Genomic DNA, 56,519 nt, shown 5'->3' on the forward strand with positions numbered 1-56,519 from the left:
AAAGCTGAACGATGCGCCTGACTGCTGGATCGCCCGCACGCCTCGGCGCAAGCTGGGACGGACGCGGCACCAATTTCGCGCTGTTCTCCGCCAACGCGCAGAAGGTCGAGCTGTGCCTGTTCGACATGCAGGGCCGCCGCGAACTCGAGCGCGTCGAGCTGCCGGAGCGCACCGAGGATGTCTGGCACGGCTATCTCAACGACGTCTCGCCCGGCCAGCTCTACGGCTACCGCGTGCATGGCCCCTACGAGCCCGAACAGGGCCACCGCTTCAACGCCAACAAGCTGCTGCTCGACCCCTATGCCAAGCGGCTTTCCGGGCGGTTGGTCTGGAGTGACGCGCATTTCGCCTATCGCACCGGAAGTCCGCGCGAGGATCTGTCGTTCGACCGGCGCGACAACGCGCGCGGCATGCCCAAGGCCGTCGTCGTCGACGAGACTTTCAACTGGGGCCGCCGCGAGATCCGGCCCAACATTCCCTGGGAAGACACCATCATCTACGAGGCTCACGTCAAGGGACTGACACAGAAGCGCGACGACGTGCCGCCGAATTTGCGCGGCACCTATGGCGGCCTGTCCTCGCCCGCGATGATCGAGCACCTGAGGAAGCTCGGCGTCACCACGGTGGAGCTTCTGCCGGTGCACAGCTTTGTCGATGACCGCATCTTGGTCGAGAAGAAGCTCGCCAATTACTGGGGCTACAACACTTTGTCCTTCTTCGCGCCCGAGCAGCGCTACGCCCAGGACAACGCCCTCGATTCCTTCCGCACCACGGTCGCACGCCTGCACGATGCCGGCATCGAGGTGATGCTCGACGTCGTCTACAACCACACCGCCGAGGGCAATCACCTCGGCCCGACGCTGTGCTACCGCGGCATCGACAACGCCTCCTATTACTGGCTGAACCGCGAGAACCCGCGCTATTACGACGACTTCACCGGCTGCGGCTCGTCGGTGAACCTCACCCACCCGCGCGTGCTGCAGATGGTGATGGATTCCCTGCGCTACTGGGTCGAGGTCTGCCATGTCGACGGCTTCCGTTTCGACCTCGCCACCACGCTGGCGCGCGGGCCGAACGGGTATGATCGCGGCAGCTCGTTCCTGACCGCGATCCGCCAGGACCCTGTGCTGGCGAGCGTCAAGCTCGTCGCCGAACCCTGGGACCTCGGGCTCGGCGGCTACCAGGTCGGCGCATTTCCCTCGCAATGGTCGGAATGGAATGACCGTTACCGCAGCGCCATGCGCCGCTACTGGAGCGGCGAAGGCAGCCTGATCGGCGACATCTCCAGCCGCATGACGGCGTCCTCCGACCTGTTCAACCACGATGGACGGCGGCCGCGCGCCAGCGTCAACCACATCACCGTGCATGACGGTTTCACTCTCGCCGATCTCTTCAGCTACAACGAGAAGCACAACGAGGCCAATGGCGAGGACAATCGCGACGGCTCCAACGACAACCACAGCAACAATTGCGGTGTCGAGGGCCCGACCGACGATCCCCAAATCGTCAGCTTGCGCCGGCAGCTTCGCAAGAACGTGCTGGCCTGCCTCATGCTGGCGCAGGGCATCCCGCTGATCCTCGCCGGTGACGAGGTCGGGAATTCGCAATCGGGCAACAACAACGCCTATTGCCAGGACAACGAGGTTGGCTGGGTCGGCTGGGACAATCTCGGCAAGGACGGCGACGACATGGTCGATTTCGTCGCCGAGCTCGCCGATATCCGCCGCCGGTTCTCGCAGCTTCGCAGCCATCGCTGGCTCGACGGCCGCCCCAAGGACGGCATCTCCTATGGCGCGCTGTGGCTGACGCCGGCGGGCGACGAAATGACGGAAAGCGACTGGAAATTCCCGGAAGGGCGGTTCCTCTCCTATGTGATGGGGCCGATGGAACCGGGCAGCGCTGCGATCTTTATCGTACTCAACGCAGCCCCCGAAGAGATCGCATTCAAATTGCCAAAATTGACCGAATACAAGAGCTGGCAGCAAATCCTGAACACGACCGACGCCAAGCTGAACACGGTCGACTTCCTGCCCGGAAGCGACAGCAAGGCGCCGCCGCGCTCCGTGCTCGCTTTCGCGGGGGCGCTATGAGGCCATCCTTCGGGGCGAGGCCGACGAAGGACGGCGTGTCGTTTAGGCTGTGGGCGCCTGCCGCGCGCCGTGTCGATCTCCTGCTCGACCGACGACACGCCATGCAGCGCCGGCAGGATGGCTGGTATGTCGCCGACATTGCCAATCTGCCGGTCGGCAGCAACTACAAATTCAGGATCGACGACGAGATCGACGTGCCCGATCCGGCGTCTGCATTCCAACCCGACGACGTGTTCGGCCCGAGCGAGGTGATCGATCATGACGCCTTCGCCTGGCGCGCATCCGATTGGCGCGGCCGTCCCTGGGAAGAGACGGTGCTGATCGAGACGCATGTCGGCACCTTCACTGCGGAAGGCACCTATCGCGCCATGATCGACAAGCTCGATCATCTCGTCGCGACCGGCATCACCGCGGTCGAGTTGATGCCGCTGGCTGACTTCGCCGGTCGCCGCGGCTGGGGTTATGATGGCGTGCTGTGGTACGCGCCCGACAGCGCCTATGGTCGTCCCGAGGATTTGAAGACGCTGATCGACGAAGCCCATCTGCGCGGGCTGATGGTGTTCCTCGACGTCGTCTACAATCATTTCGGCCCCGAGGGAAATTACCTTGGCCGCTACGCGCAGGCCTTCTTCACCGACGCGCACACGCCATGGGGCAGTGCGATCGATTATCGCGTGCCGCAGGTTCGCGCTTTTGCTGTCGAGAACGCGCTGTCGTGGCTCAGCGACTATCGCTTCGACGGCCTGAGGCTTGATGCCGCCAATCACATCATGGCGATCCCCGGCGAGCAATCGATGCTGCAAGATCTTAGCGTCGCCGCCGGCGAGCTTGCCAAGGCGACGGGGCGGCATATCCATCTCGTGCTGGAGAACGGCGACAACCGCGCGAGCATGCTCGACGCCGCGCAGGAGCCTCCGAACGGCAAATATCGCGGACAGTGGAACGACGACTACCATCACGTCTGGCACGTGATGCTGACTGGCGAGCTCGCCGGCTATTACGCGGACTATCAAACGCCGCGGCTCGATCTCGCACGCGCGCTCGCCTCCGGCTTTGTCTATCAGGGCGAGATCTCGGAATTCTGGGGCAAGAAGCCGCGCGGCGAGAAAAGCGATGAGCTGCCGCCGGCAACCTTCGTCAACTTCCTGCAAAACCACGACCAGATCGGCAACCGGCCGCTCGGTGACCGGCTCGAAAGCCTGGCATCGCCCAAGCAGATCGAAGCCGCGCTTGCGGTGACCCTGCTGGCGCCGATGATACCGATGCTATTTCAGGGCGAGGAATGGGGCTCGACCGCGCCCTTCCCGTTCTTCTGCGACTTCCAGGGCGGACTGGCTGATGCCGTCCGCAAGGGGCGCAGGCACGAATACGCCTGGGCCTATGAGACGTACGGCGAGGAGGTGCCCGACCCGCTCGATCCGGCAACGCTGCAATCGGCCGTGCTCGACTGGACCGGCCACACGCCGGAGCAGGATGCACGTCTCGCGCTGGTGCGCGAGCTGCTCGCACTCCGCCACAAAGAGATCGCGCCACGACTGAAAGGCGCGCGGTTCGGCGATGGCGCCGTGGCCGATAACGGCCTGCTCACCGCACATTGGCACATGGGAGATGGCACGACGCTGCGCCTCGTGGCCAATCTCTCCGACAAGGACGTCGCGGATTCCGACAGCGGTGTGGGGACCCTGATCTGGGGCGGCACGACCGGCGACCGGCTTGCGCCCTGGTCGGTGGTCTGGCGCCTCGGAGCTTGACATGCCTTCAGCCATTCCTCTCGCAACCTACCGGCTTCAGCTCACCGCGGAGTTCGACTTCGACAACGCCGCCGCGGTGGTGCCGTATCTGAAGGCGCTGGGGATCACGCATCTCTACACCTCGCCGGTGATGAAGGCCCGGAAGGGCTCGACCCACGGCTATGACACCGTCGATCACAGCCAGTTCAATCCGGAGCTCGGCGGCGAGGCCGGATTCGCGCGGCTGAGCGAGGCGCTGACGCGACACGACCTCGGCCTCATCATCGATTTCGTACCGAACCACGTCGGCGTCCACTTTGCCGACAATCCCTGGTGGCTGGACGTGCTCGAATGGGGCCAGGCCTCGCCGCACGCCGTCTCCTTCGATATCGACTGGGATCAACTGGCTTTCCGCGCCCGTGGCGGCGTGCTGCTGCCCATCCTCGGCGCGTCCTATGGCGAAGCGCTCGAGAGCGGCGACATCGAGCTGCGCTACGATGCCAACGAAGGTAGTTTTTCCGCCTGGTATTTCGAGCATCGATTGCCGATCGCGCCGGAGCGCTATGGCGAGATGCTGCGGATGATCGTGAAGGAAGCCGACGCGGCCGAGACCGAGGCCGGCAAGCGCCTGCTGTCGCTCGCGGCCCGCTACACGGGACTGCGCCGTCCAAACCGCAAGGAAGCGCCCGGCTTCAAGGCGGAGCTTAGGGAGATCGCAGGCAGTGCCGATATCATCGCGCGCGGCCTCGGCGCCTATCGCGCCGCCAAGGACCGTCCCGCGCAGACGCTGGCGCTGCATCACTTGCTGGAGCGCCAGCACTACAAGCTCGGCCACTGGCGGCTTGCCTCCAGCGACATCAACTATCGCCGCTTCTTCGACGTCAACGGGCTCGCCGGCATGCGCGTCGAGGATCCCGGCACGTTCGCCGCCACGCACCGGTTGGTGAAGCAACTCATTGCCGACGGCAAACTGCAAGGCATCCGGCTCGATCATATCGACGGCCTGCGCGATCCCGCGCAATATTGCCAGCGGCTGCGCCGTGTGGTGCGCGACGCGCAGGGCACCACAAAGCCGTTCTATACGGTGATCGAGAAAATCCTCTGCGAGCACGAGCGCCTGCCGCATTTCGCCGGTGTCCAGGGCACCACCGGCTATGAGTGGATGAATGCCATCACTCACGTTCTGGTCGATGCCAAGGGGCTGGAGGCTCTGGACGAGACCTGGCGGCAGATCAGCAACCGGTCGCCACGGCTCGCGCCTTACGTCAAGGACGCCAAACGGCGCGTGCTGGAGACGTTGCTGACCAGCGAATTCACGGTTCTGACGCGCCTGCTTGCGCGCATCGCCAACGGGCACTATTCGACCCGCGACTTTTCAGCCGACAGCCTGCGGCAGGCGCTCGAACTCTACGTGCTGCATTTCCCGGTGTACCGGACCTACCTGACGACAAGCGCGCCAACGGCGAACGATCGCAAGCTGATCGACGACACCATCGATGCCGCTCGCCGGGAATGGTTCGCCGCGGACGAAGGCATTTTCGACTTCCTGCGCGATGCGCTCACCATGGATTTGCTCAAGCCTGGCCGTCCCCCGCACAGCGCCCCGCGCGTGCGTCGGTTTGCGCTGAAGGTGCAGCAATTCACCGGGCCGATGATGGCGAAGTCGCTGGAGGACACCGCTTTCTATCAATTCCACCGGCTGCTCGCCCTGAACGAAGTCGGTGGCGATCCCGCGAGCAAGGGACTCACCATTCCCGCTTTCCACGAGATCATGCAGACCCGCGCCAGGGAATGGCCGCAAGGGATGACGGCGACCGCCACGCACGACACCAAACGTGGCGAGGACGCCCGCGCGCGGATCGCGGCCTTAAGTGAAATTCCCGGCGAATGGACCAGCGCCGTGGCGCGCTGGAAAGTCCTGAACGCGCCGCACCTCGCGCTCGACGGCAATCTGCGCGCTCCGTCGGCAACGTTCGAATACATGCTCTACCAGACGCTGCTCGGCGCCTGGTCCCTCCCGGCGCCGGCCGATGCCGGTTTCGTCGAGCGTATCCAGGCCTACGCGCTCAAGGCCGCGCGCGAGGGCAAGGAGGAGACTAGCTGGCTCAACCCGCACGAGGCTTATGAGAACGGCGTCAAGAGCTTTATCGCGAAGATCCTCGATCCCGCGCTCTCAGGCGAACTCCTGGAGGCGCTGCAAACCCTGGCACGCCGCGTCGCGCTGCTCGGGGCGCTGAACGCGCTGAGCCAGCTCACGCTCAAGGCGACACTGCCGGGCGTCCCCGACTTCTACCAGGGCACCGAATTCTGGGATCTGTCGCTGGTCGATCCCGACAACCGGCGCCCGGTGGATTTTTCCGCGCGACACGCGGCGCTGGGCACGCTGGACAATCCGGATTGGAATGATCTGATCAAGAGCTGGCCGGACGGCCAGCTCAAGCTGGCCTGGACGCGGCACCTGCTCAAGCTGCGCAATGAGCTGCCCGACGTTTTCGCGCGAGGCGACTACCAGCCGCTTCAGGTGCGGGGCGCACATGCCGACCATGTCGTGGCCTTTGCCCGCCGCCACGGCCGCACTGCTGCGATCGTCGTTGTCGGGCGCCACTTCGCTCCTTTCACGCAAGCGGGACGCGAATGGCCGGCGTTCGATGGGGTCGACGCCACCATCGACGTCACGGGCTATAGCGTGCCGGGTTTTGCAGGCAACGATCTGCCGCTCGCGCAGGCGCTTCGCGGCTTTCCAGCTTCGGTCATCCCGGCGCGCCCCGCGGATGCGGCGAAGCCGGTGCGACAGCGCACCCGCGCTTGAACGCTAGCTTTTCGCGTCTTTGCCCAACAGCAACTGGCCGCGCTTGCGGATCGTGGCCTGAGCCATCTCCGCAAAGCGCTGCAGCAGCCAAGGCAGCACCACCTGTACCTTGACATGGTCGTCGCCGACGTCGACCTGCCCCGTTGCTATCTGCCCGAGCGCGCGGATGCGGAAGTTCATGCTGTCGCCGTTCCAGCGCTCCTCCTCGACCTGCACCACCGGAATGCTGGCGGCAGCGCGGCCGAGCCCGGTCTTGAGACGGCGCACCGCCTCCTCGCGGCCGAGACGGTGGGGAATGGAGACGACAAGCGGTGCTGACATGGCTCTGCCCGGTTAGTGATTGAACCTCACATAATCATGCCCCCCAGTGCCACAAAGGTTCCATGCAAGTGGAGCGTGCAACCGGTGTTTCATATGGGGAACTTTAAAACCTGCGGCAAGTTGCCCTCGCACAACGGGACAGGTTGCAACGACCCTTCCAACGAAGGGCTGGAGGAGATTTCGCATGTCTATCGGTACGATCATTCTGATCATTTTGGTCATCGCGCTGCTCGGCGGCTTCAGCGGCATCGGCGGCGGCCCGTTCTACGGCACCGGCTATTACGGCGGCGGCGGTCTCGGGCTCGTCATCGTGATCCTGCTGATCCTGCTGCTGCTGGGACGGATCTAGCCGGGTTCGGTAGGGTGGGTTAGCCGCAAGGCGTAACCCACCTCTTTCTTTCCGCGTCGACAAAAGTGGTGGGTTACGCTTCGCTAACCCACCCTACTTCTTTTTATCCGCCAGCTTCTTGATCGCTGCCTTGATCGACACGGCTGCATCGTCATAACCATCCCACGCCTTCGACCGCGACAGCAGGCCGGGCACGCTACGCAGCGTGTAGCGCTTCGGATCGAGATCGGTCTTCACCTGCGCCCAGGTGAGCGGCATCGACACAGTGGCACCGGCGCGCGCACGCGGCGACAGCGGGGCCACCGCCGTCGACATGCGATCGTTGCGCAAATAGTCCAGGAAGATCTTTCCCATTCGCAGCTTCTTCGACATGTTGAGCAGATAGCGCTCGGGATTGTCGTCCGCCATCCACTGGCAGACACCTTGCGCGAAGGCCTTGGCTTCTTTCCAGCTCACCTGGTCGCGCGCGCCATGTCGCAGCGGTACCACGACGTGCAGGCCCTTGCCGCCGGTGGTCTTGCAGAAGCTCTCCATGCCGATGTCGGTCAGCCGCTGCCGCATCTCCTTGGCGGCCTCGACGACGTCGGCGAAGACGACGTCGGGCGCGGGATCGAGATCGAACACCAGCCGGCCCGGAGTATCGTAGGCGTAAGGCGCGCAATTCCAGGGATGCAACTCGACGCCGCCGATCTGCGCCACGGCCGCGAGCCCCTCGATGCGATCGATCTGCAAATAAGGCTTGCGGTCGCCGGAGACCCGCGCGAGCTCCAGGAGGTTCGACGTGCCCTGCATGGCGTGGCGCTGGAAGAAGCATTCGCCCTTGATGCCGTCAGGGGCGCGGATCAGCGAACATGGCCGGCCCTTCAGGTGCACGATCATCCACTCGCCGACGGCTTCGAGATAGCGCGCGAGATCCAGCTTGGTGACGGGATCGCCATTGCCGTCGTCCGGCCAGAGCTCCTTGTCCGGCTTGGAGATGACGACACCCATCACTTCGGCACTGCCACCTTGCGCCGTTCGTGCGCCGGTCTTCGCTTGCGCGCGCGGCTTGGCACGCCGCTTGGTCGAGGGCTCGGCAAGCTCGGTATCGACCGGTGTCTCGGCCTCGACCTCCTCCGCCGGCTTGTCCTGCCGCAGACCCTTGAAGGCGGCCTGGCGGATGTTGCCGTCGGCAGTGAAGCCGGCGAACTCGATCTCCGCCACAAGCTCCGGCTTCAGCCAGTGCACCTCGCGCGCTTTTTTCGGTGCGTTCTTGCCGCCAAAGGGGCTTTGCTTGGCCTCCATAGCCTTCAAGGACGGCATGATGCGCTTGACCTTGTCGGCGCCGAAGCCGGTTCCGACCATCCCGACGAAGGCGAGATGATCGCCGCGGTGCACGCCGGCCATCAGCGAACGGAATTTACCATTGGTGGTCTTGTAGCCGCCGATCACGACCTCATGGCCGGCACGGCATTTGGCCTTGGTCCAGCTTTCTGTCCGCCCCGAACGATAAGGTGCGTCCAGCTTCTTCGACACCACGCCCTCGAGCTCGAGCTTACAGGCCGATTGCAGCACGGCGTCGCCGCCGCTTTCGAAATGCTCGACATAGCGAATCTGGCTCGATTTTTTCTTGCGTGCCTCCAGGAGCTCCTTGAGGCGGTCCTTGCGCTCCCCGAGCGGCAGCCGCCGCAAATCGAGGCGTTCGACGAACAGGAGGTCGAAAGCGAAGAAGATGAGCTCGTCGGTCTTGCCGTCCGAGAGCGCGGCCTGAAGCGACGAAAAGTTCGGTGCCCCATTGTGGTCGAGCGCGACGATCTCGCCGTCGATCATCAAATCCGGCAACGCGCCCGCTTCCTTCGCGATGCTTGCGAATTTTTCGGTCCAGTCGAGGCCTTTGCGCGTCTTCAACGTCGCCTTGCCGCCCTCGACCCGCAGCTGCACGCGGTAGCCGTCGAACTTGATCTCGTGGCACCAGCCATCGCCACCCGGCGGGCGCTCGACCGAGGTGCAGAGCTGCGGCGCGACGAAATCCGGCATCTCCGCCTTCTTCGCGGTCGTCGCGGTTGTGGCTTTCTTCTTTGCCGTCTTGCCGGTCTTCAACGCCGCGCGGGGTGCCGGCTTGACCGTGCGCTCTTTCGCCTCGTCCGCCCGGTTGGACTGCCAGACCGCGTCGGCCTTGGCCTTGGTGCCCTTCGCCAGCATGAACGGTTTTGGCGCCCGGCCTTTGCCTCCGGCGATCTGCTCCATCGCACGGCCGGAGGCGACCGACTTGTCCTCCTCGAGAATGTCGTTGTCTGCGCCCTCGCGGACATGTTCGTCGCGATGCTTGATCAAGAGCCAATTGGTCCGCTTGCCGCCGGTGCGGTCGTTGCGCATGCGCACCAGGACCCAGCTACCGTGCAGCTTCTCGCCATGCAGGGTGAATTTCAAATCGCCCTTCTTGAAACCGCGTTCGGGATCTTCGGATTCCCAGGTGCCGCGGTCCCACAGCATGACCGTGCCGCCGCCGTATTGGCCCTCCGGAATCGTACCCTCGAAGTCGCCATAGTCGAGCGGGTGGTCCTCGACCTCGACGGCCAGCCGCTTGTCGTGCGGATCGAGCGAGGGCCCTTTCGTCACCGCCCAGGACTTGAAGACGCCGTCGAACTCGAGCCGCAGATCGTAGTGCAGCCGCGAGGCGTCATGTTTCTGGATCACGAAGCGCCGCTGCTTCGATTGCGCCACCGCGGTCTTTCCCGACGGCTCCGGCGTCTTCTCGAAATCACGTTTCTGTCGATACTTGGAGAGCTTTTGCAGCACGACTGGTCCCGGATTCTCTTTCGGCGTGGAAGCCTATCACGGCCCGCACCCCACCCGGAACCAAAACCCCGCGGGACGGTTGGGGTTCCAAACTAACTCGAAGACGCTGGAGAACGGAATGGCACCGCGCGCCTATTGGAAGGGAACGTTGAAGCTCTCGCTGGTCAGTTGCCCCGTTGTGCTTTATCCGGCGACCACCGCGGCCGAGAAGACGCGGTTTCACATGATCAACCGCGAGACCGGCAACCGATTGAAGCAGCAGATGATCGACGCCGAGACCGGCGACGTCGTCGAAAGCGACCAGAAGGGACGCGGCTACGAGCTGCGCAAGGGTAAATACGTCGAGATCGAGCCGGAGGAGCTCGAAGCGGTCCAGATCGAGAGCAACCACACCATCGACATCGAGAGTTTTGTGCCGAGCGACGAGATCGACCAGCGCTATCTCAACCATCCCTACTACATCGCGCCCGACGGCAAGGCCGCAGTCGATGCCTTTGCCGTGATCCGCGACGCCATGAAGGACCAGGATCGCGTCGCGCTCGCCAAGATCGTGCTCACCAATCGCGAGCACATCATCGCGATCGAGCCGCTCGGCAAAGGTCTGCTCGGCACCACGCTGCGCTTCCCCTACGAACTGCGCGACGAAGACCAGTTCTTCGACGATATCAAGAGCCCGAAGATCACCAAGGACATGGTCGAGCTCGCGGGCCACATCCTCCAGACCAAGGCTTCCCATTTCGATCCCAGCAAGTTCAAGGACGACTACGAGAACGCGCTGAAGGCCCTGGTGAAGCGCAAGGCCAGCGGCAAGACGATCGAACTGCCGGAGCCCGAGGAGAAGCCGAGCAATGTCGTCAGCCTGATGGATGCGCTGAAGCAGAGCCTGAAGGGCCGCGGCGGGAAGAAGACCGCGGCCAAGTCCCATGCGCGCCGGGCGTCGGGGCGAACGCGCGCCGCGAAGAAGACGCATCGATCGACGGCGCGGCAGAGGAAGGCGAGCTGACCTGCTCCGTCATTGCGAGCGCAGCGAAGCAATCCAGTATCTTTCCGCGGAGGGATTCTGGATTGCTTCGCTGCGCTCGCAATGACGATGTTGATGCAGGCTTGCGCCGCCATTTCGGTCGTCATGCCCGGGCTTGTCCCGGGCATCCACGTTCTCGATGCCGCGTCAGGACGTGGATGGCTGGGACAAGCCCGGCCATGACGGATCGTCGCACGTGGGCAGCCTAATCCCCCGCCCTCAGCCGATACCCAATCCCCGTCTCCGTCAGCACAAATTGCGGCCGTTCCGGATCGGCTTCGATCTTCTGCCGGAGTTGGCGGACATAGACGCGCAGATATTGCGCATCCGTCAGTTCATCCCAGAGCTCCCTCAGCAGGAAGCGGTGGGTAAGCACCTTGCCGGCGTGCTGCACCAGCACACGCAGGAGGTCATATTCCTTCGGCGACAGTTTGACGTCGCGCTCGCCGACCTTGACGATCCGGCGCACCAGATCGACCGAGAGACCGCCGGCACGAAACACCGGGCGCTCGCCCTGGATCTGAAGCTGGTGCCTCAGCGCGGCGCGCAGGCGCGCCAGCAGTTCGTCCATGCCGAACGGCTTTGTCAGGTAATCGTCGGCACCGAGATCGAGCGCCTGCACCTTGCCGCCCTCGTCGCCACGGCTCGACAACACCACGATCGGCACAGCTTCATTGCGGGCGCGGATGGTACGCAACAAGTCGTGGCCCTGGATGTCGGGCAGGCCGAGATCGAGGATGATCAGCGCCGGATCCTCGCTGAGCTTCTCCAGCGCGGTCTTGCCGCTCGACGCCTCCAGGATCTCATAGCCCTGCGTCGAGAGCCCCATCCGCAGCAATTTGCGGATCGGCGGCTCGTCGTCGATGACCAGCACTTTGATCGGGGCAGCGCTCATGCGGCGGTATCCAATGCGCGGGTCCGGGCCGGAATGGGCAGACGGATGGTCAGAACCGCACCGCTCCGGTCGCCGCGATTCGCGGCCGAGATCGTGCCATGCATCGCCTCGACGAAGCCGCGGGAAATGGCGAGCCCGAGCCCGGTGCCGGGCCGGACATGGTCACCCTTCTGCACGCGATAAAACTTGTCGAACACGCTCTCGAGCTCCTCGGACGGAATGCCGTCGCCCTCGTCGGCAATCTGGAGCACCACATGATCGCTGTCGCGCCGGCTGCGAATAGAGACGGTCGCGTGGGGCGGCGAATATTTGGCGGCGTTGTCGAGCAGGTTGAACAGCACCTGCTCGAACAGCACCGCATCGAGCTGGAGCATAGGAAGGTCTGCGGCCAACTCCAACTCCACCTTGTGAGCGGCGAGGATCTTGGCTGCACGCCGGAGCGCGCTGCCGACGATCTCTCCGAGATCGTGCAACGCAGCGTTGGGCACGATGGCGCCGGATTCGAGCTTGGTCATGTCGAGCAGATTGGCGATGAAGCGGTTGAGCCGTTCGGATTCGTCGATCACGGTCGCGAGCAGGTCGCGCTTCTCAGTGTCGGAGAGCGCGCTGGCGAGATCGCGCATGGTCGAGGCCGCACCCAGCACGGATGCGAGCGGCGTCTTCAGGTCGTGTGAAATCGAGGTGAGCAATGCGGAACGCAGCCGCTCGGATTCGACGGAGCGCTTGACGCGATCGACGTCCTCGACCAGCAGCACGCGCTCGATCGCCAGCGCGCCCTGGTCGACCAGCGCGTCGAGCAGCCGGCGCTGGTCCGGCGTCAGCAAGGGACCGGTGCGATCGTCGTCAATGCCGATCACGCCGATCGGTCCGCGCCCGGTGCGCATCGGCAGGAACAGCCGCTTTGCGCCCGGCAGCGTGTCCGACCCGCGGCCTGCAGGCCGATCGTTGCTCCAGGCCCAGTTGGCAGCGGCAAGGTCGGCCTGATCGAGATCGTCCTCGGGCGGATAGCCCGACTTCACCGTGAGCAGGCCTTCGTCCGGCAACAGCAGCACCACGCGGACTTTCAGCATCAGCGCGATCTGGTAGGCGGTCGCCCACAGCACGTCGTCGAGCGTGCCGGTGCCGGCGAGCTTGCGGCTGAAAGCATAGAGCTGCTCGGTGGTCCGGATGCGGCCGATCGCAGCATCGGCCTGGGTGCGGACCCGCCCCGCAACATTCGACACCACGAACGCAATCAGCATGAAGAAAAAGAATGCCGCGACGTTGGTCGGATCGGTGATGGTGAAGGTATAGACCGGCGGCAGAAAGAAGAAATTGTAGGCGAGCGACGCTGCGACACTCGCAAGCAACGACGGCCACAATCCGTAGCGCACGGCAACCGTCACCACGGCGGTCAGAAACATCAGGTCGACGTTCTCAATGCCGAAATAGGGCTTGATGGCCACGGCGGCAGCGAGGCCAAGCGCGGTGATCCCGAGTGCCTTCAGGTAGGGTCGCGCATCGAACGGGTCCGATCGCGTTGCGGTCTGCACCGCCGTCTTCGGCGCCGGCTCGCTCGTGAGTTCGTCGCCAGGAATGACATGTACGCTGATATTCCCGGCGCGGCGCACCAGATCGTGCACGACGGAGCCGCGCGTCATCTCGAACCAGAGCGAGCGCGTCGACTTGCCGATCACGATCTGGGTGACGTTGTTGCCTTGCGCGAAGTTGACGACGTCGTCGGCGATGCGGCGGCCGACGCCCGGAATCGTCAGCGCCTCGCCGCCGAGCGATTCTGCGAGCCGCAGCGTATCGGCCAGCCGGTCGCGCTCCTCATCGGACATTTGCAGGGAGCGCCGCGTCTCGATCGACACCGCAATGAACGGCGCGTGCAGCCGGTCGGCCAGCCGCTTGGTGTAGCGAACGAGGCTGGCCGCGCGCGGATCTTCGCTGATGCAGACGAGGATGCGCTCGCCCGCGGCCCAAGGACCGGCGATCGCGTTCGCCTGCATGTGAGTGAGCAGCTGCTCGTCGACCCGTTCGGCCGTGCGCCGCAGCGCGAGTTCGCGCAGCGCGGTCAGGTTGCCGGGCGAGAAATAATGCTCCAGCGCCCGCTCGGCCTGCCTGGGGACATAGACCTTGCCCTCTTTCAGCCGCTGGATCAGGTCGTCAGGCGTGAGGTCGATCAGCTCGATGGCGTCTGCGCGGTCGAACACCGAATCCGGCACGGTCTCGCGTACCCGCACATGGGTGATCTGGGCGACGACGTCGTTCAGGCTCTCGATGTGCTGGATATTGACGGCGGTGTAGACGTCGATGCCGTGGGACAGCAGTTCTTCGACATCGAGATAACGCTTTGGATGGCGGCTGCCGGCGGCATTGGTGTGAGCGAGTTCGTCGACCAGCGCGATTTTCGGCCGGCGCGCGATCACGGCGTCGAGATCCAGTTCCTCGACAATCTGGCCGCGGTAATCGAGCTTCTTGCGCGGGATCACTTCCAGCCCGCGCACCAGCGCCTCGGTCTCGGCCCGGCCATGGGTCTCGACGAAGCCGACCACGACGTCGATGCCGGCCTTGCGCTTGGCGTGGGCGCTTTGCAGCATCTCGTAGGTCTTGCCGACGCCGGGAGCGGCGCCGACGAAGATCTTCAGCTTGCCGCTCACGCCTTCCTCCCGGCGCGCAGCTTCCAGCAGCGCCTCGGGCGAAGGACGTTGTTCGGGATCGCGGCGCTCTCGGACCATCAAGTCAATATAACATCCGCGCGGGCCTAGCCTAGACTACTTCGTGGCACGATCGAGCGCGAGATTCAGAGCCAGCACGTTGACGCGGGGCTCGCCGATCAGGCCGAGCAGACGGCCTTGGATGTTGGAAGCCACCATTTGCCTGACCTGATCCTCCGGCACGTTTCGCGCCTTTGCTACCCGCAGCACCTGGAATTGCGCCGCTTCCGGCGAGATATCCGGATCGAGGCCACTGGCTGAGGTCGTCACGAGGTCGACCGGCACGGCGGCATTCGGATTCTCGCCCTTGAGCTTGTCCACATCATCCTTCAGCCGGTCGGCCAGCGCCTTGCTGGTCGGGCCGAGATTGGAGCCGCCCGAATTGGCGGCGTTGTAGGGCGCCAGCACGGTCTTGGTCGAATCGCTCGGATCAGGGGCTACCGTCGCCGAGAGGCGGCCGTGGAAATATTTGTCGTCCTTGAACTCCTGCCCGATCAGGGCGGAGCCGATCACCTTGCCGTCCTTCTCGATCAGGCTGCCCTGCGCCTGCACCGGGAAGATTGCGCCGGCAATAGCGGTCATCGCGAGCGGATAGGCCAAGCCAGTGATGGCGGTGAGCACCAGCAGCAGGACAATGGCGGGGCGGATTTCTCTGAGCATGTTAGGTCTCCAGTTATTTCGCCATCTCGAGCGGAGCATCCCTGCCGTCGTTCCGGGGCGATGCGAAGCATCGAACCCGGAACCTCGAGATTTCGGGTTCGCCTCTCCGAGGCGCCCCGGAATGACAGAGAGATTCGCTCCTCGCAATGACGTTAAGCCAGGTGCAAGGCAACGACGACGAGATCGATCGCCTTGATACCGATGAAGGGAATGACGATGCCGCCGAGGCCGTAGATCAGCAGATTGCGCCGGAGCAGTGCGCCCGCGCCGACCGCACGATAGACGACGCCCTTCAGCGCCAGCGGGATCAGGGCGATAATGATCAGCGCGTTGAAGATGATCGCCGACAGGATGGCGCTCTGCGGGCTCGACAGGTTCATGACGTTGAGCACGTTGAGCTGGGGGTAGAACGCCAGGAACATCGCCGGGATGATCGCGAAATACTTCGCGACGTCGTTGGCGATCGAGAACGTGGTCAGCGCGCCGCGCGTCATCAGCAGCTGCTTGCCGATCTCGACCACCTCGATCAGCTTGGTCGGATTGGAGTCGAGGTCGACCATGTTGCCGGCCTCGCGAGCCGCCTGCGTGCCCGTGTTCATGGCGACACCGACGTCCGCCTGCGCGAGCGCCGGCGCGTCGTTGGTGCCGTCGCCGCACATCGCCACCAGCTTGCCCTTGGCCTGCTCGTCGCGGATCAGCTTGAGCTTGTCCTCGGGGGTCGCTTGCGCCAGGAAGTCGTCGACGCCGGCTTCCGCTGCGATCGCGGCGGCCGTCATCGGATTGTCACCGGTAATCATGACGGTGCGGATACCCATGCGTCGCAGCTCGGCAAAGCGCTCGCGGATGCCGCCCTTGACGATGTCCTTGAGCTGGATGACGCCGAGCAGCTTGCCGTCCCTGGCGACCGCCAGCGGCGTACCGCCGGCCTTCGATATGTCGTCGGCGATGGTCTGGATCTCGCGGCCGATGTCCGAGAACCCGGCGGGCTGGATGGAACGAGCCGTGTTGCCTGAGGCGACCGCCAGCGGTGCACCGCCACCGACATAGTTGAGGATCGCATCGACCGCGCCCTTGCGCACCGACGAGCCGCCGGCAGCGACACCGCTCATGCGAGTCTGCGCCGTGAATGGGATGAAGGTGGCTCCCAACTCGGCCATGTCGCGGCCGCGGATGCCGTATTTCTCCTTGGCCAGCACCACGATCGAGCGGCCCTCCGGGGTCTCGTCGGCGAGCGAGGCGAGCTGGGCCGCGTCCGCGAGCTCCTGCTCGGTGACGCCGCGCACCGGGCGGAAGGAGGTCGCCTGGCGGTTGCCGAGTGTAATCGTTCCGGTCTTGTCGAGCAGCAGCGTGTCGACGTCTCCGGCGGCCTCGACGGCACGGCCGGACATCGCCAGCACGTTGAAGCGGACCAGGCGGTCCATGCCGGCGATGCCGATCGCCGACAGCAGCGCGCCGATCGTGGTCGGGATCAGCGTGACGAACAGCGCGACCAGCACGACCACCGAGATCGAGCCGCCGGCATAGGCCGCGTAGCTCGGGATGGTGACGGTGGCGAACACGAAGATGATGGTGAGGCCGGCCAGCAGGATGTTGAGTGCGATCTCGTTCGGGGTCTTCGCCCGCTCGGCGCCCTCGACCAGCTTGATCATGCGGTCGATGAAGGTCGAGCCCTGTGCTGCGGTGATCCGCACGCGGATCCAGTCGGACAGCACCTGGGTGCCGCCGGTCACTGCCGAACGGTCACCGCCGGATTCGCGGATCACGGGTGCGGACTCGCCGGTGATGGCGGCCTCGTTGACGGACGCGACGCCCTCGATCACCTCGCCATCGGAGGGAATGGTATCGCCGGCCTCGACCAGCACAACGTCCCCCACCTTGAGGCTGGTGCCCGGCACGAGATTGAAGGCCTGGCCGGCGCCGGCCAGCAGCTTGGCCTGGCTCTCGGTGCGGGTCTTGCGCAGCGATTCCGCCTGCGCCTTGCCGCGGCCTTCGGCCACGGCCTCGGCAAGATTGGCAAACAGCACCGTGAACCAGAGCCAGACGATGATCTGGAAGGTAAAGCCGAGATTCGCGCCGCCCGTGACGAGATCGCGCAGGAAGATCACAGTGGTGAGCGCGGCCACGATCTCGACCACAAACATCACGGGGTTCTTGATCATCAAGCGCGGATCGAGCTTGGTGAAGGACGCGCGGATCGCAGGCACGACGATCTTGGGATCGAGCATCGCCGAGACGGACGCGCGTTTTTGCAGTTTCATGGTATCCATGGAGGTCACTCCAAAACAATCAGAAGGCTGTCGATCAGAACACTTGCTGTTCAGAAGATTTGCTGTTCAGAACACTTGTTGTTCAGAAGATTTGGCCGGCGTTCATCGCGAGATGCTCGACGATGGGACCGAGAGCGAGGGCAGGGAAGAAGGTCAGGCCGCCGATGATCAGGATCACGCCGACGACGAGGCCAACGAACAGCCCGCCGGTGGTCGGGAGGGTACCCGCGGACGGCGGGATGGATTTCTTGGCGGCCAGCGAGCCCGCAATCGCCATCGCCGGGATGATCATGAAGAAGCGGCCGACGAACATCGCGCTTGCCAGCGTGAGGTTGTAGAAGAAGGTGTTGCCGGTGAGGCCTGCGAAGGCCGAGCCGTTGTTGCCGGTCGCCGAGGTGAAGGCATAGAGCACCTCGGTAAAGCCATGCGGGCCGGCATTCGCCATCGAGGCGACCGCCGCCGGATAGACCACGCCGACCGCGGTCCAGCCGAGGATCATCAGCGGCAGCACCAGGATGGCCAGCATTGCCATCTTGACCTCGCGCGCCTCGATCTTCTTGCCGACATATTCCGGCGTGCGACCGACCATCAGGCCCGCCACGAAGATCGCGAGGATGACGAACAGCAGCATGCCGTACATGCCGGCGCCGACGCCGCCGACGACGATCTCGCCGAGCTCGATGTTGATCAGCGGAATCATGCCGCCGAGTGCGGTGAAGCTGTCATGCATGGCGTTGACAGCGCCGCAGGAGGCGGCCGTCGTGATCACGGCGAACAGGGAGGACGCCACGATGCCGAAGCGAACCTCCTTGCCTTCCATGTTGCCGCCGGTCAGGCCGAGCGCGTGCATGGTCGAAGTACCGTTGGCCTCCGCCCAATAGGTGATGGCGACCCCAGCGAGGAACAGCACGCCCATCACGGACAGGATTGCCCAGCCCTGGCGCTGGTTGCCGACCATACGACCGAACACGTTTGTGAGCGCGGCGCCAAGCGTGAAGATCGACAGCATCTGAATGAAGTTGGACAGCGCGGTCGGGTTCTCGAACGGGTGCGCCGCGTTGGCATTGAAGAAGCCGCCGCCATTGGTGCCAAGCATCTTGATCGCGACCTGCGAGGCGACCGGCCCGACCGCAATGGTCTGCTTGGCGCCTTCGAGCGTGGTGGCCTCGACATAGTCACCAAGCGTCTGTGGCATGCCCTGCCAGACCAGGAATAGCGTGTAGACGATACAGATCGGCAGCAGTACGTAGAGCGTACAGCGCGTGACGTCGACCCAGAAATTTCCGATCGTGCGCATTGAGGCGCGCGAGAAGCCGCGGATCAGCGCCACCGCGAGGGCGATGCCGGTCGCCGCCGACAGGAAGTTCTGGTGCGTCAGGCCAAGCATCTGCACGAGATAGGAGATCGTGCTCTCGCCGCCGTAGTTCTGCCAATTGGTGTTGGTGATAAAGGAGATCGCGGTGTTGAAGGACAAATCCGCGGCGACCGCCGACTGCCCGGCCGGATTGAACGGCAGTACATCCTGCAGCCGCATCACGCCATAGATGATGAGGAAGCCGCCGACGTGGAACAAAAGCATGGCGACCGTATAGGTCAGCCAATGCTGCTCGCGCTTCTCGTCGACGCCGGAGAACCAGTAGATGCCGGCCTCGATCGGACGCAGCACCGGCGACAGGAAGGTCCGCTCGCCGTTGAACACGCGCGTCATGTACCAGCCGAGCGGTTTTGTCAGCGCAACGATAATGACGCAGAAAAGAATGATCTGGAGCCAACCGATCACAGTCATGGAATTAACCCTTCAGGCTTCGTAAGCACGATCAGAACCGCTCGGGCCGCAGCAGCGCGTAAGTGAGGTAGAACAGGAGACCGAGCGAGACGGCACCGGCGAGCGAATAATCGAAGATCATGGTCCGCTCCCTCAAAGCCGTTCGCAGGCGTAGGTGTAACCGATCGCGAGCGCGAAGAAGCCGAAGCCCAGCGCCAGCATCAGAATGTCCATCATGGAGATACTCCTCGTTGCGCCCTTGATTTCGGTGCAACCGTTTTCTTGGGAGACCCGGTCGGCGCGTGAAAGGAAATGCCGGTGCATTTCCACGGGGCCTACCGGGACTTTTGACCGGGCTGAAGTGCCACCGCGGGGATAGGTTTTCGAGACGAGGGCCGTGGCGAAGTTATAGGAATCTCATAAAGGCCGGCGGCGGTCCGATGCCCACACTTATGAAATCGCTATATCTCCCGCCCCGTCCCCATCTCGTTTTCAAATGCCGTTTTGGCCATCTTGGAGAGGCCGGCCGACTGACCGACGCCAATCCAGGAGGCCTGACATGACCGCCGCCCGCCGACACCACGAACCGCCGTCACTCAGCGACCGCTTGCGCAGCACGCAGGCGATGACGCGGCCCTTGATGCTCGACATCATCGCGCACGCCTGCCGTCGCTTCCCTTCGCTTGGACAAAGCGAACGCACCGCACGCATCATGCGCCTGGTCGATGTCGAGGCCTGGGCCGATGCCGCGCTGGCACTGATGGAGCTGGAGCTGCCACTCTGGCAGGTCCGCCGCATCGCCTATGACGAGGGCGAATGGCACTGTGCTCTCTCGCGCGAGCGCGAATTGCCGGACTGGCTCGACGCCGCGGTCGAAGCCCACCACGCCGATCTCGCGCTCGCGCTGCTGTCGGCCTTCGTCGAGGTCGAGGCATCGATCCTGGCCGTCTCGCGTCCGAGCGCTCCCACTGTTCGTTCCGCGCCTGACCCGCTCTATGAGCCGGTCGGCTGCGAGAATTTCGGCTAGTGGGGCGCGGTCCTGACGCTCGTCATCACACTCGTGGCGCGCGGGCTCGGAGCATAAGCCCTCACGCCATCGACCGCGAATTGACTATGGCTGCCTAGGAGGCGAGCAACCGGCTCCGCAGCGCGTCACGATGCCCGGTTGAGGGTGCGTATCCCCTCGGAGAGGGCGTGGCCAAAAACACCCGGCCGATCTGGCGAAATTTCGCGGAACCGTGTAGATCGGGTTCATGAGCACCAGCAACGTCAACGTCGTCGCCCATCCCCTGGTCCAGCACAAGCTCTCCCTGATGCGGGAGAAGGACCGCTCGACCAAGAGCTTTCGCGAGATCCTGAACGAGATCGGGATGCTGCTCGGCTACGAGGTGACGCGCGACCTGCCGCTGGAGCTGGTCGAGATCGAGACGCCGATTGCGCCGATGCGGGCGCCCAAGATCGCCGGCAAGAAGCTCACGCTGGCGCCGATCCTGCGCGCCGGCGTCGGCTTCCTCGACGGCATGCTGGCGCTGATGCCCTCGGCGCGCATCGCCCATATCGGACTCTACCGCGATCCCCAGACGTTGCAGGCCGTGGAATATTACTTCAAGGCGCCGCAGGACCTGTCGGACCGCACCGTGATCCTGATGGACCCGATGCTGGCGACCGGCAACTCGGCCTGCGCCGGCGCCTCGCTGCTGAAGGCGCGCGGCGCCCGCGACATCCGCTTCGTCTGCCTTCTGGCCGCGCCTGAAGGCGTCGCGCAGTTCCAGAGCGAACATCCCGACGTGCCGGTCTGGACCGCCGCGATCGATGAGCGGCTGAACGACCACGGCTACATCGTGCCGGGGCTGGGCGACGCCGGCGACCGGATGTTCGGCACCAAGTAGACAGGTTCGCGCGGTCGGGTTAGTCCGGTTGCCATGAGCGCCAATGAATTTTCGCTGCAATCGCTGATCAGGACCGAAGCCGCCGATCCGGCCTTTGTGTTCGACGGCACGCCGGTCTCGCGCGCGGAATTCTCGGAAAAGATCGAGCAGGCCGCCGCCTGGCTTGCCGCGCGCGGTATCGGCAAGGGCGACGTCGTCGCGGTCTGGCTGGTCAACCGGATCGAATGGATCGCGCTGCTGTTCGCCGCCGCCCGGCTCGGGGCAATCGTCGCCGCCGTCAATACACGCTACCGCAGCGCGGAGGTCGCTCATCTCCTGAAGCTGTCCGACGCCAGGCTGATGGTGATCGAAGCCGCGTTCCGCTCGATCGACTTTGCCGCTATTCTCGCTGACGTCGCCAAGGACGAGGTGCCTGCGCTGCGAGAACTCGCGGTAGTTGGCGGGGATGCGATCCCCGCACATTGGCCGTGCGTGCGCTTCGATGCCTTCGACAAGCCCTATCCGCCGGCTCCCCCAGCGGATGAGGACGTCGATCTGCCTTTGCTGCTCTACACGACATCGGGCACCACCAAGGGACCGAAGCTTGTCGCGCATTCGCAGCGCACGCTGGCCACGCACGCCGCCTCCGTTGCCAAGGCGCTAAAACTCTCGCCGCAGCGCCATGCGCTGCTGGCCATGCTGCCGTTCTGCGGCACCTTCGGCATGACGAGCCTGCTCGGCTTCATCGCAGCGGGCGCGACCGTCCATGCGCTCGACGCCTTCGAGGGCGCGCCGGCGCTGAAGATTCTCCGCGAGTACGGGATCACCCACGCCTTTGGCTCGGACGAGATGTTCCGCCGCATCCTCACCCTCGCCGACGCGCTGCATCCGTTTCCGCAGCTCGAAATCTGCGGCTTTGCCGCGTTCCAGCCCGGCTGGCGCGAACTCGCCGCGGAGGCCGAGGCGCGCGGCATGCCCCTGTTCGGCCTCTACGGTTCGAGCGAGGTGCAGGCGCTGTTCTCGATCGCACGCGCGAGTGACGCCTTCACCGATCGCATCGAGGGCGGCGGCTGGCCGATGTCGCCGGAGGCCAAGGTCCGTGTGCGCGACACCGAGACCGGCGAACTCGCCGCTCCAGGTGTCTCCGGCGAGATCGAGATCCGTGCGCCGTCACGCTTCCTCGGCTACTACAACAATCCCGACGCGACGCGCGACGCCATCACCGCGGACGGCTTCTTCCGCACCGGGGATATCGGCCGGCTGCGCGGCGACGGCTCCTTCGTCTACGAAACCCGCGCGGGCGATGCCATGCGGCTCGGCGGCTTCCTGGTTGCGCCCGGCGAGATCGAGGACGAGCTCAAATCGTGCGCTGGCGTGGCCGACGCCCAGGTCGTCGCGGTCGATCTGAAGGGAAACGCCCGCTGCGTTGCCTTCGTGATCCCCATCCAGGACCCCCACCACGAGCCGCCGCGGCAGGACGCGTTGATCACGCGCTTGCGCGAGCGGCTCGCCGGCTACAAGGTCCCGGCGCGGATCTATGTCGTGGAGGCCTTCCCCGTCACCGACAGCGCGAATGGCGTCAAGATCCAGCGCGCCCGGCTTCGGGCCATGGCGATGGAGCGGATCGCTGCTGAATAAGCACGGCCACTGGGCCAGCGCGCGAACTCGTCTAGGCCAAAAGGTCGCGCGTTAGCTAGTATGACTTGGCCAGTCCAAGCACCTTTTCCGCAATGAAGCTGAGCGCAAGCTGCGGGCTGACCGGCGCGATGCGCGGGATCAGAACTTCGCGCAAGTAACGCTCGACATGGAATTCCTTGGCATAGCCGAAGCCGCCATGGGTCATCACCGCCTGCTCGCAGGCATGATAGCCGGCCTCACCCGCAATGTATTTCGCCGCATTGGCGGCGCCGCCACAAGGCATGCCCTTGTCGTATTGCCAAGCCGCCGACATCACCATCAACCAGGCCGCCTCGAGCTCGACCCAGTTTACGGCCAGCGGATGCTGAATGCCCTGGTTCTTACCGATGGGCCGGTTGAACACCACGCGGGTCTTGGCGTATTCGGTCGCGCGCGACAGTGCGAGCTTGCCGAGGCCGACTGCTTCCGCTGCGATCAGGATGCGCTCCGGGTTCATGCCTTCGAGGATGTACTGGAAGCCTTTGCCTTCTTCGCCGATCCGGTCTTCCATGGGGATCTCGAAATCCTCGAAGAACAGCTCGTTGGAATCGACGACCTTGCGGCCCATCTTCTCGATCTCGTGGACCTTGATCCTGTTGCGATCGAAGTCCGTATAGAACAGGCTCAGCCCATGCTTCGGCGAGCGCACGTCCTCCAACGGTGTGGTGCGCGCCAGCAGCAGGATCTTGTGCGCGACCTGTGCGGTCGAGATCCACACCTTCTGGCCGTTGACGATGTAGCGGTCGTTCTTGGCCACCGCGCGGGTCTTGAGCTGGGTGGTGTTGAGGCCGGTGTTGGGCTCGGTCACGGCAAAGCACGCCTTCTCGCGGCCCTCGACCATCGGCGGCAGCATGCGCTTGCGCTGTTCCTCGGTGCCGAACACGACCACGGGATTGAGACCGAACACGTTGATGTGCACCGCTGATGCGCCGGACATGCCGGCGCCGGATTCGGCGATGGCGCGCATCATGATCGCGGCTTCGGTGATGCCGAGCCCGGAGCCGCCGTAGGCCTCCGGCACGCAGATGCCGAGCCAGCCGGCGTCGGCCAGCGCCTTGTGGAAGTCGTGCGGAAAACCGCCGTCATGGTCCTTCTTCAGCCAATAGGCATCGGGAAAGCCTTCGCAGATCTTCGCGATAGCGTCGCGAATGGCCTCCTGCTGATCGGTGAGCGCGAAATCCATGATGGTCTCCTTGTTGGGAGCCGCGCCCGCGCAATCTCCCGCCTCTTCGCGTTTCCCATGCGAGGGCCGTGGCCGATGACTGTACCCGGACGTGCCCTCGCTTGCGTTCTTTAGCTCGAAAAACCGGGTACAGATACGTGAATTTGCCTGCCAACTGTGTGTACCATGCATGGGATCATGCGGCGCGACGGTGTGAGCGCGCCGTTATTTCGCAGGGAGGAAGACCGCGATGGCCGGACTTTATTTCGAGGAGTTTTCGGTAGGCCAGGAGTTCAGGCATCCCCTGACGCGGACCGTCACGGAGATGGACAACACCATGTTCAGCCTGCTGACGCTCAATCCGCAGCCGCTGCACATCGACGCACATTTTGCGGCCCAGACCGAGTTCGGCCAGCGCATTTTCAACAGCCTTTACACCCTCGGCATCATGATCGGCATGACGGTCTATGATACGACCATGGGAACCACCGTTGCCAATCTCGGCATGACCGACGTCACTTTTCCGAAGCCGGTCTTCCATGGCGACACGCTGCGGGCGACGACGAAGGTGCTTTCGTTACGGGAATCCAAATCGCGCCCCAAGGCGGGCATCGTCGAGTTCGAGCACCACGCTCTCAACCAGAACGACGAGATCGTCGGAAAATGCCGCCGCATGGCGATGATGCACAAGAGGCCGGTCTGATGCGTTCGATGCTGTTCGTGCCGGGCGACTCCCCGCGCAAATTCGAGAAGGCGAGCGAAGGCAAGGCCGACGCGCTGATCATCGATCTCGAAGATTCCGTCGTCACCGACAAGAAGCCGGAGGCGCGCGGGTTGACGCTGGCGATGCTGAAGGGCCGCAACAAGCCCCATCAGCTCTATGTCCGCGTCAACGCGCTCGACACCGGCATGACGCTCGCCGACCTTGCCGCGGTGATTCCAGGCAAGCCCGACGGCATCGTGCTGCCGAAATCGCAGGGCGGCGACGACGTGCGGCAGGTCGCGACCTGGCTGGAAGCTTTGGAAGCTGCGGCTGGTATCGCGATCGGCTCAACACGCATCGTCTGCGTCGCGACCGAAACCGCAGGATCGATCTTCGGGCTCGGCAGCTATAAGGGCTGCTCCCCTCGCCTCGCCGGCCTGATGTGGGGCGCGGAGGATCTCTCGGCCTCGCTCGGCGCTACTGAAAAGGCGTCAGGCGGCGTGTTCCACAGTCCTTATCGCCTGGCGCGCGATCTCTGCCTGATGGCAGCCGCCGCGGCCGAGGTCGCGCCGATCGACACCGTCTATACCGATATCGACAATCTGGCGGGGCTCGAACAGGAAACGCGCGCGGCGCGGCGCGACGGCTTTTCGGCGAAAGCGCTGATCCATCCCAAGCACGTCGACGTGGTCAACGCGGCGTTCGAACCGACCGAGGCCGAGCGCAATTGGGCCGAGAAGGTGATCGCGGCGTTCGCGAGCAATCCGAACTCCGGCACCCTGCGCCTCGACGGCCAGATGATCGACAAGCCGCATCTTCGCGCCGCGATGAAGATCCTCGGCCAAAGCTAGATCAGGACGCCGCGCTGCGACATGGGATCGAAGCCGCTCTCAGCGTCGTCGTGGCCGGGCTTGTCCCGGCCATCCACGGGCTTCCACGCAACCGGCACCCAAAAACGTGGATGCCCGGGACAAGCCCGGGCATGACGAAGCGAAAACGTCCCGCCCCTCACTTTTCCGCAAACGGGGAGAGGCGAAGACAATCAGACGATCTTGATCGACATGTCCGGCAAGCCGTCGAGCTTGCACAAGAGCACGTCGCCCTTCACGACCGGGCCGACATTCTCCGGCGTGCCGGAATAGATGATGTCGCCGGCCTTCAGCTCGAACGCTTCCGACAGTTTTGCGATCTGCTCGGCCACGTTCCAGATCATCTTGCTGAGATCCGAGCTCTGCTTGACGGTGCCATTGATCGCCAGCGAAATGGCGCCCTTGTCGAAATGACCGGTCTTGCTGGCCGGGTGGATCGGGCCGATCACCGCGGCGTGGTCGAAGCTCTTGCCGATCTCCCAGGGCTTCTTCTCCGCGGCCATCCCGTTCTGGAGATCGCGCCGGGTCATGTCGAGGCCGAGCGCGTAGCCATAGACATGGTCGAGCGCCTTCTCGGCCGGGATGTTGCTGCCGGCGGACTTCAGCGCGGCGACCAGTTCGACCTCGTGGTGATAGTTCTTGGTCAGCGACGGGTAGGGATGATCGGCGACCTCGCCTACAGCGACGTTCTGGATTGCGTCGGTCGGCTTCTGAAAAAAGAACGGCGGCTCGCGGTTCGGGTCCGAGCCCCGCTCGATCGCGTGCGCCGCATAGTTACGCCCGATGCAGTAGATGCGGCGGACCTGGAACACCTGGGTTTCGCCGATGATCGGAATGGTGACCATCGGCACCGGAAAGAGCGGTTTCGGGCCGGCCTGCGCCGCAGCCGGCGCAACTTCCGCGATTGAGGCAGCACTCGCGGCCGCGGCAATTGCGAGCAGCTCCCGTCGCGTTGCTGAGATCTCTTTCATGTTTGCGCTCCCTTTTTATGTTCGTTGGGCGCATCATGCGCGCCGAGCCGCCTGATAATCAATATTCAGTATGCCAGCAATGCTGGACCGGCACGTCGTCCAATTGAGAACACGCCGTTTGCGACCGAGCCTTCCCACCCCGGCTCCCTTTCGCCCTAGCATGGAACTTGCATAAATTCTGGGCGACATGGACGCCGCATGAACCTCATCAGCCTCGATATCCGCATGCTCCGGTCGCTGATCTCCGTGGTCGAGACCGGCAGCATCACCGAGACCGCGCGGCGGCTGGGCCGCACCCAGCCGGCCATCACGCTGCAATTGCAGCGGCTGGAGGAGTTGACCGGGAAGCAATTGTTCGAGCATGCCGGCCGCCGGCTGACGCTGAGTGAGGACGGCACCACGGTTCTCACCTACGCCAAATCCATCCTGCGGTTGCATGACGAATTGATTTCGCAACTGGCGTCACAGGAGATCGAGGGTCAGGTCGTGCTCGGCACGCCCGACCTCTATGCCGCCTTCATGCTGCCGCAGATCCTCAGCGTGTTCCGAAAATCCTTCCCCCGCGTCCAGGTCGAGCTCAATTGCGCACTCTCGACGCCGCTGGTGGGCCTGGTCAAGCGCGGCGATGTCGACATCGCGCTCGTCACCCGCATGAACGATTTTACGGGCGGCCAGGTAGTACGGCGCGAGCAACTGGTCTGGATGACCGGCGAGCAGTCCGCCGCGCACCAGGAACGGCCCATTCCGCTGGCGTTGCTGCCGCCCGGCAACATCTATCGCGACTACGCGATCGACACGCTGGAACGCGCAAATTTGCGCTGGCGCATCGCCTGCGTCAGCGAAAGCGTCGGCGGCCTTCAGGCGGCGGCCTTCGCCGGCATGGCCGTGACCGTCCTCGGCCGCAGCGCGCTGGTGCCGGCGATGCGCGAGATCGGCCCGAACGAGGGCCTGCCGCCATTGCCGAAGATCGAGCTGCTGCTCTACAAGTCGAGCGGCGCGACCTCGAAGGCGGCGACCGCCTTGCACGACTACCTCGCGCACTATCTCCGCCTCGACGAGGAGCTCAGCGGCCGCGGCGACCCGATCGAGCTGTCCTGAGCTTCATACCTTCGCGCGCGCGGCACTTTCGCGGAGCGCCAGTGACGGCCAGAAGTTTGCCCAGGGCTGCGCCGCTTCGAACGCGGCGGCGATGCGGAAGATCGTCGGCTCGTCGAGCCAGCGCGCAACGATCTGAAGGCCGATCGGCATTCCATCGCGATCGAAGCCGCAGGGCAGCGTCGCCGCCGGAAGGCCGGCGAGGTTGATCGGCCAGGTGAAGGGCGACCAGCCGAGATGCGGATCGACCTTGCCGCCGTCGATCGTGTCGACGCCGAGGCGGCCGGCCTCGAACGCGGTCACCGCGACGGTCGGCGTCACCAGCGCATCGACGCGCTCGAAAAGCTTCAGGAAACCGCTGCGAGCCTGGCCGCGGCGATACCCCGCTTCGATATAGTCCGTCCCGCTGTAGCGCCGGCCGGCACTGACTAGGTCAAGATAATCTGCTTCGGAGCTGGCGAGATCGGCCGTGCTCTTGCTCGCGACCGCGGCCGCCTGTTCGGTAAAGGCGATCGGCTTCAGCGTGTGCTCGAGGATGCCGGGATCAAGGCCAGGACCATCCATGGTGACCTGCGCGCCGCAGGCATCGAGAATGGCCAGCGCCTTGCCGAACGCCGCGCGCACATCGGGGCTGACGGCGGCGTAGCCGAGATCGACGCTGGCGCCGATACGAATGCCGTTCAACGGCTCGGCCTTCGCATCGAATCGCCGCGCCGCTACCGGCAGGCTCGCGGGATCGCGCAGATCGTAGCCGGCGATGACCTGCAGCGTCAGCGCGGCATCCGCGACCGTGCGCGTGATCGGCCCGGTATGTGCGAGCGAGCCCCAGGATGGTGGCGAGAAGCCGGGCGAACGCGGCACCAGGCCAAAGGTCGGCTTCAGACCGAACACCCCGCAAAAGGACGAGGGCACGCGGATCGAGCCGACGCCATCGGTTCCGATCGCGATCGGACCGCAGCCGGCGGCAACGCCCGCCGCCGCGCCGCCGCTCGATCCGCCGCTGGTGCGACCAGGGTTCCAGGGATTGCGCGTGGTACCGGTGACCGGGCTGTCCGCCGTCAACTTATAGCCGGACTCGCAGGTCGTGGTCTTGCAGGTGATGATGGCACCCGCCCCCTTCAGCGCTGAGACAACCGCCGCATCGACATCGGGCACGAAGGCCTTGTTCATCGGCGAGCCGCCATAGGCCGGCACGCCCGCGACAAAGACCAAATCCTTGATCGTGACGGGTATACCGGCGAGCGGCCCCTTGGCCTCGCCGGCACGCATCTCCCTGGTGAGACGATCGGCCTCCGCCCTCGCCTGCTCGTACATCGGCGTCACCACCGCGTTGCAGGCCTCGTTCGTCACCTCCAGCGCGGCAATGGTGTCGTCGACGACATCGCGCGGAGTGAACGCCTTGCGCCGGTAGCCGGCCAGGATCTCGGTTGCGGAAAGCGAGCCAAGGCCAGTCGGCGCCGGCGGGAAGGCCGTTCGGCCGGAACCATCAGTCATCATCAACCCTAAAAGTGCTAGCTGACCGCCGCGTCGACGGCGCGCTTGGCCATGACCGTGACGAGATGCGCGCGGTAGTCGGCTTCGGCATGGATGTCGGAGGTGAGACCGTCGGTATCGATCCTGATCGCCGCGATCGCGGACGGATCGAAACTTCGCGACAGCGCTTCCTCCATCGGGGGAACGCGGAATACGCCGGAGCCTGCTCCGGTCACGGCAACGCGAACGCCATCGGCGAATTTCGCGACGAACACGCCGACCAGCGCATAGCGCGACGCCGGTGCCTTGAACTTGGCGTAGCCCGCCTTGAGTGGCATCGGAAAGCGGAGCGCCGTGATGATCTCGCCAGGTTCAAGCGCGGTCTCGAACAAGCCGCGGAAGAACCCGTCGGCCGCGATCTCGCGCGTGCTGGTGACGACGGTCGCGCCCAGTCCGAGCACACCTGCCGGATAATCGGCCGCCGGATCGTTGTTCGCGACGGAGCCGCCGATCGTGCCGCGGATGCGCACGGCGGGATCGCCGATCATCGAGGCCAGCGCGGCAAGACCTGGAATCTTCGCCTTCACCAGCTTCGAGGCGGCCACCACCGCATGCGGCGTCATCGCACCGATGGTGATGGTGGCGCCATCGTCGGTGATGCCCTTCAGATGTCCGAGCCTCGACAGGTCGACTAAGGCAGGCGGACTGGCGAGCCGCTGCTTCAGCGTCGGGATCAGCGTCATGCCGCCGGCGAGGAGCTTGCTGTCCTCGATCGAGGTCAGCAGTTTGGCAGCGTCGGGAATCCGGTCCGGCTGGTGATAGGCAAACGGCTTCATTGTCATCCTCCCTATTCAGCAGCGACAGGCAGCGACGCGTTTTGCAGCAGGCGCCAGATCCGGTTCGGCGTCGCCGGCATGTCGACATGGGTGACGCCGAGATGCGACAGCGCATCGACCACCGCGTTGATGACCGCCGCCGGCGAACCGATGGTGCCGACCTCGCCGCAGCCCTTTACACCCATCGGCGTGTGCGTGCACAGAGTCGAATGGGTCGCGATTTTCATCATCGGCATGTGGTCGGCGCGCGGCATGCAGTAGTCCATCAGCGAGCCCGACAGCAGCTGGCCCGAGCCCTCGTCATAGACCGCGTTCTCATAGAGCGCCTGACCGACGCCCTGCACGATGCCGCCGTGCAACTGGCCCTCGACGATCATCGGGTTGATGACGGTGCCGACGTCGTCCACCGCGGTGTAATTGACCAGCGTCACCGTGCCGGTTTCGGGGTCGATCTCGACCTCGGCGATGTGGCAGCCGCCGGGATAGGTGAAGTTGACGGGATCGTAATAAGCCTGCTCTTCCAGTCCCGGCTCCAGCACTTCGAGCGGATAGTCGTGCGGGACGTAGGCGGCGCCCGCGATCTCCTCGAACGTCTTCATGCGGTCGGTGCCTGCGACCGAGAATTTTCCGGCCTCGAACTGGATATCCACTTCGGCCGCTTCAAGCAGATGCGCCGCGATCTTCTTGCCTTTCGCGACCACCTTGTCCGTCGCCTTCGACAGCGCCGCGCCGCCGACCACCAGCGAGCGCGAGCCGTAGGTGCCCATGCCGAACTGCACGCGGTCGGTATCGCCGAACACGATGTCGACGTTGTCAAACGCGACGCCGAGCTTTTCCGAGACGATCTGCGCGAACGTCGTCTCGTGGCCCTGGCCGTGATTGTGCGTGCCGATCATGACCGTGACCTGGCCGGTCGGATGCACCCGCACCGTGGCGCTCTCATAGAGCCCGCCGCGCGCGCCCAATCGTCCGGCGAAGCGCGACGGCGCGAGGCCGCAGGCCTCGACATAGGTCGAGTAGCCGAGCCCGCGGAATTTGCCCCTGCGCGCCGACTCCGCCTTGCGGATACCGAAGTTCTTGACGTCGGCCGCGACAAGGGCGCCGTCGAGACACCCCATCGGATCGCCGGAATCGTACTGCACCAGTACCGGCGTCTGGTAGGGATAGGCCTCCTTCGGGATCATATTGCGTCGGCGGATCTCGACCCGGTCGATGCCCATCTCGCTGGCTGCGACGTCGACGATGCGCTCCAGCACGAAGGTCGCCTCGGGACGGCCGGCGCCGCGATAGGCGTCGACCGGAACGGTGTTGGTGAAGACCACCTTCACGTTGCAGTAGATTGCCGGCGTGGTGTAGACGCCGCCGAGCAGCGGTCCGTAGAGATTGGTCGGGATGTTCGGCCCGAAGGTCGAGAGATAGCCGCCCATATTGGCGAGCGTGTTGACACGGAAGGCCAGAAACTTCCCGGTCTCGTCGAGTGCGAGTTCGGCCTCTGTGACGTGATCGCGGCCGTGGCGATCAGAGACGTAGCCCTCCGACCGGCTCGCAACCCATTTGATCGGCCGCATCACGCGCTTGGCGGCCCAGGTGATCACGGCCTCCTCGCCATAGTGGAACTGCTTGACGCCGAAGCCGCCGCCGACATCGGGTGCGACCACGCGCAGCTTGTGCTGCGGAATGTTCAGCACCAGCGCGCCCATCAGAAAGCGCACGACGTGCGGGAACTGGCTGGTGGTCCACAACGTGAAGCGATCCGTGCCGGGCTCGTATTCGGCGATCGCAGCGCGCGGCTCCATCGGGTTGCCGATCAGCCTGTTGTTGACGAGACTAAGCTTTGCGACATGCGCCGCTTTCCGGAACGCGGTCTCGACCGCCGCCTTGTCGCCCAGCTCCCAATCGCAACAGATGTTGTTCGGAACATCGTCGAACAGTTGCGGCGCGCCGGGTCGCACGGCTTCGAGCACGCCGACCACCGAGGGCAGCACCTCGTAATCGACCGTCAGCAGCTCGGCTGCAGCGCTGGCCTGTGCCGGCGTCTCCGCGACGACGAAGGCGACCATGTCGCCGACGAAGCGCACCTTGCCCTGCGCCAGCATCGGGAACGGCGGCTCCTTCATCGGCACGCCCTTGGCGTCCGTGATACCCCAGCCGCAGGGCAGCGAGCCTAACTTGTCCGCGGCGGCATCCTCGCCGGTCAGGACCGCGATGACGCCGGGCGATGCGAGTGCGGCACTCTTGTCGATACTGCGCAGGATCGCGTGTCCGTGCGGCGAGCGCACGAACACGCCCGCCGTCATGCCCGGACGCTTGATGTCGGAGACGTAATTGCCGCGGCCGGTGAGGAAGCGCTGGTCCTCTTTCCGTTTGGGTGAAGCGCCGATCCCGATCACGTTGCCCATGGTCACTCTCCCCTGGCGGCGTTCATGGCGGCGGCGCCAGCCATGACCGAGACGACGATGTTCTGATAGCCGGTGCAACGGCAGATATTGCCTTCAAGGCCGTGGCGGACGTCGGCTTCCGTCAGGTCCGGCCTCTCGGTCGCGAGCGCCACCGCCGTCATCAGCATGCCGGGCGTGCAAAAACCGCATTGCAGACCGTGATGCTCGCGAAACGCTTCCTGCATCGGATGCAGCCGGTTCGAACCGGGCGCACCTTGAAGCCCCTCGATGGTGAGCAGCGTCGCACCGTCGAGCGCGGGCGCCAGCAGCGTGCAGCTCTTCACCGGCAGGCCGTCGAGATGCACCACGCAGGCGCCGCACTGGCTGGTGTCGCAGCCGATATGAGTGCCGGTGAGATTGAGCTGCTCGCGCAGCAGCTCGGCGACGAGCGTCGCCGGTTCGACGTCCACGATCGTGGGCCGGCCATTGAGTGTGAAGGATATCTGCACGGTCATACTCCTGTGCGCGACGGGTCTTTAGGCGAGTGGAAGCGCGCTGCCGGTGGCCCATGTGGCCATCACGACGTCGCCGACGGTGAAGGGATCCGCGAAAAAAGTCTTTTCCGGCACATAGGCGACGAACGCATCGTCCGGCACGGTGTCCAGCATGACCTTGACGAAATAGCCCTGGTACTCGATCGCGAGCACGCGGCTTGGCAGTGAGGTGGAGCAGCCCGGCGGCAGCTCCCTGCCCGGCCGGACCAGCGCGACATCGTCGCGACGCACGGCGATATCGATCCTGTCACCGACGCTGACCGTGGACCGCGCCTGAAGCGGGACCTCGATGCCGTCAGGCGCGGCCTGCGCGAGCGTAAAGGTCGAACCGTTGACCTTCTCGACCCGCCCCGACAGGACGTTCTGCCCGCCCATAAATTCGGCGACGTAACGATCGTGCGGATGGGCATAGACGTCGCGCGCCGCTCCCGCCTGCTTGATCTTGCCCTGCTCCATCACCACGACCAGATCGGCGAGTGCGATCGCCTCAAGCTGGGTGTGGGTGACATGGATGAAGGTGATGCCGAGCTCCTGCTGCATCCGCCTGAGCTCCTGACGCATCTGCACGCGGAGCTGCTCGTCGAGCGCGGAGAGCGGTTCGTCGAGCAAAAGTACCCTCGGCTCGGTGATCGCCGCGCGCGCCAGCGCCACACGCTGCTGCTGGCCGCCGGAGAGCTGGGCCGGCAGGCGGTCGGCGAATTGCGTCAGACGCACCTTCTCGATCATGGCATCCGCAGCGCGCAGACGATCGGCCTTCGACATGCCGCGCACGCGCAAGGCGAACGCGATGTTGTCGCGCACGGTTAGGTGCGGGAACAGCGCGTAGGACTGAAACATCATCGCGGTGCGCCGCTGCACCGGCGCGAGACCGACGACGTTCTGGCCGCCGATCACGATCTCACCCGCACTCGGGTCTTCATGCCCCGCGATCATGCGCAGAATCGTGGTCTTGCCGCAGCCGGACGGGCCGATGAAGCAGCAATAGGCGCCGTCGGCGATCTTGAGATTGACGCCGTCCACCACATTGGTGACGCCGTCAAAGCTCTTGCAGATGCCCGCCAGTTCGATATCGCCGCGATCGCTCTTCATTTCCGAGCTCAACCCTTTGTGCTGCTGCCACGCTTCTTTTGGATCAGCACGATGCTGCCCAGGCTCGCGCCGATGACGATGAAGGAGACGATCGTCGTCACCGTGCCGAGCGCGTAAAGCGAGGGCGACGTGACGTTCAGGGTCATGCTCCAGATCTCCAGCGGCAGTGTGTTCAGTGAGCCCGCGGTCTGAAGGCTACGCGCAAACTCGTCGTAGGAGAGCGTGAAGCCGAACAGCGCGACCGCGACCAGGCCGGGCGCCAGTACCGGGATCATCACCAGCCGGATCGATTGCCAGCGGCTGGCGCCGAGGTCGTAGGCCGCCTCCTCCCAGACGTGGTTGAAGCGCGACATCACCGCAAACATTACGAGCACGCCGAACGGCAGCGTCCAGGACAGTTGCGCGCCGAGCGCCGAGGTGTACCAGCTCGCATTGAGCCCGAGGGCCTGGAATAACAGACCGGTGCCGAGGCCGAGCACGAGACCGGGCGCGACCAGGCTGCCGATCATCATGTAGAACACGACGGTGTCGCCGCGAAAGCGCTTGCGAAAACCGAGACCGGCGAGGAACGAGACAACCACCGTGATGACGGTGACAATGACGGCGAGCTTGATCGAACGATCGAACGAGCCCTTGACGTCGCCGGTCCGCACCTGGGTGAAGAGATCGACGAACCAGTGTAGCGACTGTCCCTTCATCGGGAAGACGAGGCCGCCGCGGATGTCCTGGAACGACAGGACGTAGATGCAGAACATCGGGCCGTACAGCGCGATCACATAGAACCCGAATAGCGTCGCCAGAAGATAGAACGTCCACGGCCGGCCGCCCTTGCTCGGTGCTATCGCCTTGGTCGTCGCGGGCGCGACCATCTTTGACATGTCGGTTTTGGGCATGTCGGCGAGAACCGCGCTCATCGCGTGATCTCCTGCCTGATGTCGACGGTGCGCAGGATCAGCGAGACGATCGCGACCAGAACCAGCGTCAGCAGCACCGCGCTCGCGGCTGCGGTCGGATATTGCAATACACCGACGTCCTCGTAGAATGCGCTCACCACCGAGGCCGAGCCGCCGCCGGACATCACCTTGACCACGAAGAAATCGCCCATCACGATCGAGACGACGAAGATGGTGCCGAGCGCGATGCCGCTCTTGGACATCGGGACCACGATCAGACGCATGATGTCGAAACGGCTGGCGCCTGCATCGATCGCGGCCTCGATCAGCTTCTTGTCGATCCGTGCCATGGAATTGAAGATCGGCACGATCATGAAAATGGTGAGCTGATGGACATAAGCGATGACCACCGCGAGGTCGGAGAACAGCAACACTTCGAGCGGCTGGCGGATCACACCGAGCCCCAGCAGCACCTGGTTGATCAGGCCTTCCTTGCCGAGGAGCGGAATCCAGGAAATCATCCGGATGATGTTCGAGGTCCAGAACGGTACCGTGCAGAGCAGGAACAGACCAATCGCCAGTAATTGGTTGCGGACGTGGAAAACCAGGAAGTATGCGACGAAGAAGCCAATGATCAGCGTGAAGATCCAGGTCAGAACCGTGAACTTGATCGTCGCCAGATACAGTTTCAGCGTCAGTGCCGAATGCAGCACCTCGACATAGCTTGCGAGCGTGAAACCCGGCGTCAGCCCGCCAAAGCCGTCAGTGGCGAAAAAGCTCGCCGCCAGCACGACCAGGATCGGCGCCACGAAGAACGGCACCAGCACCAGCACGAGCGGCGACACGTAGAGCCAGCCGGCGAGATTTGCGCGTGGTGAGGTTTGAGCTGGACTAAGACTTGGCTGCATGTCGGCAAACGCCTCGAAGTCGATCTTTTGGCACCGGCGCATCGCCGCGCCGGCGCTTCGTTCACGTCAGGGAAAGCAGGTTTCAGGCCACCTTGAAGTCGTTCCAGCGCTTGTTCATGTAGGCGGCTTCGTCCATTAGCGTGTTCCAACAGGAAATGTTCTTGACGCGGTCGAGGAACGAGCCGCCGTCGCGTTTGGTGCCGCTCTTCTCCATCGGCACGCCATAGGGGTCGTTGACCACCTCGGGCGCCGGCTGGCCCTCGTACCAGAATGCCCATTCGGCCGGCGTGAGGAATTTCTTCGCAGTCGAAGGCACCGGGCTGTAATAGCCGTAGCGGGCGACGAAGCCGCCCTGCCAACCCGACAGATACCAGTTGAGATATTCGTAGGCCGCGTCCAGCTTCTTGCCGGAGAGATGCTTCATCAGGCCCATGCCGTTGCACCAGCCGCGATAGCCTTCCTTGCCGTTCTTGATGTTGACCGGCGCGTAGACGCAGGGGATTTCTTTCACGCGCACCGCGGCAACCGCCGGCGACCACATCGACTGGATCACCACTTCACCCGCCGCCATCAACTGCACCGACTGGTCGAAGGTGGTCCAGGTCGCGCGGAACTGGCCCTGCTTCTTGAGCTCGATCAGCTTGTTGCAGGTGAAGTCGATCTCCTCCTTGGTCATGTTGCCCTTGTTGCCGTAGTTGATCAGGCCGGCGCTTTCGAAGCAGAGCGCGGCGTCCATGATGCCGATCGCGGGCACGTCGAGGATCGCGGCCTTGCCTTTGAATTTCGGGTCGATCAGATCCTTCCATTCCGTGACTTCATGGCCGACGAGGTCGGGGCGGTAGCCGATGGAGTCGGCGTTGTAGACCTGTGGCAGGAACGTCGCCCATTCCGTGACGCCGTCGTTGAGGTCGGTCGAATCGGGCTTGGCGATATACATGGCCTCGTAGGGCGAGATGCCCTGGCGCGGGATCTTGTGGCCGTCGATCTCGCCCTTGGTGAAGATCGGCAGGATGTTGTCGAACTCCTTGACCTTCTTGACCTCGATGCCCTGGATCACGCCGCGCTTGGCGGCGAGCTTGGCCTGCCAGCCCTCGAGATCGGCGATATCGACCGTATTAGGCTGGCTTATGAAGCGGTTGATGGCGGCGGAGGTGTCGAGGTTCTGCATCGTTACCTTGAAGCCGAGATCCTTGGCCGCCTGGTCACCGATCGCCTTCACCACCGAATAGGACACGCCGACATGGCGCAGCTCGATATCCTTGATCTCCTGCGCCCAGATGGTCGGGAATCCGCGGATCGCGTCCGATCCTGCGGCCGCGCCGGCCACCGCCGCGGCGCCCTTCAACAGCGTGCGCCTGCTCAGCTTTTTCGCAGGCTTGTCGCTCGTCCCCGCCGGATTGGCAGTGGATGTCCCCTTGTCCCTGTCAAGCATGGCAACCCTCGTTGGTTACGATGAACGCTCGCACCGATCGCCATTGACCGGCTGCGATATGATCGATTGCACAGGAGGCTATGGGCGGAACTTTGCGAAGTAAAATTGGAAGTAAAAATTCGCGCTATAAGGGAGGCTAATGGTTCGGACGGCTGCATTTGCTTTTGGCAGCACGCATAAGAAGGCGTCAGGACGTGCATACAAGACGGCGAATGCGGCGCGGCGGACTTTTTCACGCAGCACGTGCGACAAGGCTTGCGCTGCTCGCGGCCGGAACATCGTGCGCGGCGCACGCCGGCGCCGTGCCGATCGCACCTGCGGGGCTGCAAGCGATCGGCACCGTCGATCCCCGCTTCCAGTCCTACAACATCGAGATGGTGGAGCTGACCGGCGGGCGGTTCTGGAAGCCTTATCCGCAAACGATGCGCACGCGGGTTGACAAGGATCGCTACAGTTACAGACCTCCAATCGATCTCGGCAACACGCGTCTGCGCAAGCTCGCGGTGGCGTTGTCGCCGGCGTATCTGCGCGTGAGTGGCACCTGGGCCAATGCGACGTTCTTCGCCGACACCGCGAATGCGCCGGCTGCACCGCCCCCGGGATTCGACGCAGTGCTAAGCCGCGCGCAGTGGCGCGGCGTCGTCGACTTTGCGCGCGCGACTGGTGCGGAGATCGTCACCTCCTTTGCCATCAGCCCGGGCAGCCGCGATGCGGATGGCCTTTGGAGGCCGGATCAGGCGCAACGCCTAATCGACTATACGCGTTCGCTGAGCGGCCACATCGCCGCCGCCGAATTCATGAACGAGCCGACGCTCGCGGCGATGAGCGGAGCGCCGCGAGGATATGACGCGAAAGCCTATGTTCGCGATTTCGACGTCTTTCGCGACTGGATACGGCGCGCGGCGCCGGAAACACTGATCGTCGGCCCGGGCTCGGTCGGCGATTCCACGTCCTCTTCCGCGTCAAGTATTCGCACCCGCGATCTGCTTGCCAATTCCGGAGCCGACGTCGATCGCTTCTCGTACCATCACTACAACACGATCTCACCACGCTGCGGCGGCCGCGATGAGCCGGCACGCGCGTTGTCCGAAGAATGGCTCGCCCGAACCGATGCGACGCTGTCGATCTACCGTGGCCTGCGCGATGAATTCGCGCCGAGCAAACCGATCTGGCTGACGGAAACCGCCGATGCCGCTTGCGGCGGCAACCGCTGGGATAAGACTTTCCCCGATACGTTCCGCTATCTCGACCAGCTCGGAGGCCTGGCCAAGGCTGGCGTTCAAGTGGTGATGCACAACACGCTGGCCGCGAGCGATTACGGATTGCTGGACGAGAAGACGTTCCGCCCGAGACCCAATTATTGGGGCGCGCTGCTCTGGCATCGGTTGATGGGCACGACGGTGCTCGGCGCAGGCGCAGCGATGGCGCCCGGCCTCCATGTCTACGCGCACTGTCACCCGTCGATGCGCGGCGCCGTGACCGTGCTCGCGATCAATATCTCGCGTAGCGCAACGCGCACGATCATGTTACCGCTGTCCGCCAAACGCTACACTTTGCAGGCAGCAGGACTGAATGGTGCAACCGTGCAACTGAACGGCAAGACGCTCGCGCTGACCGACGAAGATGGGCTGCCGCACCTCGCCGCGCGCAAGACTGCGGCCAGCGCAGTGCGCCTCGCGCCTGAGACCATCACCTTCCTCGTCGTCCCGGGCGCTGCGAACCCGGCGTGCCGATGACCGCGTTCAGGATCTGAGCGAGTCCCGCGCCGTCTCCGGCGCCATCAGGGTTGCGACGATCGTGATGATCGAGAGCGCGATGATGTAGACCGACACCGCCCAATAGGAACCGGCCCACGCGAGCAACGCGGTTGCGATCAGCGGCGAGAAGCCGCCACTGAGCGCGGCGGCAACGTTGGCTCCCAGCGATGCGCCGCTGTAGCGCACCTGAGTGCGGAACAGCTCCGGCATGAAGGCAGCCTTCGGCCCGAACAGCAGCGCATGCGTCAGTGTCATCGTGACGACGAGCGCGAGCGTGATCAGGGCCGGCTCCCTGGTGTCGAGGAACCAGAACAACGGAAACGCCAACGCCACCGAGAACACGCCGCCGGCGAGATACAGCGCTTTGCGGCCGAAGATGTCGGACAGCCAGCCGGCGAGAGGCAGCGTCGCGAGCTCGACGAGTGCGGCATAGACCACCGCATTTAGGATCACCTGCCGCGGCAGGCCGAGCTGCGTCGTTGCATAGACCACGGTGAAGACAGTGAGGAGATAAGCGAGCCCGACTTCGGACACGGTGATACCGACCGCCAGCAGGAAGCTGCGCCAATCGCGGCGCAGGACTTCCAGCGCCGGCTGCGCCAGCACCTCCTTGCGCTCGAGCACCTCCTTGAAGTGCGGCGTCTCCGCGAGTTTCAGCCGCACGATGAACCCGACGCCGACGAGCAGGATGCTGATCAGAAACGGCACGCGCCAGCCCCAGCTCAGGAAGTCCGCTTCGGGCAGCTGCGTCATCAGACCAAAAATGCCGGTGGAGGCGGCGACGCCGACGGGGAAGCCGATCTGCACCAGGCTGCCGTAGAAGCCGCGGCGGTTGCCGGCGTGCTCGGCCACCATGACCACGGCGCCGCTCCACTCGCCACCGAGCCCGATGCCCTGGACGAAGCGCAAAATGACGAGGAAGATCGGCGCCCAGACGCCGATCTGGCTGTAGGTCGGCAGGCAGCCGATCAGGAACGTGCCCAGTCCCATCGCCATCATGGTCGCGACCAGCATCTTCTTGCGGCCGAGCCGGTCGCCATAATGCCCGATGATCGCGCCGCCGATCGGCCGCGCGACGAAGCCGACCGCATAGGTCGAGAACGCCGCCAGCGTGCCGACGAAGGGATCGAAGCTCGGGAAGAACAGCTTGTTCAGCACCAGCGCCGCCGCCGTGCCGTAGATCAGGAAGTCGTACCACTCGATCGCGGTGCCGAGCGCACTCGCCCACACCACATGCGCCGTCGTCGATTTCTCCCTCGCCGTGGAGATCCCCGATGCTGCCGTCATTACCATCCGCCCCAAAATTCCAGGTGGCATCATGGCTAAACGTTGTGGCGGTTGCAACTTGTGGGAGTGTCAGGTCTCCCCAAATCACGATGCGAGATTTTCGCGCCACTGCCTCCTCACCGTCGTCCCGGCGAAGGCCGGGACCCATAACCACAGGGAGGAGCTTGGCGAGGACCGGTGCTCCGGTACTGCGACCGCCCGGCAGCGATAGATCACGCGGTATGGGTCCCGGCCTTCGCCGGGACGACGTAGTCCTTATTCGCCATTGACAAACTCATTCGCCATTATCTAATTTATCTGCCAGAACAACCAGCCGCGCCAAGCGGCCCAAAAAGAGAGGGAACGACGATGAGAGGGCTTTTGGCCTGCGCCATGCTCGCGGCCATGACTTCGGTTGCCATGACCACCGTTGCGAACGCGCAAATCTCCGACGACGCGGTGCGGATCGGCGTGCTGACGGATCTGTCGAGCTGGGGCCGCGACAACAGTGGGCCGGGCTCCGTGGAGGCCGCGAAAATGGCGGTGGAGGAGTTCGGGCCCACCGTGCTCGGCAAGCCGATCGAGATCATCAGCGCCGACCACCAGATGAAGACCGACGTCGGCGTACAGATCGTGCGCGGCTGGTTCGACAACGGCAAGGTCGATACCGTCGTCGACATCCCAAATTCCGGCATCGCGATCGCCGTGCACAACATGGTGCGCGAGCGCAACAAGGTTGCGCTGCTCTCCGGCCCCGGCGCGAGTTCGCTGACCGACGAGCTTTGCAGCCCCAACACCGTGCATTTCACCTACGATACCTACGCGCTGTCAAAGGTGACGGCCTCCGCCGTGATCAAGGAAGGCGGAAAATCCTGGTACTTCATCACCGCCGACTACGCCTTCGGCCAGCAGCTCGAGAAGGACGCCACGCGCTTCATCAACGAGATGGGCGGCAAGGTTTTGGGTGGCGTGAAGCACCCGACCAATACGGCCGATTTCTCCTCCTTTGCACTCCAGGCGCAAAGCTCGAAATCGGACGTCGTCGCCTTCGCCAATGCCGGCCAGGACACCGACAATGCGATCAAGCAGTCGGGCGAGTTCGGCCTGGTCCAAGGCGGACAGAAACTGGTCGGCCTCTTGATGTTCGACACCGACGTGCATGCGATCGGCCTCAAATCCGCGCAGGGCACCTACATGACCACCGCGTCGTATTGGAACATGGACGAGGCGACCCGCGCATGGTCACGGAAATTCTACGAGCGCACCAAGGTGATGCCGACCATGATCCAGACCGGCGTTTACGGCTCGGTGCTGCATTATCTCAAGGCCATCAAGGCCGCCGGCACCGATGATCCCGCCAAGGCGATGGCCAAGATGCGCGAGCTGCCGATCGAGGATACATTCGTCCATGGCGGACGCTTGCGCGAGGATGGCCGCGTCATTCGCGACATGTATCTCGCCAAGGTGAAAACACCCGAGCAGTCCAAAGAACCCTGGGATTATCTGGAGATCATCAAGACGGTGAAGGGAGAGGACGCCTTCCGCCCGGTCTCCGAGTCCAAATGTCCGCTGCTGAAGAAGTGAGGCCCGCATGACCGGCAACGAGCGCAACGCAGGCGAAACCTATGAGTGCGATGTGCTCGTGGCCGGATCGGGCTGCTCCGGCATGTCGGCCGCTATCACCGCACGCTATCGCGGCCTCGACGTCCTGATCGTCGACAAGGAGCCGCGATTCGGCGGCACGACCGCGCGGTCCGGCGGCTGGTTGTGGATTCCCGGCACGTCGCTGGCAAAGGCTTACGGCATCGAGGACACGCCGGAGCAGGCGCGGACTTACCTGCGGCACGAAGCCGGCAACAACTTTGACGCCGCGCGGGTCGATGCGTTCCTGAGCGCCGGGCCCGAGGCGGTCGATTTTTTCACCAGCAAGACGGCGCTCCGTTTCGACATGCCGCTGGTGTTCCCGGACTACCACGCCGAGGCGCCCGGCGGCACCCAGGGCGGTCGTTCGATGGTGGCACGCCCGTTCGACGGCCGCGAGCTCGGCGGCCAGATCAAGACCCTCGGCATGCCCCTGCCCGAGCTGACCGTATTCGGCATGATGCTCGGATCCGGCAAGGACATCGTCCATTTCATGCGCGCGACGAAGTCGCTGACCTCAGCGGTCTATGTCGCAAAGCGCCTGTCGCGGCATCTGATGGACGTGCTGCGCTACGGCCGCGGCATGACGCTGACCAACGGCAATGCGCTCGCCGGGCGCCTCGCGAAATCCGCGCAGGACATGAAGATTCCGATGTGGCTGTCCGCGCCGGTACGCGAGCTGACGGTCGAGAACGGCACTGTCACCGGCGCCATTGTCGCCCGCGAGGGACGCGACGTCCGCATTCGTGCAAGACAAGGCGTCGTGCTCGCCTGCGGCGGTTTCCCGCATGATGTCGAACGGCGCAAGAAGATGTTCCCACACGCGCCGACCGGCAACGAGCACTTTTCGCCGGGACCGACCGGCAACACCGGCGACGGCCTCCGGCTTGCCGAGAACGCCGGCGGACACATCGAGGACCGCCTGCCGAACGCGGCAGCCTGGGTCCCGGTCTCGGTCACCAAGCGCAAGGACGGCTCAAACGGCGTGATGCCGCATTTCATCGACCGCGCCAAACCCGGCGTGATCGCGGTGATGCGTGACGGCAAGCGCTTTGCCAACGAGGGCAATTCCTATCACGACTTCGTCCAGGCCATGGTCAAGGCGGCGAAGCCCGGCGAGGAGATCGCGGCCTACCTGGTCTGCGATCACCAGACCCTGCGCAAATACGGCCTCGGCTGCGTACCGCCATTCCCGATGCCGCTGGGTCATCACCTCAAGACCGGCTATCTCATGCGCGGCGAGACGCTGGAGGCGCTCGCGGCAAAGGCGGGCATCGACAGCACGGCGTTCGTCGGAACCGTCAAGCAGTTCAATGCGACCGCACCACAGGGACATGATGCGGCCTTCGGCAAGGGCTCGAAGGCCTATAACCGCTACCAGGGCGATGCGCTGCACGGCCCGAACCCCTGCGTCGCCCCAATCGAGAACGGCCCGTTCTACGCTATCAAGATGGTAGTCGGCGATCTCGGCACCTATGCCGGCATCGTCACCGACGAGAATGCGCGGGCGCTCGATGCTGAAGGACGGGTGATTCCCGGGCTGTATGCCGCCGGCAACGACATGGCGAGCATCATGGGTGGCAATTATCCCGGCGCCGGCATCACGCTTGGGCCGGCGCTGACCTTCGGCTACATTGCCGGCCGTCATCTCGCCGACAGCGCCGCCAAGCGCAACGCGGCGTAAGCGAGCCGCACGCCAGGAGGCGCATGAAAAGAGAAAGCCGCGGCATCCAGTCGATCGAGGTCGGCGGAGAATTGCTCCGCGCGCTTGCGAGATGCGGCGAGCCGATGATGCTGCGCGATCTCGCGCGCGAGGCCGGCATGACGCCGGCCAAGGCGCATCCCTATCTCGCCAGCTTCTCCCGCATCGGCCTGATCGAGCAGGACGAGACCACCGGCCGTTACGAGATCGGCGCGCTGGCGCTGGAGCTCGGCCTGATCAGCCTGCGCCGCCTGTCCGGCGTACGCATCGCAGGACCGAAGATAGCGGCGCTCGCAAGTCAGATCGGGCATGCGGTCTCGCTCGCGGTCTGGGGGACGCACGGCCCGACCGTGGTGCAGCTGGAAGAACCCGGCCAGCCGGTGCATATCGTGATGCGGGCCGGTTCGGTGATGGCGCTGCTGGAGACAGCCACGGGCCGGGCTTTTGCCGCCTTCCTGCCGGAGAAAACCATCAACGCCGCACTCGAAAGCGGCCTCGATCGTCACGGCGTCGGCTACAATCCGAAACGCACCGTGAAAGGCGCGAAGCTCGCCGACATGCTCACCGAGGTCCGCAAGCACGGCCTCGCCCGCGCGCTCGGCGACCCCCTGCCCGGCGTCAACGCATTCTCAGCGCCCGTGTTCGACCATTCCGGCCATGTCGCGCTGGTGATCACCGCGATGGGGCCGGAAGGCACGTTCGATGCCCGCTGGGACAGCCCCATCGCCCACGCGCTAAGCGACTGCGCCGGCGGGATCTCGAAGCGGCTGGGTCACGGGATAACGGCTGCGGCGGAGTGAGGGGCTCGCTGCCTCATCCGACCTCCGCTGTCATGCCACGCGAAGGCGGGGCATCCAGTACGCCGCGGCACCTCGGTTCACCGCGGGCGTCTTGGCGTACTGGATCGCCCGGTCAAGCCGGGCGATGACAGAGAATGGGTCCGCCCTACTTGTCCCTCACCGGCACCGTGTAATTCAGGATCAACCGCCCACCATCCGGATAGATCGTCTGTCCCGTGATATACGACGCATCGTCGCTTGCCAGGAACGCCACGACGGAGGCCACCTCGCCCGGCTCGCCGCCGCGGCCGGCCGGCGTGCGTGACATTACGGTTTTGCGGGCATCCTCCGAGGTGTAGATGGACGATGCCACCATGTCGGTCAAAATCGTGCCCGGCCCGACAGCGACGACGCGAATATTGTGCGGAGCCAGCGCGACGGCGGCCACTGATGTGAGCTGCTTCATGCCGCCCTTGGACATGGCGTAGGTGGCAAGCGCCGGGATCGCCAGCAGCGCGTTCACCGAAGACATGTTGATGATGACTCCGCCGCCGCTACCTTGCGCAATCATCTGCTTCGCCGCCGCCTGCACGCCGAAGAACGCGCCCTTCAGATTGATGCCGATGATCTCGTCAAATTCTTCTTCGGAAATCTCCAGGAGGTCCCGGTTGCGGGCGACGCCGGCATTGTTGACCATGATGTCGAGCCGGCCGAACTCCTTTGCGGCAGTTGCGACCAGCTGGTCGACATCGGCGCGCTTTGCGACATTGCCGACGACAGTGCGCAAGGCCTCCGGCCGTCCGAGCTCGGCAGCCGTCGCGGCCAAGCCATCGGCATCGACGTCCGAGATGACGACTTTGACGCCGTCGTCCAGGAATCGTTTCGCGCAAGCCTTGCCGATACCGCGCGCCGCGCCGGTGATGGCGGCGACCTTGCCGGATAGTTTCATGGTCTCACTCCAGAGTATCTGCTTCGACAGCAGACTGTCGCCGGGCGAGAAACCCGGCTCAGGCCGCCGCGAAGCCGAGATGAGCACGGAACCGGTTCTTGATAAAGACAGCATCGCGCGAGGGCAGCGAGCGCGGCGGATTTTCGGCCAGTACCTTGATGACAAAAAGCCGCGGGCCATCGGCCGTCTCGTCGAGCTGCGTCGCCAGACGTGCCACCTCCTCGAGCGTCCGCACGGTTCCGGTCGCGGCAAAGCCGCAGGCCACAGCAATCGCGGTGAGATCGACGCCGCGCCCGGTGTGGCTGGCCTGCATCCCGGTCTCGCCAAAATGCTGATTGTCGATCACGACGATGTCGAGATTGCGCGGGCGTGCGACGCCGATGGTCGCCATGCCGCCGAGGCCCATCAATTGCTCGCCATCCCCGGTCAAGGCGAGGACGCGCTTTCCCGGCTGGGCCTGCGCGAGGCCAAGCCCGATCAGCGCGGCGCCGCCCATGGCGCCCCAGAGATAGAAATTGCCGTCGTGGTCGCCGACCGAATGAAGGTCATAGGTCGGCGAGCCGAGGCCGGAGACGACCAGCGTGTCCTTGCGATTCTTCAGGAGCGCGGCGACCGCGGCGCGGCGATCGAGTTGAGCTTGCATTGGCATCACCACTTCTTCTTGCCGATCAGGCGCTGCCCGATCAAAACGGCAATCTGCTGATCGGATTCGTAGGCAAGCGGCGCGGCCGATTCGACCGTCTCGATCAGATCCTCTCCTGTCTCCGCGCGCATCACCTTCAGGCCGATCGCCTCCAGCGAGGGCTGGGTAGCCCGGCTCATCGGCACCTGCCAGGGATTGAACTCGGCCCATTCGCCGCGCATCGTCACCAGCATCAGCAGTGGAAATCGTCCGATTGCCGACAGCGACAGCATGTTGATGCAATTGCCGACCCCGCTCGACTGCATCAAGAGCACGCTGCGCTGTCCACCGAGCCAGGCGCCTGCGGCGATGGCAACGCCCTCCTCTTCCGTCGTCAGCACGTTGGTGGTGACGTCGCGGTCGGCCGAGAACAGGCTGATGAGCTGGCTGTGGCCGGCATCGGGGACGTAGGACATCTGCCGCACGTCGGCGGCTTTCAGGATGCGGTAGAGCTCGGACGGCCAATCGTCTGCGCGCGTGTCGGGATTGGATTGAAGGCTGTGCACCGCTTGTCTCCGTGATTTCGAGCGGCACTCTAGCGATGTTCAGGCCCGAAAGCTCTGACCGTCTGGCGCGATCAGGTATCGAGGGATTGTATAGCTGCCTCTTCCACTGCCGGTGGGACAGCGCACGATGCGCATGGCTGCGCCCTCTCCCTTGCGGGAGAGGGCATCACCGCTGATAGATACAAACTCATTTGGGTGAGGGGTATCTCTCCGTGCACTCATCCGCATCTATATGCGCGGAGAGATACCCCTCATCCGGCGCTTCGCGCCACCTTCTCCCGCAAGGGGAGAAGACGCAAGTTGCAGCGTAGTCTGAGCGGGTGCTACACTTGCGCGTAAGCCCTTGAAATGCCATCTGAAAGTAGCTGACGCTATGCTGGCACTAGCAGCCGCTATGCCTCCGCTGTTTTTTACACTGGCGTGAAACCGAGGACGATTCGCCTATGCCCAAGCCCCGCAAGATCGCGCTGGAGACACCGACCGCGCGCGCCAAGCTCCCGCCGCGCAAGGCAAGCTACTTCGTTCGCGTCGCGCCAAACGTCGCGCTCGGCTATCGCAGAAACCAAAGCGGCTTCGGAACGTGGAGCGTGCGCTTCGCCGATGGCAGCCCGAACGGCTGGCTGCGAAAGTTCGGCACCGCCGACGATCTGGAGCCCGCCAACAATAAGAGCGTGTTCAATTACGATCAGGCGATAAAGCAGGCGCGCACGCTGGCGCGCGGTGATGCTGACACCGAGACCGACACGGCGAGCGGATTCGCGCCGATCAGCGTCGATGGCGCGTTGACCGCTTACGAGCGCGACCTCGAAACAAGGCAAAGCTCGATCTACAACGCGCGCATGCCGCGCAAGCATCTGACGCCCGCGCTGTTGATGAAGCCGGTCTCAATGTTGTCCGCGAACGAATTGAAGCGCTGGCGCGACGGCCTGATCGGCGGTGAGCTGGTGGACGCCTCGATCAACCGCATGCTGAAGTGCCTGCGTGCGGCCCTGAACCTCGCCGCCCGGCTCGACAAGCGCATCCAGAACAAGGATGCGTGGACGGACGGCCTCGAAAGCCTGTCCGATGCCGACAACGCCCGCAACGTCATTCTCACCGACAAGCAAGTGACGGCCTTCGTTCGTGCGTCCTACGCTCACGACGCCGCACTCGGTCTCTATGTCGATGTGCTAGCGGAAAGCGGCGCGAGGGCCTCGCAGGCCTCGCGGTTGCTCGTCTCCGATCTGATCGCTCATCCGAAAGCACCAAGGGTATCGATGCCCAAGGCGGGTAAAGGCGGCGCAAAGAACCGCACGAAGCAGAAAGCCGAACGCTACTCCGTAGCGATCTCGGAGCGGTTGGCGAACCGATTGAAGGTCGCTGCCGTGGGCCGAGCCGACGATGCGCCGCTGTTGGTGCAGGCTGACGGCACGTCATGGGGCGAGCGGCCGAACGACAATTATGGGGACGGCATCAGCGCCGTCGTCGCGAACCTCAAATTCGGCTCGGAGGTCACGATGGGCGCACTAAGGCACAGCAGCATCGTTCGCGCGTTGCTGAAGGGCATTCCGGTCCGGGTCGTCGCGGCAAGTCACAACTCATCGACGGTGCAGATCGAACGAACCTACAGCAAGCATATCCTCGATCACGCCGACGATCTGCAGCGACGGGCTCTGCTCGACCACGACGAACCCGCAGACAACGTCGTCGCACTGGCGAGCTGACGCGAGACTTCGTATCAACGAACTCTTGAACCCGGTGCTGCGAGGCACCGGGTTTTTCGTGCGCCGACGGCGTTTCACCAAGAGTTGAACGGTCAAAACGTCCTGTTCGTTTCACTGCAATGATTAGCGCTTAGTGGCGCTTAATTTTCGCTGTTCTCCTCCACGGACCGAGCGGTAGCTTACCGGTAGCATCCATCTAATGGAGTCGCCGCCATGGCTCGCGTAAAGACTGGTCAAAAGCCCCGCGCCAACGCGAAGGAAAAGCTTGCGGAGGCGAAGGCCGAGCAGGCGAAGCGGCCGGTTGAACGGACGATGTACACGATTCCGGAGTTTTGCGAGGCGCACAACATCTGCCTCGATTCGTACTACCGCATGCAGCGCACCGGCACCGGCCCGGTGGTCAAGAAGATCGGACAGTCCACCCGGATCAGTGTCGAAGCCGCCAGAGCGTGGCGCGAGGCGGCGGGGAAGGCCGAGACGCAGAAAGAGCACCCTGCGCGCGGGGCCGGCAACACGGCCGCCAGCGCCGAGGCCTGAGAACATGAAGATCATTCGAGGCAAACCAGCGAAGGGCAAACCGCCCAAGATCATCTGCACTGGCTGCGGCGCCCGCGCGCGCGAGGCCGGCGTCGCCGTTGACGACGCGGCGATTGGGCGCGGGTCCGATGTCGCCTCCATGATGATCGAAGAGGATGACATGCAGCCGCTGTGCGAGGCGTGCCTCGCTGCACTGGAGCGTGCCGAGATCGCGAGCACGCGGGAGCGGATGCAGTAAGCAACAAGCGTCCCCGGACGACATCGTCCGGGCAGAACTACTCACTGGCGGGCAAGCCGAACGTCCCCACTGGGGACACTGCGGACCTGACGACGAGATCGATCAGGCACCGCTGCGAATGAAAAAGCGAACCGCCCCGGAAGGGGGCTACCGGGGCGGCGCGTCATTCGCATGGGTTTGCATCGTCACTGTACGCCTTGGACAGGCGGTGACGGTGTAGCCCAAAAAAACCGGGCTCGCAATTATGCCGATCACCGACGCCAAGAACCTCAACACCATCCGCGCCGCCTTCATGCGCCGGGCCAGTGCGCCGCACGTCAACGCACTCGCGCTGAAGCTCGCCTACCTGATCGCCTTCAAGTTCATGGACAGTGCCACCGGCACCGCCCGGCCTTCGCAGGATACTTTGGCGCGAGACCTAGCCGTCTCAGTCCGGACGGTGCAGCGCCTGCTCGACCTCTTGATTCCGTTGGGCCTCGTCATCGTTCCCGGCCACGGACCGGGCCGGGCCGCCACCTACTGGATCGACCCGGATAAGGCGACACCAGTGTCGCCTATAAACACGACACCAGTGTCGCCTATTGGTGGTCGAAAAGGCGACAACCGGCGACAGAATACACGACATCCGGCGACAAAATACACGACACCGGTGTCGCCCCCTCTTAAGAAGAATCTCCAAGAAGAAGAACCAAGGGAAGAATATATATCCGAGCCCCCCGATTTTGCTGCGCCAGATTCGAAGGGGGACGCGCGGTCGAAGGGCGAACCAAAAGCCAGCGAAACCCATGACGACAAAAAAAATGGCGTCAAGGATTTCGCCCCCACCTTTCCCGAATTCTGGCTCGCCTATCCCAAGCGCGTCGCCAAGGCGCAAGCCGAGAAGGCGTTCGCCGCCGCGATCAGGCGAGGCGCCGACCCGGCCGCGCTGATCGATGGCGCCAAGCGCTACGCCAACGAACGCGCTCGCCAAGATCCGAAGTTCACCAAGCACCCGGCGACGTGGATCAACGCTGAGTGCTGGCTCGATCAATCGTTTTCCCATGATGGGAAAACAATCGACCAGCACGGCAACATCATCGACACGCCGCGACCGCGACGACGTTCACAGGAGGAGATCGACGCCGAGGCGGAGGCCCAGATTCTCGCCGACAACGCTCATTGGAGTTCACGGCGATGAGCGAGCTGATCAGAATCCCCGGCGGCGGTGTCGCGGTTCGCCCGACCAAGAAAGCCGGCCATGCGCTGATCGCGGCCACGCTCGACGCGGTGCATCCGCCGCTGTCCGTCGCAGGCCAATGCCGCAACGAGTTGCGTGGCGAGCTGGAGCGCGTCAGGGATGGTTTGCATCGTTACGATTTGCCGGCTGCGAAGGCCAACCACGCCAAGATGCTTCAGCGCGCGGCGCTGGTCAGACAGGCTCATGTCGCGCTGCTCGCGGTCGCCTATCCCCACATCGTCAGGACGCCGACGATCACGCCCGAGATCGCGCTGGCGATGGTGGGCGTGCTGTTTCGCGGCGTCGGCAGAGCGAAGGGTGTCGAGGCCAACGCGCTTACCGCGAGCTGCGTCGCGATGTTCGATCCGCGCTCCGACCTCGTCGGCGCCGCAACCGAACTCTGGACGCCGGTCTCAACTCATCCGGTGGTGCTGGCGCTGGCCGTTCAGAAGCTGCAATTCAATACGATCTTCACTTCAACCGCCGAGCTGCGCACCGCGATGCAAGAGGCGCGCAGCAGCGTCGTCTGGCTCGTGCAGGCCACCGAGCGCTGGCTCGATCTGCTACGCACCAGCGACCGGCTCCTGTTCGAACATGATCGCGCCGCGTGGGATCTCGCCTATTCGAACGTCGGCGCCGATGTCGTGCTCACGATGCAGGACCCTGATGAAGCCGGTTACGAGGGCGACGACGAATGCGCGCCCGAACCAGCCGCGCCGCGCTGGACTGCGCTGGAGGCGATACGGCTGGCGAGGTTGAGCGAATAACGACCGCGCCGGCCGGATGCCGGCGGCACGAGAGGGAGACGACCGATGTTTGCTCTATTGCAATTCGTTCAATGGGGTGGCGAGAGAGACGACGACGAATGGACTGTGTTGCACGCCGAGTATGTCCAAGTCGTCAAGATCGATTCCTCGAAGGAGAAGCTGCAAGAATACGCTGCCGCCTATAGCTACAGGTTCTATGCCGCCGCCAACGACCTTGACGACGCCTTGGACGCTCTGGAGGTCGATGGCCGCGTCGCGTCCGACGAGGAGTATCAGCGGCTGCATGACACGTTCAGCGACCAATACAGGGTCAGTGGCACGCTGATCTCGGACATGACATTTCACATCGTGGAGGTGCAGGATGGTGGCGACAATGACGACGAAGCCGACGACGCTCCGGCTCCGCTTGTTGGTGGCGCTGTCCGCTAATGCTCCACCGTCCGCCATCCCGCCGCCGCACACGCGCCAGCCAGCGTGAGCAGTGGCGGGCTGCGAAGCGCCGTCAGCGTCAGCGCGAGACCGAGGGCATCAAGCGCTCGACGATCACCTACGACGCGGTCGTGATCGAGGCGGTGATCGCGCAAGGCGAGGATGCCCGGATGAGCGAGGACGAGGCCGGGAAGCAGTCGCGCAATCGGAAGAAAGTCGCGGCGATCTTGGCCGATGTCGTCGAGAAATGGGCGCGGACCTATCTCGCCGAACGCGCTCGACGTCATGCATGACACACCGCCGGGTCCGGCTGGCGTAAGATGCCCGCCATGACCGAGATCCGCCCCAGAAGTTTCATGCCACCGACGCGCGACGCGCTCGCGTCAGAATGGCGTCGTGAGTTCGTTCGCGACGCGACCATCAAAACGCTGGCGCGGATGCGCAAGACCTCCGCCGACGAAGTGCGGCTGGAGCTGCGCAGCCCCGTCTCGCCGATGAAAGCCGCCGATTTTCCGGGCGATACCGTCGCTGCGCTGATGACGCTGGCACCGGAGAGCGCGCTTGCCGAGATCCTCGCTCTGGCCGTCAAAGTCGATCTGAGCGGCGTGTCGCAGTTCTCTTTTCCGTTGCCGGGCAGTTTCAGCAGCGCCGTGTTTGTCGAGGAGGGATTCCCGATCCCGGTCGGGCAAGGCGTGTTCGAAGGTCTCCTGATCGGGCCGATCAGGAAGGTGGCCATGATCGGCGCGCTGTCGAACGAATTGGAAAACTATTCTGCGCCGGTCGCCAGCGTGGTGATCTCGCATGTCATCAAGATCGCGGTGGGTGACGGTGGCGCCAAGGTGTTGCTCTCTGCCGATGCGGCCACCGCTGCCGCGCCCGCCGGCCTGTTGAACGGCGTTGCGCCGCTGGCTGCAGGCGCGTCGATCTCCGACGATCTGACCGCCCTGATCAGCGCCATTGCCGGCGCCGGCATCGACACCAAGAACGTCGCGTTCATTGCTGCGCCAGAGCAGGCCTTGGCGTTGCAGACGCAGCCGTGGCCGAATTTCAAGCACAAGGTCATCGAGGCCAAGACGTTGGCCGCCGGCACCATCATCGCTATCGCGCCCGATGGCTTTGTCGTTGCCGGCGAAGGCGTGCCGGTGATCGAGACCAGCAAGTCGACGGTGTTGCACATGGCGGAGCCGGCCGAACAGATCGCGACGCCGGGCGCGCCGGCCACCATCGCTGCGCCCGTGGTCTCGATGTTTCAGACCGATTCGTTCGCGCTGAAGTGCATCGCGAGGCTGACGTGGAGCGCGGCGCCGGGTGCGGTGGCGTGGATCGATAGCGTGGCATGGTGAAGCATCATGGATGATCGCGCCCGAGCAATCCTGAACAAGGCCCGCGAGACGCTGGCGAGAATCGCCGACATCAAGGTCGAGCATCGTGTCCACGACGACGACGGATTTCTCTCGCCGTGGTCGCGCACCATGCCGACGAGGCCGCGGCCTCCGACCATCGATGAGGTTCGGCAGATCGTCCGCGACGAGATTGCCGGGCAACCGCGCGCCATGGAGCCTGCAGCCATCGAGGCGCTGGTCGAGCGCGTGCTGCGTGAAAACTCGGTGGTGACACCGAACGCCATCGCACCGATCCTCCACGAGCTGCGCCAACAGTTGCGCGCCGAGATCCGGAGCGCAGTCGGCGAGCGACAAGCCGAGGAGTTTTTTTATCTCGATGACGCCGGCAACAAGCAGGACGCCGATTTGCATAACCCGATCTTGCGCGCCGTCGATTACCCGATCGACGAAAAGATCATGGCGCCGATCCGCGCGCGCAATAGGGCGAAGCATGTGGCCGAGCGTGAAGCCAAGCGGGCACGGTCAGCGCGCGTCATTGATCTGCCGAATCCGTTGGCGCTGCGAGGCCGGCATGGATGATCCCAACTCCATCATGATCAGCAACCTGTCGGCGTGGGGTCATGTTGCCGAGCTGCAGACCGGGACCGTCGAGCTTGCGCTGTTGAAGCTCGCCGCTCGCCAGCCCATCCCGGACTTGCCTCTCGATGACGCCGAGCAGCGTTCGGACGTCCTGCTTGTGCAGCTTCTCGTCGAGCGGGACCACTTCCGTCGAGCACTCGCTTTGGTTGAGCAGCTCCTTGGGACCGATCAGCCGGGATGAGCCGACGCCAGCCCGCTGCGGAACCGCTGGCTTAAACCCAGTAGAAATGTTCTCTTGGGTTCCGGGCTCTTGTGTTGGGTTTCGGACCTATCCGAGGTGGCGAATAATGCAATGAGATCAAGTGGTTATGGTTCTGTGCCATCGTCCGGAATCGTTCAATCGGATCAGGATGTTACAGCCGAGCGAGGTCGAGGCCGTAGGAAGCCCGTCCTTGCGTTGGACCGATGCCGGATGATGCGGAGGCGCAGCAGTAGCCGCAGAACGCGCCTGCGGGGCTGGCTGGCCCGTCTATGCGCAAGCGGGGCCGGGGGGACCTCCCGTTTTTGCCGGTGGTAGCATTTTCCCGCGCGGCGGCGCACGGAACTTGCTACCACCCGTAGTAGGTGTTCCCCGGAGATGGAACTTTTAGCAGTGGAAACGGAGAAGATCCTTCTCCAAGCACTTTGGAACCCGGTTTCGGCGGTTTACAACCCGCGCGATCATCCTATGGTCCCCGGATCAAGGGAGTCAGACCCAGTGCCCCGCCAAGCCGCCGCCGCCCAAGGATTCGCCGCCAACGGTTCGACCCGGTCGCAGATCGTGCCGCCGGCCGATCTCAACGAACTGGAGAAGGCCGAGTTCGTCAACGTCGTTCTGGGCTCCCCGCCCTCGCACTTTTTGCCGGCCGACATCGCTACCATTGCCGCCTACGCCCGTGCCGTGGTCGCCGAGCGACGCGCAGCCGCTGAGCTGGACGCCGCGCCTGTCATCAGCAGCCCCAACGGGGACCGGCCATCGCCATGGCTCCCGGTGTGGCTGGGAGCGCTCAGGGCCTGCACGACACTGGCGCGACGGCTGAACATCAACCCGGCCGGTCGCGTGGCCACGAAGCCCGCCGAGCCGGAGCCGCCGCGCTCGTACTACGAACGCCAGCGCCTGCTGGAGCCCCGGTCCGATGATGAACCAAACTGATCAGGACGCGCTGACCCGCTCGCTGGCGATCTGCCGCACCGAGTGCGCTGCGCGCGCCCAACAGCTCGATGCCATGCTCGCTGAAAGGCCTTGGCTGGATGTAGCCAGGTTTGCGAGCTACTGCTCGCAAACCGCTTCGCTGAGCCTTGATCCATGGGAAACGCCGCCATGCTCGATTTCCGACATCGACGCCGCTCTGAAAGCGGCGGACAATGCGCGTGGCATTCGCAATGCAGCACGGCTGCTGCAGAAAATGACGACGCTTGGTCTATCGCGCTTCGAGCCCGATCCGTTACTCGCGATAAGAGGCCCCGGGGAAACTGGGTATCCGTGATGACTAAAGCATTGACGTATCGGGGAGGCCTAGCTTCTCGCAATACTCCATCAAAGGGGGGTGATCATCGGGCACACCAAAGAACTCTTCGTTAGTTGGCTGACCGTTCCATAGACGCGGGGCAAGGGGCACGTTGGTGCGGTTACTATGAAGCTGCTGTATGGGCCCGACCCTCCGGATGGCCAAGGACGGGTCGCGAACGAAGAGAACTTTTTTACCGACCTTCGGCGGCGTAACGTCTACAAGTACCCCATCCGGATTTTGCCAAACGCTGTGGAAGTCACCAATAATCACGTCCGCGCCATCCTGCGAGTATTTCCACAGAGCCCAACCGTGAACACGGAGCCCTCCGCGCTTTAAAGCTATGTCTTTCGCGGACACATGGCAGAAATCGGGGCCATAACCTTCTCCGACGTCCTCGTATTCCAAGTAAACGGGCTTCTGAAGCTTCCAAAGCTTCAGAAAGTCGAGCACGGCCTGATCCTTCTCTGACGTGGGCATTGTCGGTTGCATTACTGCCTCCGCGATCTGTGAGTTTGGCCGCAAAACCTAGCCGTGGATGGGTCGCCGCTGCGCTCCGATGCTCGCTGTCGGGCCGCTGCACCCGCAATTCACAGCCGCGTCTTTTCCAGTGCAGTGCAAGCTCGTTACAACTTCCAAGGTGGCCAGTATCGTGCGTTGATGTCAATGATTCGGAATAGAGGGCTATAGAGGCTTATGTCAAAGCAAGTGGTTCCTGCACTCGGGCTGGACTCCTTTTCCTGCCCGCATGTTAACTGCGGCGCGATTGCTCATCAGACTTGGTTCAAACTCTTTGCCGACCGCTATGGCCCGGACGATGGCAAGCCGTGGCTACCTAGTCATGCAGACATAGAGAAATTTAAACGCAACAAGGAATATGGGCGGGAATTCATTGCGTTCTTCGAAAAGTTCGCGAACCGGGAAGTGTTTCTCGAAACGCATGAGAACTCGACTCACTTGCGGACCGAACTGATCAATGTTTGCGTCAGCAAATGCTTCAGTTGCGGGGGGCTATCTGTCTGGCGAGCCGACGAGCTGATCTATCCATTAAATCAGGTCGTGATCGAACCAAATGAAGGAATGCCGCCCGACGTGAAAGCCGATTTTCTAGAGGCAAATGAAATCGTCGATAAATCCCCTAGGGGAGCCGCCGCTCTGCTCCGCTTGTGCGTCCAAAAACTGATGGTTCATTTGGGTGAAAAGGGCAAGAACATAAACGACGACATCGCCAGTTTGGTTCAGAAGGGGCTAGACACTCGAATTCAGAAGGCTCTCGACGTGGTTCGTGTCGTGGGCAACGGCGCTGTGCATCCGGGTCAGATCGACTTCGAGGACGACAAAACGATTGCAAGCAAGCTGTTCGGTCTGGTGAATGTGATCGTCGAGTCGCAGATTACGCAGCGGAGGCACATTGAGGAAATGTTTGCGGAGATCGTTCCCGAATCGATCAAGGAACAGATCGAGAAGCGTGATGCGCCGAAGCAGATCGAAAAGAAGTGAGGCATTTGAAAGCGGGCTTTCGCTCGCTCCGACCGGATACGGAAAACGGTAATGGACAAGTTTGCCGACGCCCTGATGAAGTTCAG

54 protein-coding genes (2 of these 54 only partly in view) are annotated in these 56,519 nt (G+C 64.0%); 30 read left to right on the forward strand and 24 right to left on the reverse strand.

Annotated elements, in window-relative coordinates; genetic code table 11:
• The 4 genes in view from glgB to treY are tightly spaced (at most 3 nt apart) and all read left to right on the forward strand, a layout consistent with a single transcriptional unit that may run on beyond the window.
• Positions 1–8, forward strand: partial view of a 1,4-alpha-glucan branching protein GlgB gene (glgB, locus tag GWG67_RS10505; protein ID WP_275169284.1) — the 3' end only. It extends 2,131 nt beyond the left edge of the window; the window shows 8 of its 2,139 coding nt (coding positions 2,132–2,139); its start codon lies beyond the left edge, outside the window; the stop codon is at positions 6–8.
• Between the two features lie 3 nt (positions 9–11).
• Entirely contained in the window at positions 12–2,090 is a 2,079-nt protein-coding gene (gene glgX, locus GWG67_RS10510) for a glycogen debranching protein GlgX (RefSeq protein ID WP_275169285.1), read from the forward strand.
• A complete protein-coding gene (treZ, locus tag GWG67_RS10515) occupies positions 2,087–3,841 on the forward strand; it encodes a malto-oligosyltrehalose trehalohydrolase (protein WP_275169286.1) in 1,755 nt (584 codons plus the stop codon). The genes glgX and treZ overlap by 4 nt, the downstream gene beginning before the upstream one ends.
• Position 3,842: 1 nt before the next feature.
• The gene (treY, locus tag GWG67_RS10520) at positions 3,843–6,629 is read left to right on the forward strand and encodes a malto-oligosyltrehalose synthase (protein ID WP_275169287.1); all 2,787 of its coding nucleotides are present in this window, start codon (positions 3,843–3,845) and stop codon (positions 6,627–6,629) included.
• A gap of 3 nt (positions 6,630–6,632) precedes the next feature.
• On the opposite strand, the gene GWG67_RS10525 is transcribed toward treY, so the two are convergent.
• Positions 6,633–6,950, reverse strand: coding sequence for a polyhydroxyalkanoic acid system family protein (locus GWG67_RS10525; protein WP_275169288.1), 318 nt, complete (start codon positions 6,948–6,950; stop codon positions 6,633–6,635).
• Between the two features lie 184 nt (positions 6,951–7,134).
• Between GWG67_RS10525 and GWG67_RS10530 the strand changes: the two genes are divergently transcribed.
• The gene (locus tag GWG67_RS10530; protein ID WP_007595743.1) at positions 7,135–7,299 is read left to right on the forward strand and encodes a DUF3309 family protein; all 165 of its coding nucleotides are present in this window, start codon (positions 7,135–7,137) and stop codon (positions 7,297–7,299) included.
• Positions 7,300–7,392: 93 nt separating this feature from the next.
• On the opposite strand, the gene ligD is transcribed toward GWG67_RS10530, so the two are convergent.
• Positions 7,393–10,077, reverse strand: a complete 2,685-nt coding sequence (gene ligD, locus GWG67_RS10535) for a DNA ligase D (protein ID WP_275169289.1) — start codon at positions 10,075–10,077, stop codon at positions 7,393–7,395.
• Positions 10,078–10,195: 118 nt separating this feature from the next.
• Here ligD and GWG67_RS10540 point away from each other — a divergent pair, with 118 nt between their 5' ends.
• Entirely contained in the window at positions 10,196–11,080 is an 885-nt protein-coding gene (locus GWG67_RS10540) for a Ku protein (RefSeq protein ID WP_275169290.1), read from the forward strand.
• Positions 11,081–11,303: 223 nt separating this feature from the next.
• Here GWG67_RS10540 and GWG67_RS10545 read toward each other — a convergent pair whose 3' ends face one another.
• The 7 genes from GWG67_RS10545 to GWG67_RS10575 all read right to left on the reverse strand — a co-directional run bounded on the left by GWG67_RS10545 (position 11,304) and on the right by GWG67_RS10575 (position 19,714).
• Complete coding sequence (locus GWG67_RS10545; RefSeq protein ID WP_275169291.1) at positions 11,304–11,993, reverse strand: response regulator; 690 nt, start codon at positions 11,991–11,993, stop codon at positions 11,304–11,306.
• Complete coding sequence (locus GWG67_RS10550; RefSeq protein ID WP_275169292.1) at positions 11,990–14,713, reverse strand: sensor histidine kinase KdpD; 2,724 nt, start codon at positions 14,711–14,713, stop codon at positions 11,990–11,992. The genes GWG67_RS10545 and GWG67_RS10550 overlap by 4 nt, the downstream gene beginning before the upstream one ends.
• Before the next feature lie 36 nt (positions 14,714–14,749).
• A complete protein-coding gene (locus GWG67_RS10555; RefSeq protein WP_275169293.1) occupies positions 14,750–15,352 on the reverse strand; it encodes a K(+)-transporting ATPase subunit C in 603 nt (200 codons plus the stop codon).
• Between the two features lie 152 nt (positions 15,353–15,504).
• On the reverse strand, positions 15,505–17,619 hold the full coding sequence (kdpB, locus tag GWG67_RS10560; RefSeq protein WP_275169294.1) for a potassium-transporting ATPase subunit KdpB: 2,115 nt from the start codon (positions 17,617–17,619) through the stop codon (positions 15,505–15,507).
• Positions 17,620–17,701: 82 nt separating this feature from the next.
• Positions 17,702–19,405: a potassium-transporting ATPase subunit KdpA gene (kdpA, locus tag GWG67_RS10565; RefSeq protein WP_275169295.1), complete on the reverse strand. Its 1,704-nt coding sequence runs from the start codon at positions 19,403–19,405 to the stop codon at positions 17,702–17,704.
• 31 nt (positions 19,406–19,436) lie between these two features.
• The gene (locus GWG67_RS10570) at positions 19,437–19,526 is read right to left on the reverse strand and encodes a K(+)-transporting ATPase subunit F (RefSeq protein WP_018454042.1); all 90 of its coding nucleotides are present in this window, start codon (positions 19,524–19,526) and stop codon (positions 19,437–19,439) included.
• An 11-nt stretch (positions 19,527–19,537) separates the two neighbouring features.
• Entirely contained in the window at positions 19,538–19,714 is a 177-nt protein-coding gene (locus tag GWG67_RS10575) for a hypothetical protein (RefSeq protein WP_275169296.1), read from the reverse strand.
• Positions 19,715–19,943: 229 nt separating this feature from the next.
• Between GWG67_RS10575 and GWG67_RS10580 the strand changes: the two genes are divergently transcribed.
• The 3 genes from GWG67_RS10580 to GWG67_RS10590 all read left to right on the forward strand — a co-directional run bounded on the left by GWG67_RS10580 (position 19,944) and on the right by GWG67_RS10590 (position 22,890).
• The gene (locus tag GWG67_RS10580) at positions 19,944–20,411 is read left to right on the forward strand and encodes a hypothetical protein (protein WP_275169297.1); all 468 of its coding nucleotides are present in this window, start codon (positions 19,944–19,946) and stop codon (positions 20,409–20,411) included.
• A 226-nt stretch (positions 20,412–20,637) separates the two neighbouring features.
• Positions 20,638–21,273, forward strand: a complete 636-nt coding sequence (upp, locus tag GWG67_RS10585; protein WP_275169298.1) for a uracil phosphoribosyltransferase — start codon at positions 20,638–20,640, stop codon at positions 21,271–21,273.
• A 33-nt stretch (positions 21,274–21,306) separates the two neighbouring features.
• Entirely contained in the window at positions 21,307–22,890 is a 1,584-nt protein-coding gene (locus GWG67_RS10590; protein ID WP_275169299.1) for an AMP-binding protein, read from the forward strand.
• A 55-nt stretch (positions 22,891–22,945) separates the two neighbouring features.
• On the opposite strand, the gene GWG67_RS10595 is transcribed toward GWG67_RS10590, so the two are convergent.
• Positions 22,946–24,112 (reverse strand): acyl-CoA dehydrogenase family protein, encoded by a 1,167-nt coding sequence (locus GWG67_RS10595; protein ID WP_275169300.1) that lies wholly within the window; start codon positions 24,110–24,112, stop codon positions 22,946–22,948.
• A 229-nt stretch (positions 24,113–24,341) separates the two neighbouring features.
• Between GWG67_RS10595 and GWG67_RS10600 the strand changes: the two genes are divergently transcribed.
• Both GWG67_RS10600 and GWG67_RS10605 read left to right on the forward strand, forming a co-directional pair.
• Positions 24,342–24,794: a MaoC family dehydratase gene (locus tag GWG67_RS10600; RefSeq protein WP_247818300.1), complete on the forward strand. Its 453-nt coding sequence runs from the start codon at positions 24,342–24,344 to the stop codon at positions 24,792–24,794.
• Entirely contained in the window at positions 24,794–25,645 is an 852-nt protein-coding gene (locus GWG67_RS10605) for a CoA ester lyase (RefSeq protein ID WP_275169301.1), read from the forward strand. The genes GWG67_RS10600 and GWG67_RS10605 overlap by 1 nt, the downstream gene beginning before the upstream one ends.
• A gap of 191 nt (positions 25,646–25,836) precedes the next feature.
• On the opposite strand, the gene GWG67_RS10610 is transcribed toward GWG67_RS10605, so the two are convergent.
• Complete coding sequence (locus GWG67_RS10610) at positions 25,837–26,634, reverse strand: fumarylacetoacetate hydrolase family protein (protein ID WP_275169302.1); 798 nt, start codon at positions 26,632–26,634, stop codon at positions 25,837–25,839.
• A 198-nt stretch (positions 26,635–26,832) separates the two neighbouring features.
• Here GWG67_RS10610 and GWG67_RS10615 point away from each other — a divergent pair, with 198 nt between their 5' ends.
• The gene (locus GWG67_RS10615; protein ID WP_027519799.1) at positions 26,833–27,732 is read left to right on the forward strand and encodes a LysR substrate-binding domain-containing protein; all 900 of its coding nucleotides are present in this window, start codon (positions 26,833–26,835) and stop codon (positions 27,730–27,732) included.
• Positions 27,733–27,735: 3 nt separating this feature from the next.
• On the opposite strand, the gene GWG67_RS10620 is transcribed toward GWG67_RS10615, so the two are convergent.
• Genes GWG67_RS10620 through GWG67_RS10655 form a run of 8 tightly spaced genes read right to left on the reverse strand, consistent with a single transcriptional unit; the run spans position 27,736 to position 37,292 of the window.
• Positions 27,736–29,223, reverse strand: a complete 1,488-nt coding sequence (locus tag GWG67_RS10620) for an amidase (protein WP_275169303.1) — start codon at positions 29,221–29,223, stop codon at positions 27,736–27,738.
• Between the two features lie 17 nt (positions 29,224–29,240).
• Positions 29,241–30,038: a xanthine dehydrogenase family protein subunit M gene (locus GWG67_RS10625; protein ID WP_275169304.1), complete on the reverse strand. Its 798-nt coding sequence runs from the start codon at positions 30,036–30,038 to the stop codon at positions 29,241–29,243.
• A gap of 11 nt (positions 30,039–30,049) precedes the next feature.
• Complete coding sequence (locus tag GWG67_RS10630; protein ID WP_275169305.1) at positions 30,050–32,437, reverse strand: xanthine dehydrogenase family protein molybdopterin-binding subunit; 2,388 nt, start codon at positions 32,435–32,437, stop codon at positions 30,050–30,052.
• A 2-nt stretch (positions 32,438–32,439) separates the two neighbouring features.
• Positions 32,440–32,931, reverse strand: a complete 492-nt coding sequence (locus GWG67_RS10635; protein WP_275169306.1) for a (2Fe-2S)-binding protein — start codon at positions 32,929–32,931, stop codon at positions 32,440–32,442.
• Between the two features lie 21 nt (positions 32,932–32,952).
• The gene (locus GWG67_RS10640; protein WP_275169307.1) at positions 32,953–34,059 is read right to left on the reverse strand and encodes an ABC transporter ATP-binding protein; all 1,107 of its coding nucleotides are present in this window, start codon (positions 34,057–34,059) and stop codon (positions 32,953–32,955) included.
• An 8-nt stretch (positions 34,060–34,067) separates the two neighbouring features.
• On the reverse strand, positions 34,068–34,973 hold the full coding sequence (locus GWG67_RS10645) for an ABC transporter permease (RefSeq protein ID WP_275169308.1): 906 nt from the start codon (positions 34,971–34,973) through the stop codon (positions 34,068–34,070).
• Positions 34,970–35,902 carry an ABC transporter permease gene (locus GWG67_RS10650; RefSeq protein ID WP_275169309.1) on the reverse strand — a complete coding sequence of 311 codons (933 nt, stop codon included), beginning with the start codon at positions 35,900–35,902 and terminating at the stop codon, positions 34,970–34,972. Before GWG67_RS10650 ends, GWG67_RS10645 begins: the two co-directional genes overlap by 4 nt.
• 40 nt (positions 35,903–35,942) lie before the next feature.
• The gene (locus tag GWG67_RS10655) at positions 35,943–37,292 is read right to left on the reverse strand and encodes a PotD/PotF family extracellular solute-binding protein (protein WP_275169310.1); all 1,350 of its coding nucleotides are present in this window, start codon (positions 37,290–37,292) and stop codon (positions 35,943–35,945) included.
• Positions 37,293–37,504: 212 nt separating this feature from the next.
• Here GWG67_RS10655 and GWG67_RS10660 point away from each other — a divergent pair, with 212 nt between their 5' ends.
• Entirely contained in the window at positions 37,505–39,028 is a 1,524-nt protein-coding gene (locus GWG67_RS10660) for a hypothetical protein (RefSeq protein WP_275169311.1), read from the forward strand.
• A gap of 6 nt (positions 39,029–39,034) precedes the next feature.
• Here GWG67_RS10660 and GWG67_RS10665 read toward each other — a convergent pair whose 3' ends face one another.
• Positions 39,035–40,336 carry an MFS transporter gene (locus tag GWG67_RS10665; RefSeq protein WP_275169312.1) on the reverse strand — a complete coding sequence of 434 codons (1,302 nt, stop codon included), beginning with the start codon at positions 40,334–40,336 and terminating at the stop codon, positions 39,035–39,037.
• A 348-nt stretch (positions 40,337–40,684) separates the two neighbouring features.
• Between GWG67_RS10665 and GWG67_RS10670 the strand changes: the two genes are divergently transcribed.
• From GWG67_RS10670 to GWG67_RS10680, 3 genes are read left to right on the forward strand one after another with little or no spacing between them, the layout of a single operon-like run.
• A complete protein-coding gene (locus tag GWG67_RS10670) occupies positions 40,685–41,899 on the forward strand; it encodes an ABC transporter substrate-binding protein (RefSeq protein WP_275169313.1) in 1,215 nt (404 codons plus the stop codon).
• Positions 41,900–41,906: 7 nt separating this feature from the next.
• A complete protein-coding gene (locus tag GWG67_RS10675; RefSeq protein WP_275169314.1) occupies positions 41,907–43,640 on the forward strand; it encodes an FAD-dependent oxidoreductase in 1,734 nt (577 codons plus the stop codon).
• Between the two features lie 23 nt (positions 43,641–43,663).
• Positions 43,664–44,458, forward strand: a complete 795-nt coding sequence (locus tag GWG67_RS10680; RefSeq protein WP_275169315.1) for an IclR family transcriptional regulator — start codon at positions 43,664–43,666, stop codon at positions 44,456–44,458.
• Between the two features lie 145 nt (positions 44,459–44,603).
• On the opposite strand, the gene GWG67_RS10685 is transcribed toward GWG67_RS10680, so the two are convergent.
• Genes GWG67_RS10685 through GWG67_RS10695 form a run of 3 tightly spaced genes read right to left on the reverse strand, consistent with a single transcriptional unit; the run spans position 44,604 to position 46,574 of the window.
• The gene (locus tag GWG67_RS10685; protein ID WP_275169316.1) at positions 44,604–45,386 is read right to left on the reverse strand and encodes an SDR family NAD(P)-dependent oxidoreductase; all 783 of its coding nucleotides are present in this window, start codon (positions 45,384–45,386) and stop codon (positions 44,604–44,606) included.
• Between the two features lie 58 nt (positions 45,387–45,444).
• A complete protein-coding gene (locus GWG67_RS10690) occupies positions 45,445–46,035 on the reverse strand; it encodes a thiamine pyrophosphate-dependent enzyme (RefSeq protein ID WP_275169317.1) in 591 nt (196 codons plus the stop codon).
• A complete protein-coding gene (locus tag GWG67_RS10695; RefSeq protein ID WP_275169318.1) occupies positions 46,035–46,574 on the reverse strand; it encodes a thiamine pyrophosphate-binding protein in 540 nt (179 codons plus the stop codon). The genes GWG67_RS10690 and GWG67_RS10695 overlap by 1 nt, the downstream gene beginning before the upstream one ends.
• Before the next feature lie 443 nt (positions 46,575–47,017).
• Between GWG67_RS10695 and GWG67_RS10700 the strand changes: the two genes are divergently transcribed.
• From GWG67_RS10700 to GWG67_RS10755, 12 genes are all read left to right on the forward strand, one after another.
• The gene (locus GWG67_RS10700; RefSeq protein ID WP_275169319.1) at positions 47,018–48,277 is read left to right on the forward strand and encodes a site-specific integrase; all 1,260 of its coding nucleotides are present in this window, start codon (positions 47,018–47,020) and stop codon (positions 48,275–48,277) included.
• Positions 48,278–48,490: 213 nt separating this feature from the next.
• On the forward strand, positions 48,491–48,814 hold the full coding sequence (locus tag GWG67_RS10705) for a hypothetical protein (RefSeq protein ID WP_275169320.1): 324 nt from the start codon (positions 48,491–48,493) through the stop codon (positions 48,812–48,814).
• Between the two features lie 4 nt (positions 48,815–48,818).
• Positions 48,819–49,052 (forward strand): hypothetical protein, encoded by a 234-nt coding sequence (locus tag GWG67_RS10710; RefSeq protein WP_275169321.1) that lies wholly within the window; start codon positions 48,819–48,821, stop codon positions 49,050–49,052.
• Between the two features lie 244 nt (positions 49,053–49,296).
• A complete protein-coding gene (locus tag GWG67_RS10715) occupies positions 49,297–50,229 on the forward strand; it encodes a helix-turn-helix domain-containing protein (protein WP_275169322.1) in 933 nt (310 codons plus the stop codon).
• Complete coding sequence (locus tag GWG67_RS10720) at positions 50,226–51,035, forward strand: hypothetical protein (protein WP_275169323.1); 810 nt, start codon at positions 50,226–50,228, stop codon at positions 51,033–51,035. The genes GWG67_RS10715 and GWG67_RS10720 overlap by 4 nt, the downstream gene beginning before the upstream one ends.
• 45 nt (positions 51,036–51,080) lie before the next feature.
• Positions 51,081–51,464, forward strand: a complete 384-nt coding sequence (locus GWG67_RS10725; RefSeq protein WP_275169324.1) for a hypothetical protein — start codon at positions 51,081–51,083, stop codon at positions 51,462–51,464.
• Entirely contained in the window at positions 51,464–51,757 is a 294-nt protein-coding gene (locus GWG67_RS10730; protein ID WP_275169325.1) for a hypothetical protein, read from the forward strand. The genes GWG67_RS10725 and GWG67_RS10730 overlap by 1 nt, the downstream gene beginning before the upstream one ends.
• A 36-nt stretch (positions 51,758–51,793) precedes the next feature.
• The gene (locus GWG67_RS10735; RefSeq protein WP_275169326.1) at positions 51,794–52,807 is read left to right on the forward strand and encodes a hypothetical protein; all 1,014 of its coding nucleotides are present in this window, start codon (positions 51,794–51,796) and stop codon (positions 52,805–52,807) included.
• Between the two features lie 6 nt (positions 52,808–52,813).
• Positions 52,814–53,386 carry a hypothetical protein gene (locus GWG67_RS10740; RefSeq protein ID WP_275169327.1) on the forward strand — a complete coding sequence of 191 codons (573 nt, stop codon included), beginning with the start codon at positions 52,814–52,816 and terminating at the stop codon, positions 53,384–53,386.
• On the forward strand, positions 53,379–53,627 hold the full coding sequence (locus tag GWG67_RS10745) for a hypothetical protein (RefSeq protein WP_275169328.1): 249 nt from the start codon (positions 53,379–53,381) through the stop codon (positions 53,625–53,627). Before GWG67_RS10740 ends, GWG67_RS10745 begins: the two co-directional genes overlap by 8 nt.
• Positions 53,628–54,143: 516 nt before the next feature.
• Positions 54,144–54,578, forward strand: a complete 435-nt coding sequence (locus GWG67_RS10750; RefSeq protein ID WP_275169329.1) for a hypothetical protein — start codon at positions 54,144–54,146, stop codon at positions 54,576–54,578.
• The gene (locus GWG67_RS10755; RefSeq protein ID WP_275169330.1) at positions 54,562–54,912 is read left to right on the forward strand and encodes a hypothetical protein; all 351 of its coding nucleotides are present in this window, start codon (positions 54,562–54,564) and stop codon (positions 54,910–54,912) included. The genes GWG67_RS10750 and GWG67_RS10755 overlap by 17 nt, the downstream gene beginning before the upstream one ends.
• A gap of 3 nt (positions 54,913–54,915) precedes the next feature.
• Here the strand turns inward: GWG67_RS10755 and GWG67_RS10760 are convergent, their stop codons facing one another.
• Positions 54,916–55,425 carry a hypothetical protein gene (locus tag GWG67_RS10760; RefSeq protein WP_275169331.1) on the reverse strand — a complete coding sequence of 170 codons (510 nt, stop codon included), beginning with the start codon at positions 55,423–55,425 and terminating at the stop codon, positions 54,916–54,918.
• A gap of 204 nt (positions 55,426–55,629) precedes the next feature.
• Here GWG67_RS10760 and GWG67_RS10765 point away from each other — a divergent pair, with 204 nt between their 5' ends.
• Both GWG67_RS10765 and GWG67_RS10770 read left to right on the forward strand, forming a co-directional pair.
• Positions 55,630–56,433, forward strand: coding sequence for a DUF4145 domain-containing protein (locus GWG67_RS10765; RefSeq protein WP_275169332.1), 804 nt, complete (start codon positions 55,630–55,632; stop codon positions 56,431–56,433).
• A gap of 51 nt (positions 56,434–56,484) precedes the next feature.
• On the forward strand, positions 56,485–56,519 hold the 5' portion of the coding sequence (locus GWG67_RS10770) for a DUF6602 domain-containing protein (protein ID WP_275169333.1). Its footprint extends 769 nt past the window's final position; only the first 35 of its 804 coding nucleotides appear in the window; it begins with the start codon at positions 56,485–56,487; its stop codon lies beyond the right edge, outside the window.

Source organism: Bradyrhizobium sp. CSS354 (genome assembly GCF_029051725.1).
Classification (GTDB): Bacteria; Pseudomonadota; Alphaproteobacteria; order Rhizobiales; family Xanthobacteraceae; genus Bradyrhizobium.

Excerpts from the sequence above, each read along its gene's own strand:
- glgX (WP_275169285.1), top strand. The coding sequence starts at position 12 with ATGCGCCTGACTGCTGGATCGCCCGCACGCCTCGGCGCAAGCTGGGAC.
- treZ (WP_275169286.1), top strand. The coding sequence starts at position 2,087 with ATGAGGCCATCCTTCGGGGCGAGGCCGACGAAGGACGGCGTGTCGTTT.
- treY (WP_275169287.1), top strand. The coding sequence starts at position 3,843 with ATGCCTTCAGCCATTCCTCTCGCAACCTACCGGCTTCAGCTCACCGCG.
- GWG67_RS10525 (WP_275169288.1), bottom strand. The coding sequence starts at position 6,950 with ATGTCAGCACCGCTTGTCGTCTCCATTCCCCACCGTCTCGGCCGCGAG.
- GWG67_RS10530 (WP_007595743.1), top strand. The coding sequence starts at position 7,135 with ATGTCTATCGGTACGATCATTCTGATCATTTTGGTCATCGCGCTGCTC.
- GWG67_RS10540 (WP_275169290.1), top strand. The coding sequence starts at position 10,196 with ATGGCACCGCGCGCCTATTGGAAGGGAACGTTGAAGCTCTCGCTGGTC.
- GWG67_RS10545 (WP_275169291.1), bottom strand. The coding sequence starts at position 11,993 with ATGAGCGCTGCCCCGATCAAAGTGCTGGTCATCGACGACGAGCCGCCG.
- GWG67_RS10550 (WP_275169292.1), bottom strand. The coding sequence starts at position 14,713 with ATGGTCCGAGAGCGCCGCGATCCCGAACAACGTCCTTCGCCCGAGGCG.
- GWG67_RS10555 (WP_275169293.1), bottom strand. The coding sequence starts at position 15,352 with ATGCTCAGAGAAATCCGCCCCGCCATTGTCCTGCTGCTGGTGCTCACC.
- kdpB (WP_275169294.1), bottom strand. The coding sequence starts at position 17,619 with ATGGATACCATGAAACTGCAAAAACGCGCGTCCGTCTCGGCGATGCTC.
- kdpA (WP_275169295.1), bottom strand. The coding sequence starts at position 19,405 with ATGACTGTGATCGGTTGGCTCCAGATCATTCTTTTCTGCGTCATTATC.
- GWG67_RS10570 (WP_018454042.1), bottom strand. The coding sequence starts at position 19,526 with ATGATCTTCGATTATTCGCTCGCCGGTGCCGTCTCGCTCGGTCTCCTG.
- GWG67_RS10580 (WP_275169297.1), top strand. The coding sequence starts at position 19,944 with ATGACCGCCGCCCGCCGACACCACGAACCGCCGTCACTCAGCGACCGC.
- upp (WP_275169298.1), top strand. The coding sequence starts at position 20,638 with ATGAGCACCAGCAACGTCAACGTCGTCGCCCATCCCCTGGTCCAGCAC.
- GWG67_RS10590 (WP_275169299.1), top strand. The coding sequence starts at position 21,307 with ATGAGCGCCAATGAATTTTCGCTGCAATCGCTGATCAGGACCGAAGCC.
- GWG67_RS10595 (WP_275169300.1), bottom strand. The coding sequence starts at position 24,112 with ATGGATTTCGCGCTCACCGATCAGCAGGAGGCCATTCGCGACGCTATC.
- GWG67_RS10600 (WP_247818300.1), top strand. The coding sequence starts at position 24,342 with ATGGCCGGACTTTATTTCGAGGAGTTTTCGGTAGGCCAGGAGTTCAGG.
- GWG67_RS10605 (WP_275169301.1), top strand. The coding sequence starts at position 24,794 with ATGCGTTCGATGCTGTTCGTGCCGGGCGACTCCCCGCGCAAATTCGAG.
- GWG67_RS10610 (WP_275169302.1), bottom strand. The coding sequence starts at position 26,634 with ATGAAAGAGATCTCAGCAACGCGACGGGAGCTGCTCGCAATTGCCGCG.
- GWG67_RS10615 (WP_027519799.1), top strand. The coding sequence starts at position 26,833 with ATGAACCTCATCAGCCTCGATATCCGCATGCTCCGGTCGCTGATCTCC.
- GWG67_RS10620 (WP_275169303.1), bottom strand. The coding sequence starts at position 29,223 with ATGACTGATGGTTCCGGCCGAACGGCCTTCCCGCCGGCGCCGACTGGC.
- GWG67_RS10625 (WP_275169304.1), bottom strand. The coding sequence starts at position 30,038 with ATGAAGCCGTTTGCCTATCACCAGCCGGACCGGATTCCCGACGCTGCC.
- GWG67_RS10630 (WP_275169305.1), bottom strand. The coding sequence starts at position 32,437 with ATGGGCAACGTGATCGGGATCGGCGCTTCACCCAAACGGAAAGAGGAC.
- GWG67_RS10635 (WP_275169306.1), bottom strand. The coding sequence starts at position 32,931 with ATGACCGTGCAGATATCCTTCACACTCAATGGCCGGCCCACGATCGTG.
- GWG67_RS10640 (WP_275169307.1), bottom strand. The coding sequence starts at position 34,059 with ATGAAGAGCGATCGCGGCGATATCGAACTGGCGGGCATCTGCAAGAGC.
- GWG67_RS10645 (WP_275169308.1), bottom strand. The coding sequence starts at position 34,973 with ATGAGCGCGGTTCTCGCCGACATGCCCAAAACCGACATGTCAAAGATG.
- GWG67_RS10650 (WP_275169309.1), bottom strand. The coding sequence starts at position 35,902 with ATGCGCCGGTGCCAAAAGATCGACTTCGAGGCGTTTGCCGACATGCAG.
- GWG67_RS10655 (WP_275169310.1), bottom strand. The coding sequence starts at position 37,292 with ATGCTTGACAGGGACAAGGGGACATCCACTGCCAATCCGGCGGGGACG.
- GWG67_RS10660 (WP_275169311.1), top strand. The coding sequence starts at position 37,505 with ATGCGGCGCGGCGGACTTTTTCACGCAGCACGTGCGACAAGGCTTGCG.
- GWG67_RS10665 (WP_275169312.1), bottom strand. The coding sequence starts at position 40,336 with ATGACGGCAGCATCGGGGATCTCCACGGCGAGGGAGAAATCGACGACG.
- GWG67_RS10670 (WP_275169313.1), top strand. The coding sequence starts at position 40,685 with ATGAGAGGGCTTTTGGCCTGCGCCATGCTCGCGGCCATGACTTCGGTT.
- GWG67_RS10675 (WP_275169314.1), top strand. The coding sequence starts at position 41,907 with ATGACCGGCAACGAGCGCAACGCAGGCGAAACCTATGAGTGCGATGTG.
- GWG67_RS10680 (WP_275169315.1), top strand. The coding sequence starts at position 43,664 with ATGAAAAGAGAAAGCCGCGGCATCCAGTCGATCGAGGTCGGCGGAGAA.
- GWG67_RS10685 (WP_275169316.1), bottom strand. The coding sequence starts at position 45,386 with ATGAAACTATCCGGCAAGGTCGCCGCCATCACCGGCGCGGCGCGCGGT.
- GWG67_RS10690 (WP_275169317.1), bottom strand. The coding sequence starts at position 46,035 with ATGCCAATGCAAGCTCAACTCGATCGCCGCGCCGCGGTCGCCGCGCTC.
- GWG67_RS10700 (WP_275169319.1), top strand. The coding sequence starts at position 47,018 with ATGCCCAAGCCCCGCAAGATCGCGCTGGAGACACCGACCGCGCGCGCC.
- GWG67_RS10705 (WP_275169320.1), top strand. The coding sequence starts at position 48,491 with ATGGCTCGCGTAAAGACTGGTCAAAAGCCCCGCGCCAACGCGAAGGAA.
- GWG67_RS10710 (WP_275169321.1), top strand. The coding sequence starts at position 48,819 with ATGAAGATCATTCGAGGCAAACCAGCGAAGGGCAAACCGCCCAAGATC.
- GWG67_RS10715 (WP_275169322.1), top strand. The coding sequence starts at position 49,297 with ATGCCGATCACCGACGCCAAGAACCTCAACACCATCCGCGCCGCCTTC.
- GWG67_RS10720 (WP_275169323.1), top strand. The coding sequence starts at position 50,226 with ATGAGCGAGCTGATCAGAATCCCCGGCGGCGGTGTCGCGGTTCGCCCG.
- GWG67_RS10725 (WP_275169324.1), top strand. The coding sequence starts at position 51,081 with ATGTTTGCTCTATTGCAATTCGTTCAATGGGGTGGCGAGAGAGACGAC.
- GWG67_RS10730 (WP_275169325.1), top strand. The coding sequence starts at position 51,464 with ATGCTCCACCGTCCGCCATCCCGCCGCCGCACACGCGCCAGCCAGCGT.
- GWG67_RS10735 (WP_275169326.1), top strand. The coding sequence starts at position 51,794 with ATGACCGAGATCCGCCCCAGAAGTTTCATGCCACCGACGCGCGACGCG.
- GWG67_RS10740 (WP_275169327.1), top strand. The coding sequence starts at position 52,814 with ATGGATGATCGCGCCCGAGCAATCCTGAACAAGGCCCGCGAGACGCTG.
- GWG67_RS10745 (WP_275169328.1), top strand. The coding sequence starts at position 53,379 with ATGGATGATCCCAACTCCATCATGATCAGCAACCTGTCGGCGTGGGGT.
- GWG67_RS10755 (WP_275169330.1), top strand. The coding sequence starts at position 54,562 with ATGATGAACCAAACTGATCAGGACGCGCTGACCCGCTCGCTGGCGATC.
- GWG67_RS10760 (WP_275169331.1), bottom strand. The coding sequence starts at position 55,425 with ATGCAACCGACAATGCCCACGTCAGAGAAGGATCAGGCCGTGCTCGAC.
- GWG67_RS10765 (WP_275169332.1), top strand. The coding sequence starts at position 55,630 with ATGTCAAAGCAAGTGGTTCCTGCACTCGGGCTGGACTCCTTTTCCTGC.